Below are 56,193 nucleotides of genomic sequence, written 5' to 3' on the forward strand. Positions count from 1 at the left end.
AAGCTCGGCGCGCAAGCTGCCTTTGCCCTGGATGTACAAGGCACTGTAGATCGCTTCGTGGGAAATACGCATGCTTTCATCATCGGCGAAAGCATGCTGAAGCCACACACTGATGCGCCCGGGCGACCACCGGCGGGCAAGACACGTCACCACCACAGCACGAAGTGCCGGGTTGTCGTCAAGCTTGCGCACCTTCGGCCGGTGCGCACGCGCCTTGGCGCCCAGGCCGGCTTGCCGGGCGTTGTAGTACACCGTGGCCTCACCGTCTTCGCCGGGAACTTCCCACCCGTTGCGGGCGATTTCCCGGCTGATCACGCTATGGTGGCGCCCCAGAAGTGCTCCGATCTGCCTGGCTGACATTCCCTGGCTGCACCCATGTTGGATCGTCAGGCGGTCTTCATACGACAGTCGGACCCCGCGGCCGACTTTCACACGGTCCTCGGCATAGTCGGCAGGCGCGTGGCCTGCCTGTGTTTTCATTGGTGCTGGCACGGAATCAACTTTGCTGTGTGCAGGTGGTTTTACCGTGCAAGCCTCCGGCGTGTCCGCGCGCTGTGACGCATCACGGTTTCCGCCCGCCTTCTCCTGGCGTGCTTGCTGCACCCAGCGATACACCGAATTCGCAGACCGGTCGAACGCCGCCGCAACCTCGTCAACCGGCTCACCAGCCAGCACCCGTGCGACCGCGTCAGCTTTCTGCTGCGGGGTGATGCGGGGCTTTTGCTGCAGTTCGGTGAGCACACCGACTTTCGCCAACCGCTGGTACAACGCCCCTGGTGACATGCCTAACGTCGCAGCCGCATCCGGTACCGACATACCTGAAGCCACCAGCGCCACCGCCTCGTCGATGAGCTGGTCACGTGCACGTGCCAACGCCTTCTTCGGCGGGAGCACGCCTGCTTGCTTGACCCATTCATAAACCGTGGCCTCTGCCACACCGGCCTCACGAGCAATCTCGCCGACATCATCGCCTGCAACAAGCCGCGCCACAGACGCAGCCTTCACATCCTTCGGAGTCCAACGACCAGCCACAACAACCTCCAAGTCGAGGTGGCGCATTCACCCACTGACAACTCCGGCCTTACTCAGGGGTGCTTCCTCTGGGTTTGTGCGTGTGGCTGGCTCGTGGCAGCGCGGGCCTGGGCACCTCGCTCGAACTCGGCGACGACACGCTCGCAGTACGCCTTCGCGTCGTCGGCGTGCATGATGCCGCGCACGATGGCCAGCCCATCCACGCCCGCCCGAGCCAGGTCGTAGGCGTCGTCGGCGGTGACGTCGCCGATGGCCACCAGCGGCAGCTTAGAGGCGGCCACCAAATCCGGGTAGCCGTCCAGCCCGATCGGGGCGCGGCCGGAATCCTTCGTCGGGGTGGCGCGGAACGGCCCGCAGCCGATGTAGTCGATGACGCCCTTGTGCTCGTTGGCGGCCTGGACCAGCTCCAAGGTGCCGGTGGTCAGGCCGATGATCGCGTCCGGGCCAAGCAGCTCGCGTACCACCCGCACGTCCAGGTCATCCTGGCCGACGTGGACGCCGGAAATGCCTTCGTGGCGGAGGGCAGCGGCGACGTCGGCGCGGTCGTCGATAAGCACATGCGTTTGCGGGTTGACGGAGTGGACTGCTTCTGCGACGGCGCGGGAGAGCGCGTAGAGCTCGCGCGCGGAGATCGGCTTCGAACGGACCTGGATCACGCCCGCGCCGCCGGCCACGGCCTGGCGGGCGCGCTCCACGACGTCTGGGCCCTGGCCGGTGACGAAGTAACAGCGCAGGTCGAGGGGCAGCTTAGTCACGCAGCGCCTCGATCAATTCGTCTTTGGTCATCTCGGAGCGGCCCTCGATGTCGAGCTCCTGGGCGCGGGCGTACAGCTCGTCTTTGGTCCAGTCCTCGTAGGAGCCGGACTCGCCGCCGCGCTCGCCGACTGCGGAGCGGCCGTCGCGCGCCGCTGCGTTGGCGATGGCGGCCGCCTTGGACTTGGAGTTGCCCTCGCGCAGCAGGGCCTCGTAGAGCTCGGGATCCTTGATCGAATCAGCCATGGGGACAGCTTATGCGTTTTCGAGGTCCCGGTGGGGCGGGCTGCGGGCGGTGATTTGCGGATCTGCTAGTTGCTCGAAAACGGAACTAGCAGATGATGCTGTTGTTGAAACCGGGTTCCAATATCACCTGGGGAAACAAAAAGTTGGACACTTGATCTGCTAGTTGTCCAAAAACGGAACTAGCAGATCCGCGCGGGGGCTGGAGAGGCACCCGGCAGAAGGGATCCCTAGACCGTCAGCGGGCCGGTGCGGGTGGGATGCCCCAGCGGCTCCACGTGGACGATCGTCTCCGCGCCGCCGAGTGATTCGGCCACGCCGATCTCCACCTCGTCGGCGTGGTCGTGGGCGCGGTCGACCGTCCAGCCGCCGGGGACCTGCATGACCAGGTTGACCATGCGCTCGCGGCCGGCGGCGGTGGTGCGCACTGAGGTGAACTTCACGCCGTTGGCGGCGGCGTACTCATCCAGGTAGGCGTGGACGATCTGGTTTTCTTCCTTCGGCAGCGACTCTGCCAGCAGGCCCAGGATTGCGCCCTTGAGCAGCTTGTAGCCGGTGAACATGATGTTCGCGCCCACGACCAGCGCCACGATCGGGTCCAGAGGCTGCCAGCCGGTCAGCCACACCAGCGCCATGCCGACGATGACGCCGACGGTGGTCCAGACGTCGGTGAGCAAATGGTGCCCGTCGGCATCCAGGGTGGTGGAGCGGTAGTTCTTGCCCGCACGGATGAGCGCCACGCCGACGACGCCGTTGAGAATGGTGGCCACGACGGAAAATGCCAGGCCGATGCCGAGCTGCTCCACCGGCACCGGGTGTATCAACCGGTCCACGGCGGTGTAGATGATCGCTACAGACGCCAGCAGGATCAGCGAGCCCTCCACCTGGGCGGAGAAGTACTCGGCGCGGGCGTGGCCGAAGTGGTGGTTAGCGTCCGCGGGCTTGGCCGACAGCTTCAGCGCCCACAGGCCCACTGCGGCGGCGATGAGGTTGATGCCGGATTCGATGGCGTCTGAAAGAAAGCCCACAGAGCCCGTCACCCATGCGGCAGTGGCCTTCAACACAATGGTCAGTACCGCCGCGGCGATGGAAAGCCACATGAATCGCTCGAGGAGTTTTTGCTCGGTGTTTTCCACGGTTTTCATCCCTCTCACACCCGCGTTGCAGAGGCTGAGCCTAGCAAATCGGTACCGTGGTGCGAACACACCATCAAACTCTCGATAAAGCTAAAGGGAAGGTTTTTCATTATGGGACGCTGGGTCGTCGCAATCGCCGGCGCCGTCGTTGGCGCGCTGTTTTTCGGATGGCTGCTGCAGATGCTGGGGGTGACCGGGATCCTCTACACTATCGGAGTGCTGGTGGGTTCCGCGGTCACGTCCTCTCTCGCCGGCACGCTGATCAAGCCTGGCCGCTAACTCTGCCAAAAATCTAGAGAGGACCAAACATGGCGCGCACACGCCGTTTGCAATCTGATCCCCTTATTTTCTTCTCCGCGCTGGGTTTCATCCTGGTGTTCGTCGTAGCCACCCTGGCGTTCGGCGACCGGGCCCGCCAAACCTACGCGGACATCTCCGGCTGGCTGATGGACCACTTCACGTGGCTCTACGTCGGCGGCGTTTCGGCCACGCTGATCTTCCTCATCGTGGTGTTCGTCTCCCGCTACGGCAACCTTCGCCTGGGCGATGACGACGACGAGCCGGAGTATTCCTACCCCGTCTGGTTTGCCATGCTGTTTGCCGCCGGCATGGGTGCAACGCTGTTGTTCTGGGGCGCGGCCGAGCCGCTGAACCACGCCTACAACCCGCCGCGCGGGGGCTACGACTCCATGAGCCGCGAGGCGATTATCCAGGCGTTCCAGTTCACCTACTACCACTTCGGCATCCACATGTGGGTCATCTTCACGCTGCCGGGTCTGGCCGTGGGGTACTTCGTATATAAGCGGAAAATGCCCGCGCGTATGTCGTCGATGTTCTCGCCGCTGCTCGGTGGCAAGGTGTACGACACCCCGGGCAAGCTGCTCGATGCCCTAGGCATCATCGGCACCGTTTTTGGCCTCGCCGTGTCCGTGGGCCTGGGCGTGCTGCAGATTTCTGCGGGCATGAACATTCTTTGGGACGTCCCACTGGTCACCCCCGTACAAATCGGCATCATCTGCGCGATCACCCTCGCCGCCTCGATTTCGGTGGCCACCGGCCTGGACAAAGGCGTGAAGATCCTGTCCAACCTGAACATCGCCGGCACGATCCTGCTGATGATCTTCGTGCTGCTCACCGGCCCCACGCTGAAGCTGCTCGGACAGATCACCGAGTCCTTCGGCATCTATGCGCAGTCGCTGCCGGAGCTGATGTTCTGGGTGGACTCCTACAACGACAACCCGGGCTGGCACGCCACCTGGACTGCCTTCTACTGGGCGTGGACGATCTGCTGGTCGCCGTTTGTGGGCATGTTCTTCGCCCGCATCTCCCGCGGCCGCACCGTGCGCGAGTTCATCGGCGGCACCTTGCTTCTGCCCACCACCTTCGACCTGATCTGGTTTTCCATCTTCGGCCGCGCGGCCATTGACATGGAGGAAAAGGACCCGGGCGTGCTCACCACCCCGGTGGTGGAGGAGGGCGACACCCCGCAGGCGCTATTTACCCTGCTTGCGGAGTACCCGCTGTACGCCGTCACCGGCACCTTGGCACTTGTGGTGATCGTGTTCTACTTTGTCACCTCCATGGACTCCGCCGCCCTGGTGATGGACATGTTCGCCTCCGGCGAGGAGAACAAGTCGCCCACCTTCTACCGCGTGGGCTGGGTCGTGGCCGTGGGCCTAGTCACCGGCGCGCTGCTGTTTATCAACGACTCCGGCATTGAGGCCCTGCAGCAAGTGGTGATCATCATCGCGCTGCCGTTCTTCTTCATGTACTTCGTCATGATGTACTCGCTGATCAAGGCGATGAACGACGACTCCGCCGCCGCGCGCAAGACCCGCTCCCGCACCTGGGAGAAGACCGACACCGCAGAAAAGCTCGAGGAGGGCGAGAACAAGCCCGCGCCGGGCTACGACTCGGAAGGCAACGAGGTCGAGCGCCCCGAGCTCGAGTACGACGCGGAGGACGATTCCTGGAAGTTCCCGGAGGGCTTCAGGTTGGATCGCAGCGGCGAGAACGAAACGCTTGTCGACGACCGCAGGTCCGACCAGTAGCAGGTTAACCTGCAACGGCGATGCGGCTTGAGCCCCTAGCGGGCCAGCCGCATTGTTCTGTGCGGGACGCCGGTGTCGAGGGACTCGTCGCCCTCGGCAACAAGCCCGAACTGCTCGTAGTAGCCCACCAGGCCGGACTGGGCCTCCACGATGAGGTCGCCGTCGAAGCGCTCGGTGTATTCGATGCCGGTGCGCACGATCTCCGGTCCAAGGCCGGACCCGCGGAAATCAGGGTGAACCACAAACCGGCCGAAGCGCGAGCCGTTCTCGGTGGGGAAGACGCGGGCGCAGCCGGCCAACGTCTCGCCGTCGAAGGCGAGGATGTGACGAGTCTCAGGGGCGGCGTCTTGGTCGTCGATCTCGTTGAAGGGGCAGTTCTGCTCGGCCACGAAGACGTCCACGCGCAGCTTGTACAGCTGGTGGACCTGCATGGGAGTCATCTCATGCAGTGATTTGAGGCTGATCATATTTCGGCTCAATCCTTCCCGTCTTGCCGTAGGAGAGGTGGCGGTGTGCCCACTCGAACGGGCCTTGCTTGCCCGCCCGGTCCAGCACCACCGCCAGCAGCAGGGAAATCAACCACACCACAAAACCGATGATGAGCTTGCCGGTTACCGAGGCATCCAGGCCGATGCCCAAAAACGCCGGGGTGCAAATCGCGATGAAGAAGAACGACTGCGCGAGATACCCCGACATGGATCGCTTGCCCAGCGCCACGAACGCGCGCGCCCAACCCGGGACCTGGTTGTTCAGCTCGTCTGTGGCCAGCGCGAGCAGCGCCAGGATGCCCGGGCCGGTGAGGTAACCGAGTGCCTGGTTGAGCACGAACAGCGGCAGCTCCCACTCGTCCGGCAGCACGCCCGCGGCCGCCAAGCCCCAGGGCAGGCCGACGCAGAGGACGATCAGCCCGGTGATGATGCTCCAGATGATGAGGGTGCGGCGGTGCGCGTGGACGTCGGTAAGCACCTGCTCCCGCGCCCACACGTACCCGATGATGGCAAGCGATAACAGCTGCGCCGCAGCGAACGGCTGCACGGCCAGCAGCCCAAGCGCCATGTCCAGGTTGGACGAGAAATACTCCCCGAAGGTGTCGAAGGTGACGGTGGATTCGGTCTGGTTGAAGCCGCCGGAGGCGTCGAAGTAGAACGAGGCGATGCCGCCAGCGACGCCGAAGGCCGTGAACAGGCCGAGGACGGTGTAGGCGATGATGCGCAGCGTTTTCGAACTGAGCGTGAGCATCGCGGCGAGCAGTATGCCCACCAGCCCGTAGGTGAACATGATGTCGCCGTAGAACAGCAAGAACATGTGGGCCGCGCCGAACAGCGCCAGCGCGCCGTAGCGGCGGTACAGCACGCGCCGGGCCTGCTTGGCGGGGTAGTGCTTGCGGTACAAGCTGGCCGCCACCAGGCCGAAGCCGAAGCCCAGCAGCGTGGAGAACATCGGCAGGCCGCGCACGTGGATGAACATGGCGGCGAAGACGGCGCTTACCTGGTCGATCACGCTGTCCGGGCGCACACCGCCCACGGACCAGCCCACCCGGGACTGGTCCTCAGACCAATCGTTGATCACCCACGCCTGGGCGGCGTTGGCCATCGCGATGCCCAACAGGGCGGTGCCGCGCGCGAGATCCGGGACGATCAGGCGGGGGCGCTGCTGCTGGGGCTGGTGCTGTTCGGCGTTGGTGGCTTCGTGCATGGGCTCAAGGTACCGCCTCAGCCCCGCATCAGCCACGTTTGCGGTTACTGGCCCGCAAAGGAAAGGGATGTGGTTGAATGTCTCTATTGATACTCATGTTGCCAATGTGATTGGGGTTGCTATGCGTCGCTCGTCCGCCGCCCGCCTGCTTACCGCCGCGTTTCTGATTGCCACCTCGGCGGCTATCGGCAGCCCAGCGGCGCACGCCCAGCAGGCGGAGGCGCCGGTGGGCGACCTGCTCAACTACGTGTGGCGCACCGACCCGGTGTCCAAAGCCCTGGCCGGAAAGCCCATGGCGGACAAGGTCCTGCACCGCGTTCCCGGCTCCTTCTTCGACGCCCCGCGCACCCCGGCCGAGTCCGATGAGGCGATGCGACGCGGGCGCGCCCTCTACGGCCCGAGCACCCCGCTCTACGTCGGCTCCGAACCCGGCAAGGAAGTCATGTGCACCACCACGGCTGCCGGCTACAACGACCGCGGCGAGAAAATCGCCGTCACCGCCGGCCACTGCGGCAACGTCGGCGACGCCGTGCGCTCCGCGGACTCTTGGCAGCTCGGCCGCACCGGCACGATCACACACGTCAACCGCGAGCTGGACTACGCGGTGATCACCCTTGCAGACAACACCGAGGTCACCCGCTCCTACAACGGTGTCACCGTCAACCACCTGGGCGGCGCACCGGTGAAGCCGGGCGGCGTGGTGTGCAAGACCGGCGTGGCCTCCGGCACCACCTGCGGCCACACCTACACCGATTGGGAACAGCGCAACACCAACCAGGTCTGCGCCATGCAGGGCGACTCGGGCGCGCCGCTGATGGTGGGCGACCGCGTGATCGGCATGATCAACGGCGGCATCTGGGGCCCGCCGTTCAACGTGGCTTGCCGCACCCCGCTGCAGGGCCCGCTGCACGCGCCGACGGGTGCGCTGCGCATGGACGCCGTGCTCGGCGACATCCCCGGCGGGTTCCGCTTGCCGTAGCCCGGGCAGCTAGCCGCGCAGGCGCTCGGCGACCTCGTCCACGATCCGCGGGTTGCCGGCAACGCACCAGGTCACGCCACCGGCATCGACCTTCGTGCACCGGCCGCCGACGGCCTCGACCAGCGCCTTGCCCGGCAACCAATCCCAGTCCGGCACGGTGTGCTGCAGCCATGCGCCCATCTGCCCGGACGCGAGATTCGACAGGTCAACAGAACCGGCACCCATCATGCGCATCGTCGCCGCGCCGGAGACCACGCGCAGCCACGCCTCGCGCACATCGTCGTTGGCCATGAAGGTGGGGTGCAGGTAGGTCACCACCGCGCTTTCGCTTAACGACGACTCCGCCAGCCCCCGAAGCTCCACCCCGTCGCGCGTGGCCGTGCCGTCCGCCGCGATCCACGTGGTGGCCGTGGCGGGCCGGTGTACGGCGCCGATGGCGGGGGTGTGGGCGGAGTTGTCGTCTACAAGCGCGAGCGCCGAGCAGAAGTAATCCGAGCCCTGCGAGAAGTTGTAAGTTCCGTCCACCGGGTCGATCACCCACGTGCGGCCGGTGGCGGACGGGCGGGAAGCGCCCTCCTCGCCGATCACGCCGTCGTCGCCACGCAGCGCCTGAAGCACCTCGGCCACGAAGCGCTCCGCGGTGCGGTCGGCTTCCGTGACCACGTCGGAGACGGAGGTTTTCACCTCCGCGTCCAGGCCCTGGCCGCGGATGCGCAGCGCGAGCTGGCCGGCGTGACGCACGAGCGCGGCTGCGAGCTCGGCGTCGGAATCGTTGCGGTGGTCGGAAATAAACTGCTGCGTATCGGTCACGCGGCCATTATGGCGCAGTCGGGGACTCCTCGCCCTCCTTGAGGTACACGTTCGAGCCCAAGTCGCGGAATTCGCGCGCCATCTCCTGCTCGCCCTCACGCGCGTCGGAGGATGCGGCCGGGGAGTCGGCGTCGAAGTCGAACGACGGCATGCCAAGGTCCGCGATCTGGTCGCCGAACTCGTCGCGGATGTCCTGCGAGATGCGCATGGAGCAGAACTTCGGGCCGCACATCGAGCAGAAGTGCGCCGTCTTCGCGGGCTCCGCCGGCAGTGTCTCGTCGTGGTAGGACTGCGCCGTCTCCGGGTCCAAGGACAGGGCGAACTGGTCGTGCCAGCGGAACTCGAAGCGGGCCTTGCTCATCGCGTCGTCCCAGTCGCGCGCGCCCGGGTGGCCCTTGGCCACATCGGCTGCGTGGGCGGCGACCTTGTAGGTGATCACGCCAGTTTTCACGTCGTCGCGGTTGGGCAGGCCCAGGTGCTCCTTCGGGGTGACGTAGCACAGCATCGCCGTGCCGCCAGCCGCGATGTTGGCCGCACCGATGGCGGAGGTGATGTGGTCGTAGCCCGGCGCGATGTCGGTGACCAGGGGGCCGAGCGTGTAAAACGGCGCGCCGCCGCACCACTGCTCTTCTTTTTCGTTGTTGACCTGGATCATGTTCAGCGGCACGTGGCCGGGGCCTTCGATCATCACCTGCACGTCGTAGTCCCAGGCGCGCTTGCACAGCTCGCCGATGGTTTTCAGTTCCGCGAACTGGGCGGCGTCGTTGGCGTCGGCCACGGAGCCGGGGCGGAGGCCGTCGCCAAGCGAGAATGCGACGTCGTACCGAGAGAAGATCTCGCACAGCTCGTCGAAGTTTTCGTACAGGAAGGACTCCTTGTGGTGCGCCAGGCACCACCCGGCCATGATCGAGCCGCCGCGGGAGACGATGCCGGTGACGCGCTTGGAGGTCAGCGGCACGTACGGCAGGCGCACGCCGGCGTGCACGGTCATGTAGTCCACGCCCTGCTCGCACTGCTCAATCACGGTGTCGCGGAAGATCTCCCAAGTCAGGTCCTCTGCGACGCCGCCCACCTTCTCCAGCGCCTGGTAGATCGGCACGGTGCCGATCGGCACGGGGGAGTTGCGCAGGATCCACTCGCGGGTGGCGTGGATGTCGTCTCCGGTAGACAGGTCCATCACGGTGTCCGCGCCCCAGCGGGTGGCCCAGCGCAGCTTGTCCACCTCTTCGCGGATGGAGGAAGTCACCGCGGAGTTGCCGATGTTGGCGTTGATCTTGGTCAAAAACGCGTTGCCGATGATCATCGGCTCGCTTTCCGGGTGGTTGACGTTGTTCGGGATGATGGCACGCCCCGCGGCGACTTCTTCGCGCACCTTCTCCACGTCGCAGTGCTCGCGCAGTGCCACGAACTCCATCTCGCGGGTGATTTCCCCGCGGCGCGCGTACGCCATCTGGGTCACGCGTTGGCCGTCCTTGGCCCGCAGTGGCGTGCGGGATTCGCCGCGCCATTCCTCGCTGGCGGCGCCGCGTTTGACGGCCGCGCGGCCGTCGTCAAGCAAATTGCGCTCGCGGCCTGCGTATTCCTCCACATCGCCGCGGGCGGTGATCCACTCGCCGCGCAGGCTGGGCAGGCCCACCTCCGGCTCCGCGTGCGGGCCGCGGGTGCGGTAGATCTTGAACGGCTCGTTTGGCCCGGTGGGGGAATCATCCAGCTGGATCGCAGTCTCCGGAACCTCCAGCCCGTCTTTCACAATCGGGGCGTAGGAGTGCTTCGGGTGGATTTCATGGGCATAGATGTCGTGAGCCACGACCTTCTCCTTCCTTCGCTGGCGCTAACCAGACAGGTTCGAACGGTGCTCGCGCGGGCATAAGCGCGATCTCAGCCCGGTGCCCCGGGCGCCCGTGTTGGGTCGCAGGCCACTGTATCCCGTTTTGGTGGCCGCGTCAGGCGGTTCGCTAGACTTTGCCCCTATGCAGCCGGAAACTCAGACGCGGATCAAGGACTTAAGCTCCACACTTTCCACCATTGAGAAGGTGATGGACCTGGACGTCCTGCGCGAGCGCGCCCGCGAGCTGGAGGCGCAAGCCGGGGATCCGTCGCTGTGGGACGATCCAGCGCACGCGCAAAAGGTCACCACCGAGCTGTCGAATGTGCAGGCGCGCTTAAAGAAGGTCGCCTCGCTTCGCTCGCGTATCGACGACCTGCCGGTGATGTACGAACTCGCCGAAGAAGAAGGCGATACATCCATGGCCGACGAGGAGCTGGAAGACGTCGCCGCGCAGATCGATTCGCTGGAGGTGCAGACCATGCTCTCCGGCGAGTACGACGCCCGCGAAGCCGTGGTGCACATCCGCTCCGGCGCCGGCGGCGTCGACGCGGCCGACTGGGCGGAAATGCTCATGCGCATGTATGTGCGATGGGCGGAAAAGGCAGGCCACAAGGTGGACATCTACGACATCTCGTATGCGGAGGAGGCCGGCATCAAGTCCGCCACGTTCGTGGTGCACGGCGAGTACCTCTACGGCCAACTGTCGGTGGAGCAGGGCGCGCACCGGCTCGTGCGCATCTCGCCGTTTGATAACCAGGCGCGCCGCCAGACCTCGTTCGCCGAGGTGGAGGTGCTGCCGGTGGTGGAGCAGACCGACCACATCGACATCCCGGACTCCGACATCCGCGTCGATGTCTACCGCTCCTCCGGCCCCGGCGGGCAGAGCGTGAACACCACCGACTCCGCAGTGCGCATAACCCACATCCCCACCGGCATTGTGGTGACCTGCCAGAACGAGAAGTCCCAGATCCAGAACAAAGCCTCAGCGCTCAACGTCTTGCAGTCCAAGCTGTTGGAGAAGAAGCGCCAGGAGGAGAAGGCCGAGATGGATGCGCTCGGCGCCGGCGGCAACGCCAGCTGGGGCAACCAGATGCGCTCCTATGTCCTGCACCCGTACCAGATGGTCAAGGACCTGCGCACCGACTTTGAGGTCGGCGACCCGCAGAAGGTCCTCGACGGCGACATCGACGGATTCTTAGAGGCCGGCATCCGCTGGCGCATGGCGCAGCAGCAGGAGGCGTAAGGGGAGGGGCGCCCCGGCGGTGACGGATATGACATCGCCTTTTCGCGCGACCTGGGGAGAGTGACAAATACGACAAGCCGAATGTCGCATCCGGCACCGGCGAGCGCGGCCAGGTCCGCAGACCAGCCCCACCCCGCCGCCGACAACCACTACAGTCACATCGGTAACAGGTAAGGTGTGTCGCGTGATCCGATTCGACCATGTGACCAAGGCGTACCCGACGTCCACGCGCCCCGCGCTCGACAACGTCACGCTCGATATCCCCGACGGCGAGTTCGTGTTCCTCATCGGCGCGTCCGGCTCCGGCAAGTCCACCTTCCTGCAGCTGTTGATCCGGGAGGAAAACGTCTCTTCAGGCGACATCTTCTTCAACGACTTCCACGTCAACGCCCTTTCCGGCAAGCAGGTAAATAAGCTGCGCCAATCCATTGGCTACGTGTTCCAGGACTTCCGCCTGCTGCCGAACTTGAGCGTCTACGACAATGTCGCGTTCGCGCTCGAGGTCATTGGCAAGCCGAAAAACCGCATCGCCAAACTCGTCCCCGACGCGCTCGAGCTCGTCGGCCTCGGCGCCAAAGCCAACCGCATGCCGCGGGAGCTGTCCGGTGGTGAGCAGCAGCGCGTGGCTATTGCGAGAGCTTTCGTGGATAAGCCCAAGCTCATGCTTTGCGACGAACCAACGGGCAACCTCGACCCCGGCACCGCCGACGAAATCATGGCCTTGCTTGCACGCATTAACCGCATGGGCACGACTGTGGTCATGTCCACGCACAACGCGCGAGCGGTGGACGAGATGCGCAAGCGCGTGGTTGAACTGCAGCTGGGCAAGATCGTGCGCGACGAGGACAACGGCGTGTACGGAGACGTGAGGAGGTAGCCGTGAACTGGGAGTTTGTTTTCCGTGAGGGTGTCAAAGGCCTGGGCCGCAACCTCACCATGACCATCGCGCTGATCATCACCACTGCGCTGTCGCTGGTGCTGGTGGGCACCGGCGTGCTCATTTCCAAGGCCACTACGCAGACGAAAGACCTGTACCTGGACCGCGTAGAGGTGATGGTGGAGTTGGATGAGGATATCTCCGCCAGCGACCAGGACTGCTCCTCGGACCGCTGCAAGCAGGTTCGCGACACCTTGCAGGCGGACGACCGCGTCGAGCAGGTGACTTTCCGCTCCCGCGAGCAGTCCTACGAGCGCTTCAAGGAACTGTTCCAGGAATCCGAGCCGGAGCTGGTGCGCGAGACCGCCCCCGACGCCCTGCCGGCGGCGCTGCACGTGCGCCTGGCGGATCCGACGGACACCTCGCCGCTGGACAAGATCCGCGACATGGAGCAGGTGGAGGTCATCTCCGACCAGGCGGACACGGTGCGCTCCGCCGCCGGGACGCTGAACACGTTCCGCAACGTGGCCTTCGCCGTCGCCGCGGCGCAGGCGCTGGCCGCGGTGTTCCTCATCTCCAACATGGTGCAGCTGGCCGCCTTTAACCGCCGCGAGCAGATCGGCATCATGCGCATGGTGGGTGCCTCGCGCTGGTTCACCCAGGCGCCGTTCGTGCTGGAGGCGGTACTGTCCGTGCTGATCGGCGCGGTGCTGGCCACCGTCGGTGTGTGGGCCGGCAAGCAGCTCATCGTGGACCCGTTGCTGGGGGACCTCTACGCCAACCAGCTCATCGCGCGCGTGTCGGACAGCACCGTGTGGGCGGTCATGCCGCTGGTGGGCCTGGTCGCCATGGTGCTCGGCGGGCTGGCCGCACAGGTGGCGCTTCGCTCTTACGTGCGCAAGTAGTACACTTGGCGCTCTTATGTCCAAGAAGAACAAGAAGCAGAAGCTTTCCAACACCGGTGTGCTAGCCACCAACCGGAAAGCTCGCCATGACTACCACATCTTGGACACCTGGGAGTGCGGGCTGGTGCTGCAGGGCACCGAGATCAAAGCACTGCGCGAAGGCAAGGTCTCGCTGGTGGAGGCGTTTGCCACCATCGACAACGGCGAGGTCTGGCTGCGTAACATGCACATCCCGGAGTACTCCCGCGGCCACTGGACCAACCATCCGCCGCGCCGCACCCGTAAGCTGCTTTTGCACCGCCGGGAGATCGACTCGCTGGAGGGCAAGGTCCGCGACGGCAACCGCACCCTGATCCCGCTGTCGCTCTACCTCAAGGACGGCCGCGCGAAGGTCGAGCTGGGACTTGCGCAGGGTAAGCAGGACTACGACAAACGCCGCGACATCAAGCGCCGCACTGAGGACCGCGAGATCACCCGCGACCTGGGCCGCAAGCTCAAGGGCATCAAAGCTTAAACTTCGCATTCGCTACGGTGGGTGCCTATGAAGAAGGCACTGATTACTGGAGCATCCCGCGGCATCGGCCGCGCCATCGCCGAGGACCTGGGCAAGGACCACCACATTTACGCCGGCGCGTCGAAGGACGCCTCCGACATCGTTTCCTCCCTGCCCAGCGCAGAGCCCTTCGAGGCGGACCTCACCGACACCGACGCCGTCCTGGAAGCGGCCTCCAACATCGAGGAGCTGGACGTCCTCGTCCTTGCTGCCGGTGTGATGGACGGTGGCCCTCTGGAAGAGCTCACCGACGACACGTGGCGCGAAATGATGGAGGTCAACCTCTTCGCCCCCGTCACGCTCACCCGTGCGTTGCTTCCTGCCTTGCGACGTTCCTCCGGCCTCATCATCACCATCAACTCCGGCGCCGGATTCCACGGCATGGCTGAAAACTCCGCCTACTGCGCGTCCAAGTTCGCCCTGCGCGGCTTCACCGAGTCCCTGGCGCAGGAGGAAGCAGGCAAGGTGCGCGTGACCTCCCTGCACCCGGGCCGCACCGACACCGACATGCTCGCCGGCGACAACGGCAGGCCGAAGATGGCGGCCGACGAGGTTGCCAAGGCGGCCCGCCTCGCCGTGGATGCCGGCCCGGACGCAGTGGTGGAGTTCCTCCGGGTGCGTCCGGCGTTGACGTCGTAAAGCCTCTTGCGCTTCTCGGGCGCCTGCGGTAAAGTTCCATCTCCTACGTTTCTTCGTAGTTGAAGGGGTCGATTCTGGTTTCGACTTCATCTACTTAGCCAGGGGAAGCGTGCCGGTGCAGGCAGGAGACCACCGTAAGCGTCGCTGTAACTAATAAACGCAGAGAAGAACTCTCAGCGTGACTACGCCCTCGCTGCCTAAATAAAAGGTTCAGCGACCTGCGTGTCCGTCAGGCCGGGGATGTCCCCGACCCGGTACCTGGCGTCGACTTAGGGGACTTGCCTTCCGGCTCTGTCAGTGGGGCCTTGGAAGGGACACCTTTCACTGACTGGGCCCGTCATCCGGACATGTTCGCCTGATCCGGAGGGTCGATGAGAGGCACTGCGCGAACTGCGCACGGAGAAGCCCTGGCGCGGTGATGAAGGACCCGGGTTCAATTCCCGGCGGCTCCACCGAAAGCGGACGTTTTACAAGGTAGAACGTCCGCTTTTCCGTTTCGTGGCTCAGTCAGACTTTCTGCGGGGCTGGAGACGTTTTCTTTGGGAGATCAGTTTCCGATCCGCTTCTTGAAGTGCCTCGACGAGGCTGCGGTCTGCTTCGCGGACCTCGATTTCTTTGCGCCCCTGGTCATAGAGACCGTAGCGGTCCTCGGCGAGCTTGTCCGCGTCCTTTCGTGCAATGCGGCCGTGGTCGTTTAGCGGTTCGTAGTCGTTGAACTCGATGAACTGGTCTGCTTTGGTCAGCCAGTCCGACATGTGGACGACCTTGCGGCGTTCGGCTTGGTCTTGGGCATAGTTCAGGAAGCCAGACACGAGGAAATTCAGCCTCTGCAGTTCATCATCCGTGAGGTAGTTCTTCGCAGTGGTCACGTCACCTTTGCGGACCACTTCGCCCTTCCAGTTGGTCAGACCGAGATTGTCAGCAGACGGATCGCAGCGCGTGGCGATGATTTCGGCTGCCGTGTTGCCTGTGATGGCGTAGTGCAGCTTGTCCTGGATCTTCGCGAAAAGGCGGTGAGTGGTCTTGCTGCTGGCGTCGTAGTCATCGGCCAGGGCAATGATGTTGCGCAGCTCCAAGTAGAGTCGCGCCTCGCTGGAGCGGATATCCCGGATGCGTGCGAGGAGCTCGTCAAAGTAATCCGTGCCGAGGGGGTCTTTCAGCTTCTCGTCGTTTAGGGCGAAGCCTTTAACAAGATATTCCTTGAGGACGGTAGTTGCCCAAGCGCGGAACTGGTTGCCGCGTGGGCCACGTACGCGGAATCCGACGGCCATGATGGTGTCGAGATTGTAATGCTCTAGGGTGCGTCCATACCCTGCGTGACCTGGCTCCTTTCGGAATTTCCGAACAACCTCATCACGATTAAGTTCACCAGTGTTGAAGATAGATTTAAGGTGCTCACTAACACCGGAACGGCTGATGTCGAAAAGCTCTGACATTTCGGCCTGGGTCATCCAAACTGAGCCATCAATGAGGCGTAATTGGACCTCGGTCCGTCCGTCCTCCGTGTTGTAGATGACGAACTCGCCGGTGGAGTCGGTGTGCGTCGTGAGGGGTGCGCTTGGATCCTGCATTACGGTTTGGGTCCTTGGAGGAGAGCTTTCGGCGGTCGGGGGCGTCGGAAGATCTAGGGATCGTCCTTACGGGCCGTCATGGTAGTCATGCCGCCGAGGCCCGAGACTTAGTCGATCGGGTAGCCGGTGACAGGGCCCTCGGTGTTGGGCTGCCAGCCTAGCGCGGGGGCGACGTGGGTGGCGAAGTTCTCCAGGATCTTTACGTTGACGTCCACGCCCATGCCTGTGGGAATGGTGATCAGCAGCGTGTCGGCGGCCATGACAGCCGGGTCGGCCTTGAGCTGCTCGATGAGCTTGTCCGGCTCGGCGGCGTAGGTGCGGCCGAAGGTGGAAGCACCCACGTCCGGCAGCATCCCAACTTGGTCGGAGCCGGAGGCCTGCATGCCGAAGCGCTGCATGTCTGCGCCGTCGACGATGGGGAAGATGGAGCGGGACACCGACACGCGAGGCGTCCAATCGTGACCCGCTTCCTTCCAGGCTGCGCGGTAGCGGGCGATCTGGTCCGCCTGGATCTCGCTCAAGGTCTCCGCGGTGGTCTCGGAAACCAGGGTGGAAGACATCAGGTTGAGCCCGTCCTTGGCGGTCTGCTCCGCCGAAGCGTGGGTGCCCGAGCCGTAGAAGATGTGCTTCCGCAGCTCAGGTGCCATGGGGAAGACCGGCAGGGCGGATCCGGGCTGGAACATGTTGGGGTACTGGCGGTCCAAGGGCGCGGCGGTGGCGAAGCCGTTGCCGTCCACCGCGGCCATGAAGGTCTCCAGGTGGGCGCGCGCCACGTCCGCGCCGTTGGGGGCTTCGCCCTTGTAGCCGAAGGCCTCCCAGCCGCGTTCCGCTACCTCGGGGGCGCCGCGCGAGACACCCAGGGCTACGCGCCCGCCGGAAAGTTGGTACAGGGAGGCGGCCTCTTCGGCGAGGTAGAGCGGGTTTTCGTATCGCATGTCGATCACGCCGGTGCCCACCTCGATGTGCTTGGTGGTGGCGGCGACCGCGCCAAGCAGCGGCATCGGGGCGGATGCCTGCGGCACGAAGTGGTGGACGCGGAAGGACGCGTTGTTCACGCCGATCTCGTCGGCGGCCTGGGCGATCTCCAGGTGGATCTTTGCGATCTTCTCCGCGGACGGGTCGCGCTGGCCGCCGAAGGCGTAGTGCCCGAAGCTTAGGAAACCGAATGCCTTCATTGCGCAACACTCCTTTTTGGTGACGTGTCAACGAGTAGGGTGGTACTTCGCCCGCAGATTGACACGGGCCGCGTCGGGCAGCGCGACAGACCCGGAGCAAGAGCCCTAGAGCAAGGCCCAAATTAGCGCATACTCAGGAGGGCTTGCTCAGGGTTTGCGGGGCGGTCGCAGGGATTTTTACGCCTCCTCAAAACAGCGCCGAAGCATCGGGCTTTAATCTCCTGTGGCATGAACCGCAACGCCATCGCAGCACTCGCCGCTACGACTTTCTTGGTCGTCGGCTGCAGTGGCGCGCCCGAGGTGCAGCACGTGACGGTGACCGAAACCGTGGAGGCGCCGGAAGCGAAAGCGCCGGAGCTTGAGGAGCCAGCGCAACAGACTGACGCTGCTGCGGCGGGGGAGGCGGAGCACGTCGAGAAGCAGGGCGAAATCCCCGGCGCCCCGCTGGCGTACCCGGGTGCCGGCGGCCCCGTCCCGGACAACGCGCGGCCGATCAGAACGCTCAAGAACATCGGCGATAGTCCCGTGCAAAACGCGCTGTTTGTCACCCCGTCCGGCAACATCGGCTGCATGATGAATCTGGCGGATAAGCCGATGTTCGACTGCGGCGTGAAGTCCTTTATGGAAAGCGAACAATTTGGCATCGGTGAGCTGGGTACGCCGAGGTGGATGATGGAAATTCTCGGCGGATACCCGCGCGAGCAAACTGAGCCGCCGCTTTATGACGACTCCGTCTGGCCCCCGGGCAGCGAATCCGCCGAAGTTGTGCAGTACGGCGAAGTGGTCAACCACGGTCCCTTCGTGTGCGCGGTGGAAGAAACTGGCGTGACCTGTTGGGACTCTGAAAGCGGCAAGGGGGCGTGGCTGGAGCGCGACGAGGTGGTGTTCTTCTAGGCCGCCCTAGCACTCGCTGGCCGTTGGGTTAAAGGAGTGTCCAGGTTGCTTAAAAGCTTCGTAGGGGCCCTTTTGTGCTGCTAAAAGCCAGGTAGGTTGGCGCTCATGACCTCAAAGACTGCAAAGACGTTGTCCGCAGCAACCGCTCTCGCCGCCCTCGCCGGCGGCTTTATTGGCGCAGGCACCGCCAACGCGCAGATGTCTTCCAACGGTCCCGCCGACATTGAGGGCTGGACGCAGATGGGTTGGTCTGCGTTTAGCGACTCCGTGATTAACAAGGGTGGGTCCCACATGCTGCTGAAGAACCTGCCGGAAGGCGCGAAGCCACTGTCCGCCGAGAAGGCGAAGGCTGCCCTGGAGGGGCCACTGCCAGTCAAGGGTGACGCGTCCATGACGGTCACCTTCGGCCCGGACGGCAAGCTGTCCTTCTTCGACGGCTGCAACGCCGGTAGCGCCGGGTACTCCATCGACGGCGCCGGGGGCGTGAAGGTTGGTGCCATCGCTCAGACGCAGCGCCTGTGCGACCCGACCAACATGAACAAGGCGGACGAGCTGAAGTCCATTCTGCGTTCGAACCCGTCGGTGTACCGCTTCGACAACGAGACGATCGCTCTGGCGGCCCAGGGCAAGGCCATCGAATTCTCAAAGGCGGCTGCGAACTAATCCACGCCACTTGCATCTCCCGCTGCCCACCTCTGGGCAGCGGGTTTTTGGTTTTTGCAGAGCGCTAGTGCGTATGGCGAAGCTATGAGCTGCGTCAACACAAGTGTGCAGTTGCATTGAAGTTCCCTTGAGCCCCTTGTTCGCCTGAAATCACTCGGTAGCGTGATGGCCATGGTTACTTCGACCAAGACCCTAAGGAAGTTGTCCACAACGACCGCAGTCGTCGCCCTCACGGGTGGCCTGCTCGGCGTCGGAACTGCCGACGCCCAGGAGCGCCCAGAAGCCTCCAGCATCGACCAATTCGTGCAGATGAGCTCGAACCTGTTCGGTGGCCTCGGCGGCACACCCGCACCGGCCCCAGCGCCGGAGAACCCAGCTGGCTCCGAGCTGATCCAGCAGCTCCCAGAAGGTGCAGACCAGCTCAAGGACGAGCGCCTCACCGCTGCCCTGGACACCACGCTGCAGGCGAAGAAGAACAACACCATCACCCTGGACTTCCGGGAAAATGGTGTGCTCCACTTGAACGACGGCTGCAACTCCGGCACCGCTAAGTACCAGATCGACAACACCGGCGCGCTGCACCTCAGCGACTTCACCGAGACCAAGATGGCGTGTGAGCCGGGCGCACAGAAAGACGCCGACGACCTGAAGATGGTCCTCCAGTCCAACCCGCAGCTGTTCCAGATCGACGCGTCAACCCTGTTCCTCGCGGGCCAGGGCCACGGCTTTGAGCTTCAAAAGATGCACGGCCGCGACTATCAGTAATTGTTGTTCGAGCGACGCGAAAGCCCCAGGCCGCAACGGTGATCTGGGGCTTCGCGCTGCGTTTGGGGGAGGCTCTGTGGGGGCGAGTTTGGTACTAAAGTTTGGTTAGCCTAATGTGGGTCAGGTAACCCTTACCTTATGGACCGAAAGGAAGGACGACCGTGACCCGTTTCGCCCGTACCCCTCTCATCGCTCTCGTCGCGGCCGGCGCCCTCGCGCTGGGTGCATGCTCCACCAGCGAGTCTGGCACGGATGCCGCCGCTGGATCGGAATCGGTGGCGACCGAAGGAGCGTCGGCAAGCAATGATGCTTCCGAAGGCACCGTGACCGTCACCGACAACTACGGCGAGAAGACCGTGCCCATCCCGCCGAAGCGGGTGGTCGCTCTGGATAACCGCTCCTTCGAGCTTCTGGATTCCTGGGGCATCAAGCCCGTCGCCGCGCCGCGCGACATCGTGCCGAATTCCATCCCGGGTATCGCGGACGACGAGGACATCGTGAACATCGGCAACCACCGCGAGCCGAACCTGGAAACCATCGTCGCCGCCGACCCGGACGTGATCATCTCCGGCCAGCGCTTTGAAACGTTCGACGACGAACTGCAGAAGCTGGTCCCGGACGCCATGTTGCTGGACTTCGAGCCGCGCGATGGGGAGCCGATTGACCGCGAGATCATCCGCCAGACCCTGGAACTGGGCGATGTCTTTGGTAAGCAAGCTGAGGCTGAGCAGGCAGTTCAGGAATTCACCGAGGCTGTCCAGCGCGCCCGCAACGCCTACGACCCGGAGCAGAAGGTCATGGCACTGAACGTCTCCGGCGGCGAGATCGGCTACGTCGCCCCGGGTGTGGGCCGCGTGTGGGGCCCGCTGTTCGACCTGATTGGTTTCACCCCGGCGCTCGAGGTGGAGAACGCCTCCGACGACCACCAGGGCGACGACATCTCCGTCGAAGCCATCGCCAGCGCCAACCCGGACTGGCTGCTCGTGCTTGACCGCGACGCGGGCGTGAAGTCCATCACCGACTCCCCGGAGGCGCTGTCCGTGATCAATGACTCCGCGCCGCTGAAGAACGTCACCGCAGTGAAGGACGGCCACGTCTACGTCGCCCCGGCGGACACCTACACCAACGAGTCCATCTACACCTACACCGAGATCCTCAACCAGATCTCCGAGCAGCTCGAGGCCGCCAAGTAGTCTGTCTTCGATGACTGATACAACGACCACCACCCGCCCCAAGCTTCTGGACTGGAAGCTCGGGGCGGGTGTCGTCCTTGTTTTAGCCCTCCTTGCCGCGTCGCTGATGGTGGGGCAGTACGACATCCTGGGCACCGAGGACGGCTGGGAAATGTTCCGCGCCACCCGCGTGCCGCGCACGATCGCGCTGGTGCTCGCCGGTGCGGCGATGGCGATGAGCGGGCTGATCATGCAGATGCTCACCCAGAACCGCTTCGTCGAACCCACCACCACTGGCACCACCGAGTGGGCCGGGCTGGGTCTGCTCGCGTCGTTTCTGCTGTTCCCGGACGGCTCCGTGATGACGCGCATGCTCCTCGCTGTGGGCGCTGCCTTCGTCGGCACCATGGTGTTCTTCGCGTTCCTGCGGCGCGTGACGTTGCGCTCCAGCCTGGTGGTGCCCATCGTGGGCATCATGCTCGGCGCGGTGGTCAGTGCGGTGTCCACCTTCATCGCGCTGCAGACTGACCTGTTGCAGTCGCTCGGGGTCTGGTTTGCCGGCTCGTTCACCAGCGTGATCGCCGGACAGTACGAGATCCTCTGGGTCGTGCTGCTCGTGGTCATCGCCGTGTTCTTCTACGCCGACCGCCTCACCGCCGCTGGTTTGGGTGAGGACATCGCCACCAACATCGGCCTGAACTACAACCGCATCGTGCTCGTGGGCACCAGCCTCGTCGCGGTGGCCACCGGTGTGGTCACGGTTGTCGTGGGCAACCTCCCATTCCTTGGGCTCATCGTCCCCAACATCGTGAGCATGCTGCGTGGCGACGACCTCCGGTCCAACCTGCCCTGGGTCTGCCTCACCGGCATCGGGGTGGTGACGCTGTGCGACCTGCTCGGACGCATCGTCATCGCGCCGTTCGAGATGCCGGTGTCCGTGATCCTCGGCGTGGTTGGCGCCGCCGTGTTCATCGCGTTGATTGTGAGGCGGGGTAAGAATGCGTGAGGTCGGGGCGTTCCAGACGTCGCAAAGCAAGAGGCGCTACTGGCTAGTCGTAGGCGCGCTGGTGGTGGCCGCGCTGCTGTTCACCGCGGGCCTTTTGTCCTGGGGAAACCCCATGGAGTTTGGCACCCGCGGCTACTGGCTGATCGCGCAGCGCCGCCTGAACTCCGTCATTGCCATGGCGGTGGTGGCGCTCTGCCAGGCCGTGGCCACAGTGGCGTTTCAAACGGTGACGAACAACCGCATCATCACCCCGTCCATCATGGGGTTCGAGTCGCTGTACGTGGCCATTCACACCTCAACCGTGTACTTCCTCGGCGCAGCCGGGCTGAATAACGCCCGCACGCTGGAGATGTTTGTCGTGCAGCTGGTCTTGATGGTGGGGCTGAGCCTGATCCTCTACACGTGGCTGCTCGCCGGCGATAACCCGAACATGCACGCCATGCTGCTCGTCGGCATCGTGCTCGGAGGGGGACTGGGCAGCGTATCGACGTTCATGCAGCGCCTGCTCACACCCAGCGAGTTCGACGTGCTCACCGCCCGGCTGTTCGGCTCGGTGAACAACGCGGACCCGGCTTACTACCCGCTGGCCGTGCCGCTAGTGCTGGTGGCGGCCGGGTTGATGGTGTTGAACTCGCGCCGGCTCAACGTGCTCGGCCTCGGCCGCGACGTGGCGGTGAACTTGGGCGTGAACCACAAAAAGCACGCGGTGTTCACGCTGGTCCTGGTCTCGGTGCTGATGGCGGTCTCTACCGCGCTGGTCGGGCCGATGACTTTCCTCGGGTTCCTGGTGGCCACGCTTGCGTACCAGTTCGCGGACACCTACGACCACCGATACGTGTTCCCCATGGCGGCGCTGCTCGGCTACTGCATTCTGGCGGGCGCGTACTTCGTCATGAACCACATCTTCTACGCCCAGGGCGTCGTCTCCATCATCATCGAGCTGGTCGGCGGCCTGACGTTCCTCATCGTTGTCCTACGGAAGGGGAGACTGTGATCGAGCTCAACGAGGTGAGCAAGGCCTACGGCGACGACACCGCCATCGGGCCGGTCTCACTGCAAATCCCGGCAGGCGGCATCACCGCGTTGGTGGGGCCGAACGGCGCCGGCAAGTCGACGCTTCTGACCATGATCGGCCGACTTTTGGCGCTGGATTCCGGCTCCGTGCACATCGGACAGATGGACGTGTCCTCTTCGAACCCGAAGGACCTGGCCAAAGTGGTCTCGATCCTGCGGCAGGAGAACCACTTTGTCACCCGCCTGACAGTGCGGCAGCTCGTCGGCTTCGGCCGCTTCCCATACTCGGGCGGGCGCCTGACCGAGGCGGATGAGGAGATCATTTCCCGCTACATCGACTTCTTCGGGCTGCGCGAACTCGAGCACCGCTACCTGGACCAGCTTTCCGGTGGTCAGCGTCAGCGCGCATACGTCGCCATGGTGCTTTGCCAGGAGACGGACTACGTGCTTCTCGACGAGCCCCTGAACAACCTGGACATCTCCCACTCCGTGGAAATGATGCAGCACCTGCACTCCGCCGCCCGCGAGTTCGGCCGCACCATCGTGATCGTGCTGCACGACATCAACTTCGCGGCCCGCTACGCGGACTACATCTGCGCAGCGAAAGACGGGCAGGTCTTCGCCTTCGGCACAGTGGAGGAAATCATGCGCGACGATTTGCTCACCGAAATTTTCAATACCCCGGTGCAGGTGATTGATGGTCCGCATGGGCCAATCGCCGCGTACCACTAAAACACCGGTTGCGCTGCTGATTTGTGTGCTTTTTAGCTTCGTGGTTATATATCCATCCGTTGCTTCCGAGCGGTTCGGCCGGTTGGGAGGGACGAGTTAATTTGAATAGGGGTTACGTTCTGGTTAACCGGGGTTTAACGTGAGTTTGACTTGTGGTTGGTTGGTTGTGTAGCTTCTGACGAAGCCGCTTTTTCCGGCTGGGGCCGTGTTTGGTTCTGGTTGGTGGGTGTGCTGGTGTTGTTTGAGAACTCGATAGTGTGCCAATGTACTTTTGTTGCGTGGGTGTGTTTGCCTGCCTTTTTGTGCACTGTGTGGTGGACGCCTTTTTGGGTGTGTGCCGGTGGTGGCGTGGTTGAATTCCAATGATGGATCGCGTCATCTTTTGGTTCATGGTGTGCGTGGGGTGTGGTTGAACATGTTTCACGTATTTTGATCGGCCCTGTTTTGCCCCGTCGGGTTGGGGTCGGTTGTTGAACCTTGTAATTTTTGGATTTTTGCCAGTCCGGCGCCTGTTTGGGTGTTGGTTGGTTTGTTTTTGGTTGGGTATTGGGCTTTTCACGGCCTGTTTCTTTCTGAAACATTTTTTGTGGAGAGTTTGATCCTGGCTCAGGATGAACGCTGGCGGCGTGCTTAACACATGCAAGTCGAACGGAAAGGCCAGTGCTTGCACTGGTACTCGAGTGGCGAACGGGTGAGTAACACGTGGGTGATCTGCCCTGCACTTCGGGATAAGCCTGGGAAACTGGGTCTAATACCGGATAGGACCACATTTTGGATGGTGTGGTGGAAAGTTTTTCGGTGTGGGATGAGCTCGCGGCCTATCAGCTTGTTGGTGGGGTAATGGCCTACCAAGGCGTCGACGGGTAGCCGGCCTGAGAGGGTGTACGGCCACATTGGGACTGAGATACGGCCCAGACTCCTACGGGAGGCAGCAGTGGGGAATATTGCACAATGGGCGCAAGCCTGATGCAGCGACGCCGCGTGGGGGATGACGGCCTTCGGGTTGTAAACTCCTTTCGCTAGGGACGAAGCTTATTTGTGACGGTACCTGGAGAAGAAGCACCGGCTAACTACGTGCCAGCAGCCGCGGTAATACGTAGGGTGCGAGCGTTGTCCGGAATTACTGGGCGTAAAGAGCTCGTAGGTGGTTTGTCGCGTCGTTTGTGTAAGCCCGCAGCTTAACTGCGGGACTGCAGGCGATACGGGCATAACTTGAGTGCTGTAGGGGAGACTGGAATTCCTGGTGTAGCGGTGGAATGCGCAGATATCAGGAGGAACACCGATGGCGAAGGCAGGTCTCTGGGCAGTAACTGACGCTGAGGAGCGAAAGCATGGGTAGCGAACAGGATTAGATACCCTGGTAGTCCATGCCGTAAACGGTGGGCGCTAGGTGTGAGTCCCTTCCACGGGGTTCGTGCCGTAGCTAACGCATTAAGCGCCCCGCCTGGGGAGTACGGCCGCAAGGCTAAAACTCAAAGGAATTGACGGGGGCCCGCACAAGCGGCGGAGCATGTGGATTAATTCGATGCAACGCGAAGAACCTTACCTGGGCTTGACATACACCAGATCGCCGTAGAGATACGGTTTCCCTTTGTGGTTGGTGTACAGGTGGTGCATGGTTGTCGTCAGCTCGTGTCGTGAGATGTTGGGTTAAGTCCCGCAACGAGCGCAACCCTTGTCTTATGTTGCCAGCAATTCGGTTGGGGACTCGTGAGAGACTGCCGGGGTTAACTCGGAGGAAGGTGGGGATGACGTCAAATCATCATGCCCCTTATGTCCAGGGCTTCACACATGCTACAATGGTCGGTACAACGCGTTTGCGAGCCTGTGAGGGTGAGCTAATCGCTGAAAGCCGGTCGTAGTTCGGATTGGGGTCTGCAACTCGACCCCATGAAGTCGGAGTCGCTAGTAATCGCAGATCAGCAACGCTGCGGTGAATACGTTCCCGGGCCTTGTACACACCGCCCGTCACGTCATGAAAGTTGGTAACACCCGAAGCCAGTGGCCTGTTATGGGAGCTGTCGAAGGTGGGATCGGCGATTGGGACGAAGTCGTAACAAGGTAGCCGTACCGGAAGGTGCGGCTGGATCACCTCCTTTCTAAGGAGCTTTTATTTTGTGTGCCCACAGTTGTGGGCGAATGTGGTTGAGTCGCCGAGTGTGTGACTGCCACTGTTTTTGTTTTTGCCGGGTGGAGGCATACCCGCAGGTCGCCGTGTCATCGAAGGTGGTGATGGTGGTGCCTGTTGGGGTGTGTGCTGCGTGGTGTTGGGTTGGTGGATACACCAGAATGCGTGACAAAAGGGTTTTTCGTTGGTGCACTGTTGGGTGTCTGGGGCAGCACTTGGTTGTTCCTGTTGGGCCCTATGCGTACACGACTGCAGTGTTGTGGTTGGTTGTGTGTGGGGTTGTGTTGTGTGAGAACTGTATAGTGGACGCGAGTATCTTTCTTTTTTGTGTTTTGGTGTTTATACCTGTTTGTTTGTGTGTCCGTGTGTTTTGTTACGGGCGTATGGTGGATGCCTTGGCATGCTGAGCCGATGAAGGACGTGTGAGGCTGCGTTATGCCTCGGGGAGTTGCCAACAAAGCGTTGATCCGAGGATGTCCGAATGGGGAAACCCAGCACCGGTTGTGTGGTGTTACCCGCAGGTGAATTCATAGTCTGTGTGGGGGTTGACGCGGGGAAGTGAAACATCTCAGTACCCGTAGGAGAAGAAAACAATTGTGATTCCGTGTGTAGTGGCGAGCGATAGCGGATGAGGCTAAACCGTGTGCGTGTGATACCTGGCAGGGGTTGCGTGTGCGGTGTTGTGGGGCGCAAATGTTGCAGGCTGCCGACTGCAAGCGCAACGCATATGCATCAGCGGAAGCATCTGGGATGGTGCACCGGAGTAGGTGAATAGTCCTGTACGTGAAGGTGTGTGTGGTTGTGTTGTTTGTGTTCCCGAGTAGCAGCGGGCTCGTGGAATCTGCTGTGAATCTGCCGGGACCACCCGGTAAGCCTAAATACTCAGTGTGACCGATAGTGAATGAAGTACCGTGAGGGAATGGTGAAAAGTACCCCGGGAGGGGAGTGAAAGAGTTCCTGAAACCATGCGCTTACAATCCGTCAGAGCATGTTTTTGTGTGTGATGGCGTGCCTTTTGAAGAATGAGCCTGCGAGTCAGCGGCATGTCGCGAGGTTAACCCGTTTGTGTGGGGTAGTCGTAGCGAAAGCGAATCCGAATAGGGTGGCAAGTGGCATGTCCTGGACCCGAAGCGGGGTGATCTACCCATGGCCAGTGTGAAGCAGCTGTAAGAGGTTGTGGAGGCGCGAACCCACTTAGGTTGAAAACTGAGGGGATGAGCTGTGGGTAGGGGTGAAAGGCCAATCAAACTCCGTGATAGCTGGTTCTCCCCGAAATGCATTTAGGTGCAGCGTGATGTGAGCTTGCCGGAGGTAGAGCTACTGGTTGGTTGAGCGGGACTATCATCTTAGCGACGTCAGCCAAACTCCGAATACCGGTTATAGTGGTGCATTGCAGTGAGACTGTGGGGGATAAGCTTCATAGTCGAGAGGGAAACAGCCCAGATCGCCGGTTAAGGCCCCTAAGGGTGTGCTAAGTGGAAAAGGATGTGGGATCGCGAAGACAGCCAGGAGGTTGGCTTAGAAGCAGCCATCCTTGAAAGAGTGCGTAATAGCTCACTGGTCGAGTGGTTCCGCGCCGACAATTCAGTGGGGCTCAAGCACACCGCCGAAGCCGCGGCAAACAATTTTGTTGTTTGGGTAGGGGAGCGTCGTGTGTGGGGTGAAGCCGTATCGGAAGGAGCGGTGGACTGCATGCGAGTGAGAATGCAGGCATGAGTAACGAATGGCAAGTGAGAATCTTGCCCGCCGGATGACTAAGGGTTCCTGGGTCAAGTTCGTCTTCCCAGGGTGAGTCGGGTCCTAAGGCGAGGCCGACAGGCGTAGTCGATGGTCAACGGGTTGATATTCCCGTACCCGTATGTGCGCGCCCAGTATCGAAGCGGTGAGACTAACCACCCTGATCTGCCGATCGTTGCCATCCCTTCGGGGATGGTTGGTTGGTGGTGATGCGTGGGGCCTGATCCGTGGTAGGTCAGTGATGGGGTGACGCAGTGAGGTAGCTAAGCCGCTTATTGGATTGCGGTGCAAGCGTGTGGCACGACAACATTGGTCAAATCCGGTTGTCATCAAGTGTGAGGCGTGATGCGTAGCCCGAATCGGGTGATGTTGGTGATCCTGTACTGCCGAGAAAAGCCTCTAGCGATGTGCATGTACGGCCCGTACCCATAACCGACACAGGTGGTCAGGTAGAAAATACTAAGGCGAGCGGGTGAACTGTGGTTAAGGAACTCGGCAAAATGCCCCCGTAACTTCGGGAGAAGGGGGACCACAACCGGTGACACACATTCGTGTTGAGCTGGTTGGGGTCGCAGAGAAGAGAGGGGAGCGACTGTTTATCAAAAACACAGGTCCGTGCGAAGACGGTTAAGTTGATGTATACGGACTGACGCCTGCCCGGTGCTGGAAGGTTAAGAGGACCCGTTAGGACATTGTCCGAAGCGGAGAATTTAAGCCCCAGTAAACGGCGGTGGTAACTATAACCATCCTAAGGTAGCGAAATTCCTTGTCGGGTAAGTTCCGACCTGCACGAATGGCGTAACGACTCCCCTGCTGTCTCAACCACAGGCCCGGTGAAATTGCAGTACGAGTAAAGATGCTCGTTTCGCGCGGCAGGACGAAAAGACCCCGGGACCTTCACTATAGCTTGGTATTGGCATTCGGTGCGGTTTGTGTAGGATAGGTGGGAGACGTTGATGCATGCACGCCAGTGTGTGTGGAGTCGTTGTTGAAATACCACTCTGACCGTAGTGGATATCTAACCTTGGCCCATGATCTGGGTTGGGGACAGTGCCTGGTGGGTAGTTTAACTGGGGCGGTTGCCTCCCAAAATGTAACGGAGGCGCCCAAAGGTTCCCTCAGCCTGGTTGGCAATCAGGTGTCTAGAGTGTAAGTGCACAAGGGAGCTTGACTGCGAGACTTACAAGTCGAGCAGGGACGAAAGTCGGGACTAGTGATCCGGCACCTACTTGTGGATGTGGTGTCGCTCAACGGATAAAAGGTACCCCGGGGATAACAGGCTGATCTTCCCCAAGAGTCCATATCGACGGGATGGTTTGGCACCTCGATGTCGGCTCGTCGCATCCTGGGGCTGGAGTAGGTCCCAAGGGTTGGGCTGTTCGCCCATTAAAGCGGCACGCGAGCTGGGTTCAGAACGTCGTGAGACAGTTCGGTCTCTATCCGCCGCGCGCGTTGAAACTTGAAGAAGGCTGTCCCTAGTACGAGAGGACCGGGACGGACGTACCTCTAGTGTGCCAGTTGTTCCGCCAGGAGCACGGCTGGTTGGCTACGTACGGGAGGGATAACCGCTGAAAGCATCTAAGCGGGAAGCCTGTTTTAAGATGAGGTTTCATTTGAGGTTCCCAGGAGACTACTGGGTTGATAGGCCGGACCTGGAAGCACAGCAATGTGTGGAGGCGACCGGTACTAATACACCAATAAACACCAATCACACACCAATAGGTTGTGAACACCGCGAAGAAACACACAAGCTTGTTGCTTGCGTCCACTGTGCAGTCACTGACACAACACACCACCGGCGATACAACCGGTTGGCCAACAATAATTGCATCACGCTGATTGTTAATCAGCCGACCATGCCCCATAGGTGTGTCGGTGGTTGATGGCGGCGGGGAAACGCCCGGTCCCATTCCGAACCCGGAAGCTAAGCCCGCCCGCGCCGATGGTACTGCCCCCGGGAGGGAGTGGGAGAGTAGGTTACCGCCGACCCAACAACTTCACACAACACACCCGCCGCACCAACACTGATGGTGCGGCGGGTGCTTTGCTATGCCTGGCCCGAACCCACCTGGCTAGACTCCGCATTGCGGACAACACCAGATACACCAACTATTGGCGCTTACCCACGAAAGTCCGGGGTGCAATTCCGCCTTGCGGACAACCACACCCGCACCCATCATTGGTGCACACCAACCAATTCCGTGCCCGGGCCTCACTCCGCATTGCGGACAACCACGGCGGCACCCATCATTGGCGCACACCCATAAAATCCCCGCGGCGGAACCACCCGGCGGGCCGCGACCTGCCAACTAGGGGCCACATAGGTCGCGGGGACAGCACACGCAGCCACGATGACGCCGACAGTGGGGCGAAAGTCGAGTACCGGACGTCGAGTACGCCCGCGTACACCGACGGACTCGACCTCCACTACTCGACCAACAACGCACCCACAACAACCCAGGTACGGTCCACACTCCGTATTGCGGACAACCCCAGATGCACCCATCATTGGCGCACACCCATGAAAACCCCGGGGCGAAATCACCCGGCGGGGCGCGACCTTCCAACTAGGGGCCACATAGGTCGCGGGGACAGCAGCAACGACGATGCCTACTGCGGGACGAAAGTCGAGTACCGGACGTCGAGTACGCCCGCGTACACCGACGAACTCGACCTCCACTACTCGACCAACAACGCACCCATGAAAGCCTGGGGCCGGGCCCGACTCCGCATTGCGGACAACTGCGCCTGCACCAACAATGGGTACCCACCCACGAAAGCCTGGGCCCCACCAAAACCCGCATTGCGGACAACCACGGCGGCACCCATCATTGGCCCACGCACACGAATGCTTAGCCCGGCACTCCCAGCGCCGGTACCCCACGAACCGGCGGGTGATCGATCAATCGCCCCGACCGAATTCTCCACCCACGGAAACAGAGGCGCTAGAGCTCCACGAGGGAGTTCTTGGATTGCTCCAAGAGCTCGCCTTTCTTGCGGGCGCGCTCTAGCGTGGACCACTGGTCCTGGGGGATCGACTTCCGGGCCGAGGTGACTACGGCCTCGTCGGGCGTGCCCCAGGCGATCGGCATGGGTGTGATGGTCTGCCAGTGCTGCTGGTCGCGGGCGGCGCGCTGAGCGCCCACGGCGGCGACCGGCACCTTGGTGCCCACCTTGTCGGAGGTGTTCGGCAGCGGCTGCATCACGCGGGAGGTGATGGCCCAGCGCGGGGGAAGGGCAGGATCCACGTTGAGGTTCACCAGCGCGGTCAGGGTCACCGTCGTGCCGGCGCGTTCCGTGATGATGGCGGGGGCGAGGGGGTTGGAGTCGTAGATCTCCTGGGTCTTGCCCACGCTGCGCGGAATCAGAAGCGCGACCACAAGCATCAAAATGCCGAACAGTACGGCGCCGAAACTGCCCAGCCAGTGCCACGGCGAGGACGGGTCCACCAGGAACCACACGGCGACGCCGACGATCAGGGAGATGACAAAGATCGCGATGCCGGATGCGACGAGGCTGCGGGTGTCGCGCACCATTTCGTTGTGCTGCTTCGCAAACTCCTCGTCGACGTCGAACTTGAATACCTTCATGCCACTCATGGCATACAAGTCTAAAGGTCGGCGGCGTCGACCAATCGGTACGCGTAGCCCTGCTCGGCGAGGAAGCGTTGGCGGTGCATGGCGTACTCGGAGTCCAGGGTGTCGCGGGCGACGACGGTGTAGAACACCGCTTCCGCCCCGTCGGATTTGGGGCGCAGCAATCGTCCCAGGCGCTGCGCTTCTTCCTGCCGGGAGCCGAAGGTGCCGGAGACCTGGATGGCCACGGCGGCTTCGGGCAGGTCGATGGAGAAGTTGGCCACCTTGGACACCACCAGGGTGGAGATTTCCCCGTCGCGGAAGGCTTGGAAGGCGTCTTCGCGCTTTTTGGTGGTGGTTTTGCCGTCGACCAGCGGGGCGTCGATGCGCGCGGCGATCTCCTCGAACTGCTCCACGTACGCGCCGATGATTAAGGTCTGCTGCCCTTTATGCGTTGCAAGAAGCTTGTCGACGACCTCCAGCTTGCCCGCCGAACACGCCGCCAGACGGTAGCGTTCACGGGTTTCGGCGGTGGCGTAGGTGAGGCGTTCTTCGTCGGTAAGCGTGGTGCGCACCTCGACGCACTCGGCGGTGGCGATGTAGCCGGCCATCTCGAGTTCTTTCCAGGGTGCGTCGTAACGTTTGGGCCCGATGAGCGAAAACACGTCGTCCTCGCGACCGTCCTCGCGCACGAGCGTGGCGGTAAGCCCCAGGCGGCGGCGCGACTGGAGGTCTGCGGCCATGCGGAACACCGGCGCGGGCAGGAGGTGGACTTCGTCGTAGATGATGAGGCCCCAGTCGCGGGAGTCGAAAAGCTCGAGCGCGCGGTATTCGCCCTTGGTTTTGCGGGTGACCACCTGGTAGGTGGCGATGGTGACAGGGCGGATCTCCTTTTTCTCGCCGGAGTATTCGCCGATCTCCTCGGGGGTAAGTGTGGTGCGACGCAGCAGTTCGTCGCGCCACTGACGGCCGGCGACGGTGTTGGTGACCAAGATCAAGGTGGTGGTCTGCGCCTGCGCCATCGACGCCGCGCCGACGATGGTTTTACCTGCGCCGCAGGGCAACACCACCACGCCGGAGCCGCCCTCCCAGAAGGATTCGGCGGCGTATTGCTGGTAGTCGCGAAGCTGCCAGCCGTCGTGGTTCAGCGCGATCGGGTGGGATTCGCCGTCCACGTAGCCGGCCAGGTCCTCCACGGGCCAGCCCAGCTTGGTCAGCTCCTGCTTGATTTGGCCGCGGGCGGAGGGGTGGACGGGGGCCGTGAGGTCGTCGATAGGCTTGGCTATGAGCGGCTGGATCTTCTTGCTTCGGGTGACCTCGGTGAGGATCGCGGTGTCGTCCGCCTCCAGGATCAGACCGTGTGCGGGGTGCTTGACCAGCTTCAACCGGCCGTAGCGGGCCATGGTTTCGGCGACGTCGACGAGCAGCGCCTGCGGCACCGGGAAGCGGGAGTAGCGCTCGAGCACGTCCACGGCCTGCTCGGCGTCGAAGCCGGCCGCGCGAGCGTTCCACAGCGCAAGTGGAGTGATGCGGTAGGTGTGGATGTGCTCGGGCGCGCGCTCGAGCTCCGCGAACGGGGCGAGCGCGGCGCGGGCCTTGGGCGCGTCCGGGTGCGCGACTTCGAGCAGGACGGTCTTGTCCGACTGGACGATCAGTGGGCCGTCGCCGAGAGCCATGCGATCTACTCCTAAATGTTGGTAGCGTGCCGTGTATGGCTAAGAACACTTCAGTTGTACTCGGCGAACGTTACGACACGTTCATCGCCCGGCTCATCCAGGACGGCCGCTACGCTTCCGCCAGCGAGGTCCTGCGCGAGGGGCTGCGGCTGGTGGAGGAGCGGGAGCTGAAGTTCGACGCGTTGACACTCGCCGTAGAAAAAGGTGAGCTCGGCGCCGAGTTCGACGCCGAGCAGTTCATCGCTGAGGTGCGGGCGCGCTAGCCCCTGCGCAGCACCAACTAGCGAGGTTCTTTCGTTTTCTCAGATCCCAGCGAAAACACAATAAGTGCTAGGGAAGCCAACGCGAGAGGAACAAGCATAGGGGCAGAATCCGTCACGAGAATAGAAATGGCAGCTAGAGCCAAGACCAAACTCAAAATATTAGTCGTCTTCAAAAAGTCCTCCTGAACTGTGATCTCGGATGTCGACGATACCGGTTGGCTCAAAGCGCAAACGGCTACACGCTAGCCCCTGCGCAGCAGCTGCGACCACTTGGTCACGCTGCCGTTGTTCAGGATCGAACGCTTGTAGATGCGGGCGGCGACCCACACCGCCAGCGCCGTCGCGAGTGCTGCGAGGGCGAAGGAGCCGGCCAGCTGCGCCGCGGTGAAGTCCCCGGCCGCATATGACAGCGGCGCGGCGAAGATGGAAAACGGCGGGATCCAGCTCATCACCTGCATCCAGGTGGCATCGGTGCTCATCCAGCCGAAGCCGGGGATGTACGCGGACGCCATGATCAGCAGCAGGATCGGCATCTGGGTGGACTGCAAGTCCTCGGTGCGCTGCACCATCGCGCCCGCCGCGGCGTAGAGGGCGCCGAAGAACAGCATCGCTAGTGTCCACGCGATCAGCAGGATGGGGACGACGGCCCAGTCGAACTCGATGTCGTCCACGAGCCCGGAGACCTTCAGCCCAACAACGCCGACAACTAGGAGCACGGCGGTGGCGACGAAGCCCAGCACGAGGGTGCCCAGCAGCTTGCCGGCCAAGAAGTCCAGGGGGCGCACCGACGCGAGCACAAGCTCGACCACGCGGGAGGACTTCTCCTCGGTGACGCGGCTGCCCACCTGCGCGGCGAAGGTGATCACGGTGAAGATCACCACCATCAGCGCGATAAACGTGGTGAGCAGTCGCAGGAGCTGCTGCTCGGTGTCGCCGCCGTCGTTGACGTCTACCGGTACAACTTCAATCTGTGGGGAGGCGGCTTCGTAATCTGCGGCAGTGATGCCCAGGTTGTCCAGGGTCTCTGCACGCGAGTACTGCTGCGATAGTCCCTCGAGTCCGGCGAGGATGCTCGTCGACGGCATTCCGTCGCTGACGACCTCCCAACGGTTTCCCTCGACCACCAGCGCGGCCTTGACGTCGTCGTCGCGGACGAGTTGCTCGGCTTCGCTACGGTCGGCGGCGGCGCGCCCGTCGTAGCCGGCGTCGTTGAGCAGCTGCGCGTCGACGCCCACCGCGGCGACTGCCGGGCCGGCCTCGCCGGACTCGTCCTTGTCTTTTTGCCAGGTGGCGAAGCCGATGACACCCAGTATGGCCAACAGGAGGATCACCAGTGTGATGATGGTGCCCTTCTTCAGCAGCAAGATCTGGACTTCGCGTTTGGCGGTAGTAGTGATCGTGTGAATGGGGGAGTACGGCTTCATTACTGCACAACCTCCTTGAACAGGTCGGCCAGATCTGGCACGACGCGGGTGAACTCGTGGACTGGGCCGGCGGCCATGGCGGATTGCAGGATGCGTTGGTCGTCCTGGGCACTTGGGGCTTCGAGGATGACGTGGGTGGCGGAGTCGTCGATAAGCGAGATGCCCTCGGGGATCCATCCGCGTTCGCGTGTGCCTACCCGGTAGCGCACCGGCCCGCCCGAGCGCAGCTCATCGACGGTGCCCTCGGCCACCATGCGGCCGCGGGTGACAATGCCGACGCGGTCGCACAGCCGCTGCACCAGATCCAGCTGGTGGGAGGAGAAGATGACAGGCACACCTGCCCGGGCGCGGTCGGTGAGCATCGTGCTCATCACGTCCACCGCGACGGGGTCGAGGCCGGAAAACGGCTCGTCCAGGATGAGTATGTCCGGGTCGTGGATAAGCGACGCGGCGAGCTGGACGCGCTGCTGGTTGCCCAGGGAGAGGTCGTCGAGCTTGTCGCCCAGGCGCTCGCCGAGACCGAGCTGCTCGAGCAGCTCGGTGCCGCGCTTCTTGGCGGCTTTGCCGTCGACGCCGTGCAACTTGGCCAGGAAAACAAGCTGGTCCAGGATCGTTTCCTTGCCGTACAGGCCGCGTTCCTCGGGCATGTAGCCGATGCGGCGGCGGGTGTCGTCGTCAAGCGGGCGCCCGTCGAGGAGCACCTCGCCCGAATCGGCGGCGAGCACACCGAGGGCGATGCGCATCGTGGTGGACTTGCCGGCGCCGTTGGAGCCGACGAAGCCGTACATCTCGCCGTCGTGGACGGTAAAACTCATGCCGTCGAGGGCTTGGACGTCGCCGAAGCGCTTGTTCAGATTGCGGATTTCTATTGTTGTCACTTGTCTTCCTCCTTGCGGTTGAAGGTAACGGCATAGCCGACCATTGGCAGTGGGGTGGCGATAAGTTGTGTGGCCAACATGAAGTAACCGGCGGCGATCAGTCCGAGGTCGAAGTCGTCGCCCATAAATAGGCCCGCAGCAAGAAACGCAATCCCGCCCAAACCGACGAGAGCGGAGAACAGCTTGAGGGAGCGCTTCCGCCACGTGGCTAGTACCACCCGTTCGTACTCGTCCAACTGTTCCTCGGGTGCGGTGTCTTTCATCTCGTTGGCCGAGCGAAGAAAGGTCCACGCGCACATGCTCACCGCGATGCTTACCAGGCACATCGCGTTCGGCCACCAGTTGAAGCCGAATGCGATTTGGTATGCCATGCAGGAAAAAGAGACGAGCATGCCCGCAAAAACCACCGTGATCAGTAACCGGGTGTCGCGAGGATTGCGGAACCGTTTGGCATTGAGCGGGTCTTGCTCGCGGACGGTGTCGATGCGACTCATTTTGCGTACAGCTCCTTCGACATAGGGGCGAACTCGGTGCGCGAAAACACGGCCTCCACGGGCAGCCCGAAGACCTCGCAAATACGGAAAGCGAGATCCAAGCTGGGGGAGTGGTCGCCGCGCTCGAGTGCACCGACGGTTTGCGGGTTGACGTTGATAAGTTCCGCGAGACGGGCGCGTGACATGTCGTGCTCCGCGCGCAGCACGCGGACCCGGTTATAGATCGGGTCTTTGGGCAGTTTCTTCGGCGACACGCAACACAGTGTTGTATAAACCCAACGATGTGTCAAGTGTATCAGCTGACGCACAGCCTATCCTCAGGAGCATTAGCATGGACCCATGACCACAACCATTTCCTCCCCCGCAGAGCATTTATCCCGCGGACTCGGCTCCGACCAGGCGCTTTCCACCCGCCCGATCGACCGGATCAAGTACGCCCACGACGCGTCGCACTTCCTCTACACCCCAGACGTGGTGGTGGAAGCCCGCACCGCCCACGACGTGGCGGCAGCCTTCCGCGCCTCCGCCTCCTCCGGCGCACCGGTAGTGCTGCGCGGCGGCGGTACCTCGCTGTCCGGCCAGGCCGGCGGCGCGGGCATGCTCGTGGACGTGCGCAAGCACTTCCGCGGCGTGGAAGTCCTCGACGGCGGCGCGCGGGTGCGAGTCCAGCCCGGCTCCACGGTGCGCCAAGTCAACGCCCACCTCGCCCCGTACGGCCGCAAGATCGGCCCGGATCCGGCCTCCGAAGGCGCGGCGACGATGGGCGGCGTGATCGCCAACAACTCCTCCGGCATGGCCTGCGGCACCGAGTTCAACACCTACAACACCATCGAATCGATGACGTTCGTGCTGCCGTCCGGCACCGTCATCAACACGGCGCATCAGGATGCGGAGGCGCAGTTTGCGCGGGAGGAGGCGGAGCTCGTCGCAAAGCTGGAGCGCCTCAAGCGGCGCGTGCGCGAGAACAAGGAATCCGTGGACACCATCGAGCGCCACTTCGCGCTGAAGAACACGATGGGCTACAGCCTCAACGCGTTTGTGGACTACGAGTCGCCCCTGGACATCTTCATGCACCTGCTGGTCGCGTCCGAGGGCACGCTCGCGTTCATCGCGGAGGCCGTGCTGCGCACCATCGAAGTGCCGAAGCTGAAGACCACCACCATCGCGGTGTACCCGACGCTGGACGCGGCGACGCGCTCGCTGCCCGCGCTGTTCGACTCGAAGGCCGCCACGCTGGAGCTGATGGACTCGCGCTCCATCAAGGTCGGCCGCACCTTCGACTCAGTGCCGGAGCAGATCACCGGCTTCGAACTGTCCGGCCAGGCGGCGCTGCTCATCGAGTACCACGCCAACGAGGCTGATGAGCTGCGCGAATACGAAGCCGACGGCGCGAAGCTGCTGGAAGGCTTCGACCTGCAGACCCCGGCGGCGTTTACCACCGACGCCGCCGAGGCCACCAAGGCATGGGCCTTCCGCAAGGGCCTCTACGCCCAGGTCGCGGAGGCCCGCCCGTCCGGCACCACGGCGCTGCTCGAGGACATAGCCGTGCCCGTGGGCGACCTCGCGGACACGTGCGGCGGATTGCAGCAGCTTTTCGACGCTTACCGCTACGACGACGCCGTCATCTTCGGCCACGCCAAAGACGGCAACATCCACTTCCTCATCACCGACCGCTTCGAAGGCGACGAGAACCTCTCCCGCTACGACGGCTTTAACGAGGAGATGGTCGACCTCGTGCTCGGCGCCGGCGGCAACCTGAAGGCCGAGCACGGCACCGGGCGCGTGATGGCGCCGTACGTGCGCCGCCAGTACGGCGAGGAACTCTACGAGGTCATGGTGGAGCTCAAGCGCGCCGCCGACCCGCGCGGGGTGATGAACCCGGGCGTGATCATCACCGACGACGAGCGCGAGCACATGAAGAACTTCAAGCTCAACCCGCAGGTGGAAGACGAGATCGACTCGTGCGTGGAGTGCGGCTACTGCGAGCCGGTGTGCCCCTCGCGCGACATCACCATGACCCCGCGCCAGCGCATCGTGGTGCGCCGTGCCCGCGCGAAGGCGATCCAGGAAGGCGACACCGAGCTGGTCGCGCACATCGACGAGGCATATCAGTACGACGGCATCGACACCTGCGCCGTGGACTCGATGTGCGTCACCGCCTGCCCGGTGAAGATCGACACCGGCAAATTCATCAAGTCCCTGCGCCGCGGCCAGGCGGGAGCTGCGGAGTCCGCCGGCTGGGCGGCCGCAGCGAAGGCGTGGGGTCCGGGCAATACGCTGGCCTCGGCGGCGTTGACCGGCGCGTACTACATGCCGACGAAACTGGTGCAGAAGGTCACCGACGTCGCCCGCGCCCTGGTGGGCGAGGACACGGTGCCGCAGTACCGCCCCGAGCTGTCCAAGGGCGGGGTGAAGCGCTCCAAGGCATTCGGCACCCGCATTGGCGCGCCGGGCGCGGAGCCGGCGGGCGTGTTCGTCCCCGCCTGCGTGAACTCCATGTTCGGGCCGCAGGGCGAGGGCGTGGGCGCCTCCGCGGCGTTTGCGAAGCTGGTCGAGCGCGCCGGGCTCGCGCTGACCGTCCCGGAGGGCATCGACGGGATGTGCTGCGGGACCCCGTGGGCGTCGAAAGGCATGAGCACGGGCCACGACATCATGCAGCGCCGCGTCAACGACCAGCTCATCGCCGCCACCGATGGCGGACGCCTGCCCGTGGTCGTGGACGCGTCCAGCTGCACCCACGGCTTCCGCGACATGGCCGAGGGAATTGGCATCACCGTCATCGACGCCATCGAGTTCGTCGAGGACCAGGTGATTGGGCGCCTCGAGGTGAAGCAGAAGGTGGACTCTGTGACATTGCACCCGACGTGTTCGGCGACGCACCTTGGGATCGTCGATACGCTGGCACGCGTCGCTGGTGCCGCGGCCGAAGATGTGCGCGTTCCCGCCGAGTGGAACTGCTGCGGCTACGCGGGCGACCGCGGCATGCTGCACCCGGAGCTGACCCACGCCGCGACGAAGCGCGAGGCGGCGCAGGCGACGGAGCTGGGGTCGGCCTGCCATGCGTCGTCCAACCGCACCTGCGAGCTGGGCCTGACCGCGGCGACCGGTGAGGACTACGAGCACATCCTGGAAATCCTGGAGCGCGTCAGCCGCTAGGCCAGCACCACTTTGGTGATGCGCGGCAGGGCGATGCGCACAACGCGATCGGCGGCCTCGTCGAGTGCGTCGACCTGCCCCGCGCTCACGCTGAGCGGCAGCACGGTGAGCGTGCGGCCGCGCCCTTGCTTATCCACGAAACCTACGGCCACATGCCGCTTCGCTCGAGCCGCCGCCCGCAGCGTTTCGAAGATGTCGCCGGCCCCGGCGTCCGCGTCGGAGCCGGAATCGGCGCGCAGCTTGAATACGATGGCTTCGACCTGCTCCTCGGTGGCCTTCGGAGTCCGCGGCAGGGCGGACGGGGTTGCGGCGACCAGCGCGGGTTCGGGCGCCATGTTCAGCGTCGCGCCGGTGTTGTCCTCCGCGGTGGGCTGCATCCCGGCCGCTCGCAGCTGCGCCATGAGCTTGGTCAGCGGCTGGTCCGACACTGCGACGGTGGGGGCGAGGACGCGCAGGCCGCAGCGCTCGGCGGCGGTGGCGATCAGCGCCGGGTCCGCGGAACGGATGTAACTCAGTGCGCTGCCGGCGCGGATGGCGCCGTGGGTGCGGGCGGTGTCGTCGATAAGAAACGCGATTGCCTGCGGCACCTCGCCCATGACGTGCCGGCCCAGCCAGGCGTGGACCTCCTCGGCGGTGAGCCCGCCGTCCAGGCCGCGGCGTACCGACGCCTCCGTGACCCGCCACACGCTGGCCAGGCCCGGGGATTCGAGCTCGGCGATGCGCTCCAAAAACGACGCCATGTCCGGCTCGAGCGGGCCCGGGGCGAGCATTGTCATGTCGCCCTGGGCAATCAGCGTGTCGACGGACGCGGGCACGAGCTCCTTGGCCGCTGCGGCGACGTCCTCGCTGCCCAGCAGCGCCCGCAGGGGAGAGGACTGCGCCGGCTGCGGGGTGCCGGCGAGCGCGCCGACGAACTGGGCCTCATCCACCACCGCCTGGATGAGCTGCGGGGAGAAACCGCTGGCCTCCAGCGGGGCGTGGAACAGCAACTGGTCGGTGCGGCCGGCGTGGCGCAGGATGGTCAGCCGTGCGTGGCGCACCGCGGGCGCGTGCATATCCGCGGACAGAAGCTTCGCGGCGGTGTCGGCGCGCCACGGGGAGGCGGCCCAGCCGACCAAGAGGATTGCCCACTGGTCCGAAAGCGTGGCGTCGATCCACGTCAACGCGTCGCGGGTGGCGGCGAGCACGTCCTCGTCGTCGACGTTGCCGCGGCCGACAAGGCCCGCCGCCTCGCCGATGGTGATCAATAACCTCGGGTCGAAGCCGAGTTCCTTTTCCAGGTTCGCCGCGGCGCGCACGCCGACGGTGCCGTCCTTGTTCAGCGCGACCGGGTGGTCCATGAGCGCCATGACCAGCTGGCGCATTTGGCGCACGGCGTCCAAGCCCGCCGAGGGCGCGGCCTCGTCCACCGCGGACTGGTCCACCTCGGGCAGCGCGGGTGCTTCCAGCGGGAACTCACGCGGCTGGATCCCGCGCATCGCGTCGCGCACCGGCCGCGGCAGCCGCACCGTGTTCGCGTCCACCCGCACCAACAAACCGGCCGAAAGCAGCTTCGCCACGGGTGACGCGGGGTCCGCGTCGGGCCCGGCCGCCGCGGTGGTGCCCACCCCGCCCGAGGAGGCCAGGGTCTCCAGCACCTTGCACTCGCGGGCGGGCAGTGCCTTCAGCGCTTCGGCCGCGCCCGCCGGCAGGCTGTCGGTGACGCGCCAGCCTGGGGGCAGCGCGGTGAGCGTGCCGGGGGAGATCCGCAGCTCCTCATCGGGCCCGTAGACCAAAGCGAGTTCCCGCAGGTGCGCCACCTCGCCGAGTTCGCGCGCGTCCACCGGGTCCAGCTCTGCGCCGGCGTCGGCGAGGCGCTCCAGTACTGCCAGGTCGGCGGTGGTGAGCTGGCGCAACGCCCGCGACGCGGAGCCGGGCAAGCCCAGGCGCGTGGCCAACGACTCGGCCGAGGGCGGGGCGGGGAAGAAGGCATCTGGCCGGGTGCGGATGAGCAGGCGGAGCTGATCGTCGCTAAGCGACTGCAAGAATTCGGGGAAGGTAGACATTGCGGGGGTGAGTTTACGTGCGTTTTCATCCCCGGCGTGAAAGAATGAGGGGCATGGCTAAAGATGTAGAGAAGATCGGTCGCGCGAACCCGGCGTGGCCCACGCACACCCCTGGTAACGGTCACCCGGTCACCGAGATTTCCTCCAAGCTCACCGGCGCCGCGAGCCCGTTCGGCGACGAGCTGATCCTGCCGCTGAAGGCGGAGGAGACCGGCTACGTCCACCCGACGACGCGCATCAACCGCTAGCTTTCGCTTAGCGACGGCACCAAAGGTGGCCCCCGTGGCGGGGCCACCTTTTTCGTGTGTTTGAGAGTTTGGGCAACTAGCAGATCAAGTGTCCAACTTTCCGTTTGCCCAGGTGGTGTTGAAAACCGATTCCAATTGTGGGCTCATCTGCTAGTTCGGTGCCGTTGCCGGGCTGGACGAACTAGCAGATCAGCGATGTGGGTAAAAAGAAACCCCGCCCGGAGGCGGGGTTTCGGCGTTTCGGGGCTTCAGCTCTTAGCGCGGCAGGTAGGTCTGCTGCAGGGAAGCCAGGGTGTCGTTGACCTGGGTGCTGAAATTGGAGCCGATGAGCTGGGCGACCTTCGCGTAGTCGCCGGCCAGCGCGGCGTCCGCCAGCGGCTGGTTAGCAGCGTAGAACGCGTTGTAGTCGTTGCGGTTTGCGGCGTAGTTGTCCTGGACGGTAGCCGGGACCTGGAAACCGAGGGCGTTGATGGCGTCGCGCAGCTTCGCGTACAGCTCATCGGTCTCGTTTCCGGTGGAGGAAGTCTGGGCTGCCGGTGCTGCAGCTGCCGGGGCCGGGGCGGGAGCCGGCTTCGGTGCCGGAGCCGCCTGAGCCGCCTGCGCGTCGCGGTTGGTCGGCGCGGAGTTCAGGCCGTAGCGCGCGGAGCAGGCCGGCCATGCGCCCCAGCCCTGCTGGGCCAGGGTGCGCTCGGCGATGATGATCTGCTGCTCGCGGGTGGCCTGGTCTGCGGTCGGGGCGAACTCGCCGCCGCCGTACGCCTGCCAGGTGCCGTAGTTGAACTGCAGGCCGCCGTAGTAGCCGTTGCCGGTGTTGATGGACCAGTTGCCGCCGGACTCGCACTGTGCGAGCTTGTCCCAGTCGGAATCCGGTGCTGCGGTTGCCTGCGGGGCGATGATGCCTGCCAGTGCTGCAACTGCTGCGGTACCTGCCAGAGCCTTCTTGCCCGTGGAGGTGGTCTTCTTGGAGTGGCGTCCCATGATTCGTTTCCTCTCGTCGTTGACCGCCAATTCTCGGGATAGCCTAACCATTTGTAACGATTGTGTCACGCAAGCGGCACGGAACGGTGTTCGTATGACAGCAGAGCTCAACGTTTTCCCAGGTCGCGTCCCTCATGGCGAGTTTTGGTGTTCTGGGTCACAGTCGCGGTTTTCGGGGCGAAGGTGTAGTGTAAAACCTTTATTTTGGCCTGCAATGGGCGGGCCATGTACCGGAACCTTAAAGGAGGATGCCATGCCTATTGGAAAGGTGAAGTGGTACGACACCGAAAAGGGCTTCGGCTTCGCGTCCAATCCGGGCGACGACGACGTCTTCATCGGCAAATCCGTGCTTCCCGACGGCGTGGACGAACTGGTCGCAGGCCAGCGCATCGAGTTCGATTTCGCTGCCGGCCGCCGCGGCCCGCAGGCGCTGCGTGTGAAAGTGCTCGATGAGCCGAAGCGTCGCCCCGTGCACCGCCGCAAGCCGGAGGAGCTGGGCAGCATGCTGGCGGATGTGATGACGCTGATTGAGACGCAGGTCCAGCCAGCGCTGACCAACGGCCGCTACCCAGACCGCAAGGAGGGCCGCCAGGTTGCGGGGATCCTGCGGGCGGTGGCCCGGGAGCTGGATGCTTAGCGACGCACCTTCGGCCTAGTCGAAGCCGACAGACCACGTGGCGATGACGGGAGATTCTTCCCCGTCATCGCCTTTTTCAATATCCAAGGTCGTAATCTCTGCGACGACGAGCTTCGCGCCGGATTCGGTCACTGCCGGGACGGTTTCCTCGCCGGACTCGCCGGAGGTGAACACGCGCTCGGTGTTGGCGGCGGGGTCGTCGTAGATGAGTAGCAGGCGCCAGCTGTTGCGCTCGATCTCGCCGGGCACGGTGAAGGTCACGTCCCCCTGATCTGGCAGGCGCATGCGCGGCGGCTCGCCGCCGGGGCACTCCACGTCCAGCTCGCACACTGTGTATACGGGCACTTGTTCGGTCTGCCCGGCGGCAGCCACGGCGACTCCGAGGTCGCGCACCGGGGTGCCCGGCTTGTTCTGCTGGTAGCTCATAAAGGCGTAGACCGCCCCCACCAGCACCACCACGCCAACTAGGGCGATGGCCAGGACTTTCCACTGCTGGGTTGCTGCGCGTTTGGGTGCCATGGCGCAAGATCCTACTTGGCGGCGGTCTCAGGCTTAAACGTCACGTGGTACATGTCCGGCCAGCGCTTGCCGGCGAGGTAAAACTCCTCGGTGCCAGGGATGTGCGCGATGCCGTTGAGCACGTTGTTCGGGTCGGGCGCGGCGTTGTTCTCCAGCGCGGAGGCGTCGATGACGGCGGTGACCTTCCCCGAGTCAGCGTCGATGCGCATGATGTTGGTGGTGGTGAAAACGTTGGCGTACACCTCGTCGCCCACGCACTCGAGCTCGTTGAGGCCCTCCACCGGCTGGCCGTCCATGGTGACGGTGAAGCGCTCGCGCTCCTCGAAGGTTTCCGGGTCCATGCGGCGCAGCTCGGCCGTGCCGTCGGAGAAGATCAGCTCGTCCTCGTCGGCGCGGGAGCACAGGCCCCAGCCTTCGCCGGCGTAATTCTCCCGGCCGGTTTCTTCTAGTGTTGCGGCGTCGCGCTTGATTGCGGTGCCGTGAAGCCAGGTCAGTTGCCACACCGTGCCGTCGTGAAGCGTAATGCCCTCGCCGAAAAACTCCGGATCTAAATCGATGGACCGCAACTTTTCGCCCTCGGGGGTGCGCGTGTACAGGCGGGATTCGCCCTCCTGGCCGGTGCCGACGTAGATGGTGCCGTTGTCGGCGACTTCCAGGCCCTGGGTGAAGCTGGTGTCGTCGAAAGGCAAGCGCTCCTCGACGTGCACGGTGAGGCGCTGCGTGTCCGGCCCCGCGGTCTCGGGGGAGGAACAGCCCGACAAGACAGTGAGCGCGGAACAGACGGCGGCAAGCGTGAATCGACCCATGGCAACCATCCTGCACCACGTGGGCAATAATGGGGAACCGTGTCACGATCCAACAACCGATCCCGCAACCCCCGAAAGCGTAGCCCCCTGCTGTCCACCGACGCGGTCGCCACCGCACGGGAGGCGCTGGCCGAAATCGCCGACGGGGAAGTCGGCGAGCACATCGGCGTGATGGGGCTCGGCCGCAACGTGGCCACCCACCGTTTCGCCGCCGACGTGCCCGGCTACGCAGGCTGGGAATGGAACGCCGTGGTGGCCTGCGCCGACGGCGCAGACTGGGTCACCGTCAACGAGGTCGCGCTCGTGCCCTCGCAGGGCGCGCTCGAAGCGCCGGACTGGGTGCCGTACTCCGACCGCCTGCGCCCCGGCGACCTGGGCCCGGGCGACATCATGGAGCTATCGCCTGACGACGACCGCGTCACCGACGACTCCTTCTCCCGTGAGGCCGTCACGTTTACCGGCCGCGAAACCAAACGCTACCTCACCACCTCCGGACTGGAGGACGCGAAGAAGCGCTGGCGCACCGGCGAGTTCGGCCCCAACAGCGAGTTCGCCGAAAAGGCCGCGCTGTCGTGCCGCTCCTGCGCGTTTTATATTCCGCTGGAGCAGCCGGTGGGCGAGAACTTCGGCATCTGCGCCAACGAGTACTCCGCGGACGGGCACGTGGTGGCCTCCTCCTACGGCTGCGGGGCGCACTCGGACACCACCGTGGGGGAATAATCGTTGGTGAGCCCCAACGATTGGTGTTTTCGCAGGCAGGGTGCGACACTAATGCGACGTGAGTACCACCACCGGAGCAGAACTGCATAAGGACCAGCCGCAGCCGCGCGGCGCGCTGGACACCTTCTTCCACATCAGTGAGCGCGGATCCACGGTCGGCACCGAGGTGCGCGCCGGGGTAGTGACGTTCTTCGCGATGGCCTACATCGTGCTGCTCAACCCGCTGATCATCGGCACCAGCCCGGACCGCGAAGGCGTCGTCCTGGGCATCCCGCAGGTCGCCGCCGCAACGGCGCTCGCCGCCGGCGTGATGAGCATCCTGTTCGGCGTGATTGCCAAGTACCCGTTCGGCATCGCCACCGGCCTGGGCATCAACACCCTGGTCGCGGTGACCATGGTGGGGCAGCAGGGCCTGACCTGGCCGGAGGCCATGGGCCTGGTGGTCATCGACGGCATCATCATCGTGCTGCTGGCCGTCTCCGGCTTCCGCACCGCCGTGTTCAACGCCATTCCGGATTCCATGAAGGTGGCCATGAGCGTGGGCATCGGCATGTTCATCGCCACCATCGGGCTTGTGGACGCCGGCTTTGTCCGCCGCATCCCCGACGCCGCCATGACCACCGTGCCGGTGCAGCTGGGCACCGGCGGCTCCATCTCGTCCTGGCCCACGTTCGTGTTCATCATCGGCCTGTTCATCTGCGGCTTCATGGTTGCGCGCAACATCCGCGGCGGGTTGTTCATCGGCATCTTGCTCACCACCGTCATCGCCATGGTGGTCGAGGCACTGACGGGCGCCGGCTCCTCCGCGGACAACCCGGAGGGGTGGGGCATGGCGGTACCGGGCCTGCCGGACAGCTTCGGCGGCATCCCCGACCTGTCCATCGTGGGCAACGTGGACCTGTTCGGCGCGTTTGTGAACCTCGGCGTGATCTCCGCGTCGCTGCTCGTGTTCACCCTCGTGCTGGCCAACTTCTTCGACGCTATGGGCACCATGACCGCACTCGGCCGCCAGGCCGGGCTTACCGACGAACACGCCGTGCTGCCGGACATGAAGCGCGCCCTGGTCGTCGAAGGCTTCGGCGCTGTGGTCGGCGGCGCGACCTCGGCATCGTCGAATACCGTGTTCGTCGATTCCTCCGCCGGTATCGCGGACGGTGCGCGCACCGGCCTGGCCAACGTTGTCACCGGCGTGCTGTTCCTCGTCGCGATGTTTTTCACCCCGCTGTATGAGATCGTGCCTATCGAGGCCGCAGCCCCCGTGCTCGTGGTCGTCGGTGCGCTGATGATGATGCAGGTCGGCCAGATCGAGTGGTCCGAGTTCACGATCGCCCTGCCGGCGTTTCTGACCATCGTGACCATGCCGCTGACCTACTCCATCGCCAACGGCATCGGCGTCGGCTTCATCTCCTTTGCCCTGATGAGCCTGTTCGCCGGCAAGGCAAAAGAGATCCACTGGATCATGTGGCTCATCTCCGCGCTGTTCGTGGTGTACTTCGCGCAGGGCCCGATCATGGCGGCGCTGAGCTAAATGCTTGTGCCTATCGACGACCCGTCGGACCCCCGCCTCGACGACATCCGCGACCTGAAGCATTCGGACAGGGAAAAAGGGCTCGTCTTCGCTGAGGGGCCGCTCGTGGCCGGACGGCTGGTGGAATCCCGATTCCCAGTTCGCGCCGTGTTCGGCTTCGGTGGGCGGCTGGAGTCTTTCATGGCCGATTACGGCGACGAGCTCGAGCGCCGCGGCGTGCCGGTCTACCAGATCACCCGCGGCATCATGGGGGAGGTTGCCGGCTACGACATGCACCGCGGGTTGCTGGTCTCCGCCGACAAGCCGGAGCCGCTGTCCGTCGCCGAGGTGCTCGACGGCGCGCGCACCCTCGTGATTCTGGAAGGCGTGGGCGACCACGAGAACATCGGGTCCATCTTCCGCAACGCCGCCGGCATGGGCGTCGACGGCGTGCTCTTCGGCGCCGCCACCGCCGACCCGCTGTACCGGCGCAGCGTGCGCGTGTCCATGGGGCACGTGCTGCGCACCCCGTTCGCGCACCTCGACGGCACGACGACGACGTGGCAGCGCTCGCTGGAGCAGCTGCGCGAGGCCGGCTGGTGGCTCATCTCGCTCACCCCGGCCGACGACGCTGTCGAGCTGAAAGACGCGATCCAGGGCCACGACAAGGTGGCCTTCCTAGTCGGTGGGGAGGGCCCCGGCCTGACTCCGCACGCGATGCGCGCCACTGACGTGCGCGCCAAGATCCCCATGGCGCCGGGGACGGACTCGCTCAACGTCGCGACGTCCGCCGCGATCGCGTTCTACGAAAGGAATCGCTAGCGGTCGAAGTGGCGGATGCGCTCCGAAAGCGCCTTCCACAATTCCGTCGCGCGTGCGCGCAGGCCCCGGCCGACGCGTTTCGCGGCGGCCACGGAGGCGTCGGCAAGCTCGGCGAACTCGTCGCCGCGCTGGTCGTCGGGGGCGTCCTCGTAGTCGTCGTACGCCTTCGACTTCTCCGCGAACTTCGCGGCCACTGCGTCCACCGACTTCACCGCGGGCGTTTTCTTTTCCTCGATCTTCGGCTCGGGGCGGCCGTCCACCGCGTAGCCGACGACGTTGATGTCGGGGCCATCCTCGCCAATGTCCACGCCCAGCCAGTGGCGCTCAGCCGACAGCGCTAGGTCGCGCGGCTCGAACGGCAGTGAGATGCCGCCGGCCGCCTCGGCGCGCTCGCCCGCCCAGTACGGTGCCTCGAACGGCTCCGGCAGACCGAGGTCCTCGATGACCTGGGTGCGGGTAGCGCTGAAGCTGCGCACCGCGGTCTCGCCGGTGAAGTGCGCGAACCCGCCGTAGTCGCTGTCCGTGCCGGTCGCGATGACAAACACGTCAGAGGCGGGAAGGACCGAATGCCACGGGGTTGTGGTGGACAGGGCCGAGGCGTTGTCGACAAGCATCCGCACCACCGAGACCCCAGGAAAGCCCGCGATGTAGAACTCGTCGCGGCTCGGCACCGAGGAGCGGTTCAGCGGAAACGAGCCGATCGGGGTGATCGGCCATGCCGGGTTGACCTGGGAAAGCAGCTTGCGGCCGAACCCGCGGTCGGCCTTCGGCTCGCGCTCGAGCACGCCGGCCGGGTCGGCGGTGTTGACAAACCAAAGCGTAAGAACCGCTGGGAAACTCATGCACACATCCTAAGGTGCTCAGCGCTTCGGGCGCTTGGTGTTCGTGCGAACCCCCAGCAACACGTCCTCCCAGTGCGGGGTGACAGCCTTGCGGCGGCGCTTCTTCGGCTGCTTCTCCTCGTCCGGGTGGCGCAGGAAGTCGCCCTCGAGCACATCGTCTCGCGTATCGACGACCTCCGGGTTGCCCTCCACCGGCAACTCCGTGACATCAGCTTCTGGGGCTGCTTGAGGCCCAGTGGCGCTGGTGGGGTCGTACACGTCGTAGTCGCCGCCGTCGTCACTGACGTCGGCACGCACCGCCGACAGTGAACGCACCGGCTGCGCGAAATCGGGATCCGTCAGGTCCGCGGCCATGGCGTTGCGCGCCTCCGTTTGGGCGGCGGAGCCCATGGAACGCTTGAAGGTCCACAGCGCCTCGTTCTCCGTCAGCCCGGCCTTCCAGGTGACGTGGACGACCCAGCTGTCGCCTTGCTCGCGGGTGGCGTCCCATTCCGCGTCGCTGATCGAGTGCCCGCGGGCCGCGAACGCGGTGGCGAGGATCTCGAACAGGGTCTGCTTCGCGGGGCCGTCCTCGCGCACCGGGTGGGACTGCTTCGCAGCCTCCGCCACCTGGGCGCGCTCCAGCAGCACCGGGTGGGCGTACACATCGAGGCGGCTTTCGGCCACGCCCATCTCCTCGGCCAGCGCGGCGGCGGTGGCGCCGGCGCGCAGGCGCGCCTGGATCTCGTTCGGGCGCATGGACAGGGGAGTGGCGTAGAGCGGGTCCGGCTCCGGCAGGGAGCGCTCCACCGGCGCGGGCGCTGGCTTTTGGGCAGCGGGTTCCTCTACTTCGGCGGATTCGGTCTCGGGCTCGTCGGCGGTCGTGTCCAACGTCGTGTCCAACACGGTCACCCCGGTGTCGCGGTCGGGGGTGGAGGGGGAGGTGGTAGAAGCGCCGTCGATAAGCGAGGGCTCAAGCTCGGTGCGCGCCAACTGGTAGCGCATCCCGTTATCGTCGCGGAGGACGAAAAACGTCTCCGTCGACTCGTCTTCCAAGAAGTACAGCTCGCGCATACGTCACCTTTCCGCCGGGCAGATACCCGACCAGCTTAACGGACAAGCTCGCACCTGCGGGCGTACCCGCCCGGTTCTCTGTGGTGTGTCCAGGGAGCTGCCGTTGTTGTCAGACGCGTCACAAACTTTGATACAGTGCCTTACGTAAAAACAGGTTGCCGGGAGCTATCCCAAAGACAGCCGAGAAAACTACCTGGAAGGGGACATCAGTGGCTACTGAGAACAAGGATAAGGCCGTACTCCACTACCCGGGCGGCGAGTACGAGATGGACATCATGCACGCCGCCGAAGGCAACGACGGCGTCGTGCTGGGCAAGCTTCTCGGCGAGACCGGCCTGGTCACCTTCGACCCCGGCTACGTTTCCACCGGCTCCACCGAGTCCAAGATCACCTACATCGACGGCGAGGCAGGCATCCTGCGCTACCGCGGCTACGACATCGCCGACCTGGCAGAAAACGCCACCTTCAACGAGGTGTCCTACCTGCTGATCAACGGTGAGCTGCCCACCACCGACGAGCTGGAGCACTTCAACTCCGACCTGCGCCACCACACCCTGCTGGACGAGGACTTCAAGGCCGCATTCAACATCTTCCCGCGCAACGCACACCCGATGGCCGTGCTCGCCTCCTCGGTGAACATTCTCTCCGCCTACTACCAGGACCAGCTTGACCCGCTGGACGAGGAGCAGCTGGACAAGGCAACCGTGCGCCTGATGGCCAAGGTGCCGATGCTCGCCGCGTACGCCTACCGCGCATCCCGCGGCAAGCCGTACATGTACCCGGACAACTCCCTGAACCCGCGCGAGAACTTCATGCGCATGATGTTCGGGTACCCGACCGAGGACTACCACGTCGATCCGGTGCTGACCAAGGCCCTGGACAAGCTGCTCATCCTGCACGCGGACCACGAGCAGAACTGCTCCACCTCCACCGTGCGCATGATCGCCTCCGCCCAGGCCAACATGTTCGTCTCCATCGCAGGCGGCATCAACGCCCTGGCAGGCCCGCTGCACGGCGGCGCAAACCAGGCGGTGCTGGAGATGCTCGAGGACATCAAGAACAACCACGACGGCGACGCCACCGACTTCATGAACCGCGTGAAGAACAAGGAAAAGGGCGTGCGCCTGATGGGCTTCGGCCACCGCGTGTACAAGAACTACGACCCGCGCGCGGCAATTGTGAAGGACACCGCACACGAGGTGCTCGAGCACCTCGGCGGCGACGAGCTGCTGGACCTGGCCATGAAGCTCGAGGAGATCGCGCTGAACGACGAGTACTTCATCCAGCGCAAGCTCTACCCGAACGTGGACTTCTACACCGGCCTGATCTACCGCGCCATGGGCTTCCCGACGGACTTCTTCACCGTCCTGTTCGCCATCGGCCGCCTGCCGGGCTGGATCGCCCAGTACCGCGAGCAGCTCGAGATGAACACGAAGATCAACCGCCCGCGCCAGATCTACACCGGCTACCAGCAGCGCGACTTCGTGCCGCGCGACCAGCGCTAGGCGCAACCGAAGGGCGTCGATAAGCAGCATGCTTCGGTGCTCCACCGCCGAGAACTGAGCTTCCCTTATAATTTCGGGAGGAAGTTCTCGGCGGTTTTGTATTGGGCCGCATAACTTGCCCACATAATTTGCAAGGAGTTTCAACGCTATGGAAAAGCCGTTCATCGACAAGCCGGAGGGCCCGGCGCCTGCAGACCTCGTTATTGAGGACATCACTGTCGGCGAGGGCGCAGAGGCCGTGGCCGGCGGTTTTGTCAAGGTCCACTACCTTGGCGTGGACTTTGAAACGGGCGAGGAGTTCGACTCCTCCTGGGACCGCGGCGAGGCCGCAGAGTTCCCGCTCACCGGCCTGATTCAGGGCTGGCAGGAAGGCATCCCCGGCATGAAAGTCGGCGGCCGCCGCCAGCTGACCATCCCGCCGGAGAAGGCATACGGCCCCGCGGGCGGCGGGCACCCGCTGTCCGGGCGCACCCTCGTGTTCATCATTGACCTGCTCGACGCCAGCTAGGAGGCTGCCATGCGCATCCCGGTCACCACACTTAACGACGGCTACGATTTCCCCCTCCTCGGCCTCGGCACCTACAAGCTGACCGGCGACGAGGTGGAGCCCATCGTGCGCACCGCGATCGAACTCGGCTACCGCCACATCGACACCGCGGCGCTCTACGGCAACGAAGTCGAGGTGGGCAAGGCCATCAACGCCGCCATCAAGGCCGGTGACGTCACGCGCGAAGAGCTGTTTGTGACCACCAAGCTGTGGAACGACGACCAGGAGCGCGTGGCCGATGCCTACCAAGAGTCGCTCGAGCGCCTCGACCTGGAGTTCATTGACCTCTACCTCGTGCACTGGCCGTGGCCGCAGCACGGCACCTACGTGAAGGCCTTCGAACAGATCGCGGAGCTGCAGGGGATGGGCCGGCTGCAGTCTGTCGGCGTGGCCAACTTCTACCCGGAGGTGCTCGACGAGATCATCGAGGCAACCGGCATCGCCCCGGTGCTCAACCAGGTGGAGCTGCACGCCGGGTTCACCCAGTCCGAGCTGCGCGCCTACCACGACGAGCACGGCATCTTGAGTGAGGCGTGGGCGCCGCTCGCCCGCGGCTCGAACTTCGACGACCCGGCCATCCAGGCCGTCGCCGACAAGCACGGCGCAACCGCTGCGCAGGTCTCGTTGGCGTACTTGATGCAGCTTGGCTGTTCCGTGGTGCCGAAGACCTCCAACCCGAAGCGCCTGGAGGAAAATCTCGGCGCGGTGGGCGTCACGCTGGATAGCGAGGACGTCGCCGCCCTCGACGGTGTGAAGGGCGAGCGCCTCTCAGGCGACCCGTTGACGTTCCCCGGGTAGGGGAGCGGTTTTTCACCACCCGGTTGCGTTGCTCGCAGCCGGGTGGTTTTTCTTTGCGCGAAAAGTGAAAGAGAGTTGTGGAACACCACATATGCGACTGTGTGGTAGGTTACATTCACATTGTTGAGTCGGAGATCACATAATTCCGGCGCGGCAAAGACCATCTATCCGTGCACAAGAAAGGATCGAGGCCATGGCCGGTTCCACCGCTGTTCCGCAACGCCGCGAGCCAACTCCTGATGAGTTCGTGGCCATGCAGCAAAGCCCCGAATTCCAGGACCTGCGAGGCACGTTCCGCGGATTCACCTTCCCGGTGATGATCGCGGCGTTCCTCTGGTACGTCTTCTACGTCGTCTTCGCCACCTTCGCCCCCGACGTGATGGCCAAGGACTTCCTCGGCCTCAACGTCGGCCTCTGGCTCGGTTTGGCGCAGTTTTTCACCACGTTTTTGATCACCTGGATCTACGTCTCGTGGGCGAACAAGAACATCGAGCCGCGCGCGGCTCATATCCGCGAAGAGATGGAGGGCTAAACCATGCAGACCCACCTGTTTGCAGCCGACGCCGGGGAAGCAGCCGGCAACCCGCTGCTCAACATCGCCATTTTCGCCGCCTTCATCGTGGTCACCCTCTACATCGTGACCCGTGCCGGCAAGACCACAAGCGAATCCGCGGACTTCTACACCGGCGGTGCGTCGTTTAGCGGCACGCAAAACGGCCTCGCCATCGCCGGCGACTATCTTTCCGCCGCATCCTTCCTCGGCATCGTCGGCTCGATCGCGCTCAACGGCTACGACGGCTTCCTGTACTCCATCGGCTTCTTCGTCGCGTGGCTGGTTGCGCTGCTGCTGGTGGCGGAGCCGCTGCGCAACGTCGGCCGCTTCACCATGGCCGACGTGCTGTCGTTCCGCCTGCGCCAGAAGCCGGTGCGCGTGGCCGCGGCGTTTGGCACCCTGTTCGTGTCGCTGTTCTACCTCATCGCCCAGATGGCTGGTGCGGGCTCCCTGGTGTCCGTGCTGCTGAACCTGCACTCCTTTACCGCGCAGGCGATCTGCGTGGGCATCGTCGGCGTGATCATGATCATCTACGTCCTCGTCGGCGGCATGAAAGGCACCACGTACGTGCAGATGATCAAGGCCGTGCTGCTCATCGCCGGCGTGCTGATCATGTCGGTGCTGGCGTTCATCATGGCCAAGGGCGGCCTGACCGCGGTGTTCGACCAGGCCATCGACACCCACTCCGCGTCCAGCTACCTCGCGGAGAGCGGCTACGAGGCCGAGGAGATTATGAAGCCGGGCCTGAAATACGGCGAGACTACCACTTCCAAGCTGGACTTCATCTCCCTCGGACTCTCCCTGGTGCTCGGTACCGCAGGTCTGCCGCACGTGCTCATGCGCTTCTACACCGTGCCTACCGCAAAGGAGGCGCGTAAGTCCGTGACCTGGGCGATCGTGCTCATCGGCTCCTTCTACTTGCTCACCCTGATCCTGGGCTACGCCGCGGCCGCCTTCGTCGGCCCGGATCGCATTCTCGCAGCCCCCGGCGGCGCGAACTCGGCGGCCCCGCTGCTCGCATTCGAGCTCGGCGGTTCCATCTTCATGGCGCTGATTTCCGCAGTCGCCTTTGCGACGGTGCTTGCGGTCGTCGCCGGCCTGGCCATCACTGCCTCCGCATCCATCGCCCACGACATCTACGACGCAGTGCTTCGCGACGGCCAGGCCACCGAGGAAGAGCAGGTCCGCGTCTCCCGCATCACCGTGGTTGTGCTGGGTATCGTCTCCATCATCCTGGGCATCCTGGCGATGCAGCAAAACGTGGCCTTCCTGGTCTCCCTGGCGTTCGCCGTCGCGGCGTCCGCGAACCTGCCGACCATCCTGTACTCCCTGTACTGGAAGCGCTTCAACACCACCGGCGCGGTGGCGTCGATCTACACCGGCCTGATCTCCGCCCTGGTGCTGATCGCTCTGTCGCCGGCGGTCTCCGGCAGCCCGACCGCTATGTTCCCCAACGCCGACTGGTCCATCTTCCCGCTGACCAGCCCGGGCTTGGTGTCTATCCCGCTCGGCTTCCTCGCCGGCATTGTCGGCACCTACCTGGGCAAGCCGGACAACTTCGATGAGCTGCAGGCCGAGATGGAGGTCCGCTCGCTGACCGGCGTCGGCGTCGAGGCCCCCGTCGACCACTAAGGCTGAGCGCTAGCTCGAAAACAAAAACGGCCCGGAGGTTCCGGGCCGTTTTTCGTTGCGCTACCTCAGCCAGGAGGACGACATCTGGCTGCTGCCCTGGAGCAGTGCGGACCAGTCGCCCGGCGTCAGGTTGGTCAGCGGGGAGGGCTGCCCAGGGGTCCATTGGCCCCAGTCAGAGGCGTAGACGTTGTTGATGTCCACCTGCACGCCCTGGATCGTGGCCTGCTGCCCGGCGACCTGGTGGAGGTTCGCCCGCGGGTGGACCTTGCCGCGGGAGCCCCAGTCGTGCTGCCAGAAGTAGGAGCCGATGCCGTCTTCGAGGCACCAGGCGATGGTGTAGTAGTTGCCGTACACGCCCAGCTGGTAGCCGGCGGCGCTGAAAGTGGCGCCCATGGCCGTCAGATACGGGTTGATCTGGTTGTTGAACTGCTCGATGGTGGGGTTGTCGTCGATGGCTACGTAGATCGGGCGACCGGTCGGCCCGCCCGCCGCGGTGTGCAGCGCCATCGCCTTCGGGGCGTGGGCGGCGGCGCCGAGCGCGCCGCGCTTCCAATCGGCGGTCTCGGCGCGGCCGAACTGGTACACCGAGGCGACGGCCAGGCCGTTGGCCTTGTAGTCGCGGGTTTCGGCCGCGGTCACAGGCTTGCCGCGCATCCACGCGGCGCCGGGGCGGCGGTCGGAGACGTACCGCACCGCGCCCATGTGGCCGGCGGCTTTCACGGCGCTGGCCTGCGGCACGCCAGCCGAGTAATCCACCACCGTGCCGAGCACCCGGCGCTGCTGGGCCCGGGCGGCGGGAGCGGTGATGCCGGCGAAGGCGACTGTGGTTGCGGCGGCTGCGGCGCCCGCAGACTTGAGGAACGTGCGGCGATTAAAGGTAGTCACATGCGCCACTCTAGTCTCAGTGCGCCACAACCACCATCCAAATGGCGACGAGGTGGCACACGGCGGCGACAACGGTCGCGGTGTGGAAGTGTTCGTGGTAGCCGAAGTAGCGCGCGGAGCGGCCCGGCCACTTGAAGCCGTAGACCAGCGCGCCGAGCGTGTAGACGACGCCGCCGGCGAACAGCAGCCACACCACGGCCGGGCCGGCGGAGCTCCACAACGTCGGCAGCAGCGGCACGATGATCCAGCCCAGGCCCACATAGACCACCACGTCCAGCCAGCGGGGATGGTTGATCCACACCAGGTTCAATACGGCCCCGCCGATGCCGCCCGCCCAGGCCACGGCGAGCATGATCGCGGCGGTGCGCGGCTCGAAGACGATCAGACATAGCGGGGTGTAGGTGGCGGCGATGAACACGGAGATGGTGGCATGGTCGGCGCGGCGCCACCACTGCACCGCCTCGACCGAGCGCCACGGCCACCGGTGGTACATCGCGGAGACGGCGAACAACAGCACCACGCCGGCGCCGTAGATGGTCACGCCGAGGGCCTGCGGCCACGGCAGGGTCATCCACCCGAACGTGATCAGCACGGCCGAGGAGACGGCGGACAGGGCGGCGGCCACGAGGTGGAACCAGCCGCGAACGGCTGGGCGCTCGCCGCGGTCCGCGACCACGTAGGTGCGCTGGATTTGGCCTGTCTTGAGGGCGGTCATGGGCACCTCGCAGGGGTAGAGGAGTTTTAGAACCAAACCCTACCGGACCGTAGGTAGCGGCGGAAGGGCCCACGAGCCTGTTTTCGACGCGCGCAACGGCTGGGGTACTCTTACGCCATTGCCCTAGTAGCTCAGTGGATAGAGCACGGCTCTCCTAAAGCCGGTGTCGGAGGTTCGATTCCTCTCTGGGGCGCAAATTTTTTGCGAGGGTTTTGGTTAACTTCTCATTCATTTCGGAAATTCCGCGAGAGCGACATTACTCCTCTTGAAGGGGTTCACTATCAGCCCGCCCTAAAGCGAAGGCTCATTGTCTG

The 56,193-nt window shown here is 64.1% G+C and carries 52 protein-coding genes, 1 tRNA gene, 3 rRNA genes, 1 other RNA gene and 1 pseudogene (1 of these 58 running past the window's edge); 32 read left to right on the plus strand and 26 right to left on the minus strand.

The features are described 5' to 3' along the window. The 5 genes and pseudogenes from CAFEA_RS02885 to CAFEA_RS02905 all read right to left on the minus strand — a co-directional run. On the minus strand, window positions 1-480 hold the start of the coding sequence (locus tag CAFEA_RS02885; protein WP_290183919.1) for an IS30 family transposase. 630 nt of this gene lie to the left of the window's left edge; the window shows 480 of its 1,110 coding nt (coding positions 1-480); the start codon lies at window positions 478-480; the stop codon falls past the left edge of the window. 93 nt (window positions 481-573) lie between these two features. After that, window positions 574-1,059, minus strand: a pseudogene (locus tag CAFEA_RS11270) (transposase); the annotation flags it as partial. A 26-nt stretch (window positions 1,060-1,085) separates the two neighbouring features. After that, window positions 1,086-1,778 (minus strand): thiamine phosphate synthase, encoded by a 693-nt coding sequence (locus CAFEA_RS02895; RefSeq protein ID WP_253704919.1) that lies wholly within the window; start codon window positions 1,776-1,778, stop codon window positions 1,086-1,088. 1 nt (window position 1,779) lies between these two features. Beyond that, the gene (locus CAFEA_RS02900; protein ID WP_034997609.1) at window positions 1,780-2,031 is read right to left on the minus strand and encodes a DUF7218 family protein; all 252 of its coding nucleotides are present in this window, start codon (window positions 2,029-2,031) and stop codon (window positions 1,780-1,782) included. A gap of 227 nt (window positions 2,032-2,258) precedes the next feature. Beyond that, window positions 2,259-3,128: a cation diffusion facilitator family transporter gene (locus CAFEA_RS02905; RefSeq protein WP_286360980.1), complete on the minus strand. Its 870-nt coding sequence runs from the start codon at window positions 3,126-3,128 to the stop codon at window positions 2,259-2,261. A 147-nt stretch (window positions 3,129-3,275) separates the two neighbouring features. Here CAFEA_RS02905 and CAFEA_RS02910 point away from each other — a divergent pair, with 147 nt between their 5' ends. Continuing rightward, window positions 3,276-3,443 carry a hypothetical protein gene (locus CAFEA_RS02910; RefSeq protein ID WP_034997626.1) on the plus strand — a complete coding sequence of 56 codons (168 nt, stop codon included), beginning with the start codon at window positions 3,276-3,278 and terminating at the stop codon, window positions 3,441-3,443. A 29-nt stretch (window positions 3,444-3,472) separates the two neighbouring features. Further along, the gene (locus CAFEA_RS02915; RefSeq protein ID WP_082855635.1) at window positions 3,473-5,215 is read left to right on the plus strand and encodes a BCCT family transporter; all 1,743 of its coding nucleotides are present in this window, start codon (window positions 3,473-3,475) and stop codon (window positions 5,213-5,215) included. Between the two features lie 35 nt (window positions 5,216-5,250). On the opposite strand, the gene CAFEA_RS02920 is transcribed toward CAFEA_RS02915, so the two are convergent. Together CAFEA_RS02920 and CAFEA_RS02925 are read right to left on the minus strand one after the other, a co-directional pair. Beyond that, window positions 5,251-5,682 carry a GNAT family N-acetyltransferase gene (locus CAFEA_RS02920; protein WP_063937181.1) on the minus strand — a complete coding sequence of 144 codons (432 nt, stop codon included), beginning with the start codon at window positions 5,680-5,682 and terminating at the stop codon, window positions 5,251-5,253. Then, window positions 5,657-6,910 carry a DUF418 domain-containing protein gene (locus tag CAFEA_RS02925; RefSeq protein ID WP_063937182.1) on the minus strand — a complete coding sequence of 418 codons (1,254 nt, stop codon included), beginning with the start codon at window positions 6,908-6,910 and terminating at the stop codon, window positions 5,657-5,659. The genes CAFEA_RS02920 and CAFEA_RS02925 overlap by 26 nt, the downstream gene beginning before the upstream one ends. A 121-nt stretch (window positions 6,911-7,031) precedes the next feature. On the opposite strand from CAFEA_RS02925, the gene CAFEA_RS02930 reads away from it, so the two are divergent. Next, window positions 7,032-7,889, plus strand: a complete 858-nt coding sequence (locus CAFEA_RS02930; RefSeq protein ID WP_063937183.1) for a chymotrypsin family serine protease — start codon at window positions 7,032-7,034, stop codon at window positions 7,887-7,889. Window positions 7,890-7,898: 9 nt separating this feature from the next. Here CAFEA_RS02930 and CAFEA_RS02935 read toward each other — a convergent pair whose 3' ends face one another. Both CAFEA_RS02935 and thiC read right to left on the minus strand, forming a co-directional pair. After that, a complete protein-coding gene (locus CAFEA_RS02935) occupies window positions 7,899-8,699 on the minus strand; it encodes an inositol monophosphatase family protein (RefSeq protein WP_253704916.1) in 801 nt (266 codons plus the stop codon). 7 nt (window positions 8,700-8,706) lie between these two features. Beyond that, window positions 8,707-10,506, minus strand: coding sequence for a phosphomethylpyrimidine synthase ThiC (thiC, locus tag CAFEA_RS02940; protein ID WP_034997631.1), 1,800 nt, complete (start codon window positions 10,504-10,506; stop codon window positions 8,707-8,709). Between the two features lie 163 nt (window positions 10,507-10,669). On the opposite strand from thiC, the gene prfB reads away from it, so the two are divergent. The 6 genes from prfB to ssrA all read left to right on the plus strand — a co-directional run bounded on the left by prfB (window position 10,670) and on the right by ssrA (window position 15,199). After that, a complete protein-coding gene (gene prfB, locus CAFEA_RS02945; protein WP_063937184.1) occupies window positions 10,670-11,770 on the plus strand; it encodes a peptide chain release factor 2 in 1,101 nt (366 codons plus the stop codon). A gap of 184 nt (window positions 11,771-11,954) precedes the next feature. Next, window positions 11,955-12,647, plus strand: a complete 693-nt coding sequence (gene ftsE / locus CAFEA_RS02950) for a cell division ATP-binding protein FtsE (protein ID WP_063937185.1) — start codon at window positions 11,955-11,957, stop codon at window positions 12,645-12,647. 2 nt (window positions 12,648-12,649) lie between these two features. Continuing rightward, entirely contained in the window at window positions 12,650-13,552 is a 903-nt protein-coding gene (gene ftsX, locus CAFEA_RS02955; protein WP_126858460.1) for a permease-like cell division protein FtsX, read from the plus strand. A gap of 16 nt (window positions 13,553-13,568) precedes the next feature. Beyond that, entirely contained in the window at window positions 13,569-14,066 is a 498-nt protein-coding gene (smpB, locus tag CAFEA_RS02960) for an SsrA-binding protein SmpB (protein WP_063937186.1), read from the plus strand. Between the two features lie 27 nt (window positions 14,067-14,093). After that, window positions 14,094-14,744 (plus strand): SDR family oxidoreductase, encoded by a 651-nt coding sequence (locus CAFEA_RS02965; RefSeq protein WP_063937187.1) that lies wholly within the window; start codon window positions 14,094-14,096, stop codon window positions 14,742-14,744. A 64-nt stretch (window positions 14,745-14,808) separates the two neighbouring features. Continuing rightward, window positions 14,809-15,199: a transfer-messenger RNA gene (gene ssrA, locus CAFEA_RS02970) on the plus strand. Between the two features lie 48 nt (window positions 15,200-15,247). Here the strand turns inward: ssrA and rhuM are convergent. Together rhuM and CAFEA_RS02980 are read right to left on the minus strand one after the other, a co-directional pair. Further along, a complete protein-coding gene (gene rhuM / locus CAFEA_RS02975; RefSeq protein WP_063937196.1) occupies window positions 15,248-16,315 on the minus strand; it encodes a RhuM family protein in 1,068 nt (355 codons plus the stop codon). Window positions 16,316-16,422: 107 nt separating this feature from the next. After that, window positions 16,423-17,490 carry an LLM class flavin-dependent oxidoreductase gene (locus CAFEA_RS02980; RefSeq protein WP_063937197.1) on the minus strand — a complete coding sequence of 356 codons (1,068 nt, stop codon included), beginning with the start codon at window positions 17,488-17,490 and terminating at the stop codon, window positions 16,423-16,425. A 228-nt stretch (window positions 17,491-17,718) separates the two neighbouring features. Here CAFEA_RS02980 and CAFEA_RS02985 point away from each other — a divergent pair, with 228 nt between their 5' ends. The 7 genes from CAFEA_RS02985 to CAFEA_RS03015 all read left to right on the plus strand — a co-directional run bounded on the left by CAFEA_RS02985 (window position 17,719) and on the right by CAFEA_RS03015 (window position 23,736). Further along, complete coding sequence (locus CAFEA_RS02985; protein ID WP_063937198.1) at window positions 17,719-18,384, plus strand: hypothetical protein; 666 nt, start codon at window positions 17,719-17,721, stop codon at window positions 18,382-18,384. A 105-nt stretch (window positions 18,385-18,489) separates the two neighbouring features. Beyond that, window positions 18,490-19,047: an META domain-containing protein gene (locus tag CAFEA_RS02990; RefSeq protein WP_063937199.1), complete on the plus strand. Its 558-nt coding sequence runs from the start codon at window positions 18,490-18,492 to the stop codon at window positions 19,045-19,047. Window positions 19,048-19,218: 171 nt separating this feature from the next. Then, window positions 19,219-19,812 carry an META domain-containing protein gene (locus CAFEA_RS02995; protein WP_159437639.1) on the plus strand — a complete coding sequence of 198 codons (594 nt, stop codon included), beginning with the start codon at window positions 19,219-19,221 and terminating at the stop codon, window positions 19,810-19,812. Between the two features lie 161 nt (window positions 19,813-19,973). After that, window positions 19,974-21,005: a siderophore ABC transporter substrate-binding protein gene (locus CAFEA_RS03000; protein ID WP_063937201.1), complete on the plus strand. Its 1,032-nt coding sequence runs from the start codon at window positions 19,974-19,976 to the stop codon at window positions 21,003-21,005. A gap of 10 nt (window positions 21,006-21,015) precedes the next feature. After that, window positions 21,016-21,990: an ABC transporter permease gene (locus tag CAFEA_RS03005; protein WP_063937202.1), complete on the plus strand. Its 975-nt coding sequence runs from the start codon at window positions 21,016-21,018 to the stop codon at window positions 21,988-21,990. Next, the gene (locus tag CAFEA_RS03010) at window positions 21,983-22,984 is read left to right on the plus strand and encodes an iron chelate uptake ABC transporter family permease subunit (RefSeq protein WP_034997661.1); all 1,002 of its coding nucleotides are present in this window, start codon (window positions 21,983-21,985) and stop codon (window positions 22,982-22,984) included. The genes CAFEA_RS03005 and CAFEA_RS03010 overlap by 8 nt, the downstream gene beginning before the upstream one ends. After that, complete coding sequence (locus CAFEA_RS03015; RefSeq protein WP_034997662.1) at window positions 22,981-23,736, plus strand: iron ABC transporter ATP-binding protein; 756 nt, start codon at window positions 22,981-22,983, stop codon at window positions 23,734-23,736. Before CAFEA_RS03010 ends, CAFEA_RS03015 begins: the two co-directional genes overlap by 4 nt. A 134-nt stretch (window positions 23,737-23,870) precedes the next feature. On the opposite strand, the gene CAFEA_RS03020 is transcribed toward CAFEA_RS03015, so the two are convergent. Further along, window positions 23,871-24,317: a hypothetical protein gene (locus CAFEA_RS03020; protein ID WP_290183708.1), complete on the minus strand. Its 447-nt coding sequence runs from the start codon at window positions 24,315-24,317 to the stop codon at window positions 23,871-23,873. A 2-nt stretch (window positions 24,318-24,319) separates the two neighbouring features. On the opposite strand from CAFEA_RS03020, the gene CAFEA_RS03025 reads away from it, so the two are divergent. The 3 genes from CAFEA_RS03025 to rrf all read left to right on the plus strand — a co-directional run bounded on the left by CAFEA_RS03025 (window position 24,320) and on the right by rrf (window position 29,590). Beyond that, window positions 24,320-25,835 (plus strand): 16S ribosomal RNA (locus CAFEA_RS03025). 392 nt (window positions 25,836-26,227) lie between these two features. Further along, a 23S ribosomal RNA gene (locus CAFEA_RS03030) occupies window positions 26,228-29,317 on the plus strand. A 155-nt stretch (window positions 29,318-29,472) separates the two neighbouring features. Then, window positions 29,473-29,590: ribosomal RNA gene (gene rrf, locus CAFEA_RS03035) — 5S ribosomal RNA — on the plus strand. The 16S, 23S and 5S rRNA genes sit together here, the layout of an rRNA operon. Before the next feature lie 956 nt (window positions 29,591-30,546). Here the strand turns inward: rrf and CAFEA_RS03040 are convergent. Further along, the gene (locus tag CAFEA_RS03040; protein ID WP_338080134.1) at window positions 30,547-31,200 is read right to left on the minus strand and encodes a DUF3239 domain-containing protein; all 654 of its coding nucleotides are present in this window, start codon (window positions 31,198-31,200) and stop codon (window positions 30,547-30,549) included. An 11-nt stretch (window positions 31,201-31,211) separates the two neighbouring features. After that, on the minus strand, window positions 31,212-32,852 hold the full coding sequence (locus CAFEA_RS03045; RefSeq protein ID WP_063938189.1) for a DNA repair helicase XPB: 1,641 nt from the start codon (window positions 32,850-32,852) through the stop codon (window positions 31,212-31,214). A gap of 35 nt (window positions 32,853-32,887) precedes the next feature. Here CAFEA_RS03045 and CAFEA_RS03050 point away from each other — a divergent pair, with 35 nt between their 5' ends. Continuing rightward, complete coding sequence (locus CAFEA_RS03050; protein WP_034999413.1) at window positions 32,888-33,115, plus strand: type II toxin-antitoxin system ParD family antitoxin; 228 nt, start codon at window positions 32,888-32,890, stop codon at window positions 33,113-33,115. A gap of 242 nt (window positions 33,116-33,357) precedes the next feature. Here CAFEA_RS03050 and CAFEA_RS03055 read toward each other — a convergent pair whose 3' ends face one another. From CAFEA_RS03055 to CAFEA_RS03070, 4 genes are read right to left on the minus strand one after another with little or no spacing between them, the layout of a single operon-like run. Beyond that, on the minus strand, window positions 33,358-34,539 hold the full coding sequence (locus tag CAFEA_RS03055) for an ABC transporter permease (RefSeq protein WP_063938191.1): 1,182 nt from the start codon (window positions 34,537-34,539) through the stop codon (window positions 33,358-33,360). Further along, complete coding sequence (locus CAFEA_RS03060; protein WP_063938193.1) at window positions 34,539-35,417, minus strand: ABC transporter ATP-binding protein; 879 nt, start codon at window positions 35,415-35,417, stop codon at window positions 34,539-34,541. The genes CAFEA_RS03055 and CAFEA_RS03060 overlap by 1 nt, the downstream gene beginning before the upstream one ends. Next, entirely contained in the window at window positions 35,414-35,911 is a 498-nt protein-coding gene (locus CAFEA_RS03065) for a hypothetical protein (protein ID WP_063938194.1), read from the minus strand. The genes CAFEA_RS03060 and CAFEA_RS03065 overlap by 4 nt, the downstream gene beginning before the upstream one ends. Continuing rightward, on the minus strand, window positions 35,908-36,165 hold the full coding sequence (locus CAFEA_RS03070; RefSeq protein WP_063938196.1) for a helix-turn-helix transcriptional regulator: 258 nt from the start codon (window positions 36,163-36,165) through the stop codon (window positions 35,908-35,910). Before CAFEA_RS03070 ends, CAFEA_RS03065 begins: the two co-directional genes overlap by 4 nt. 85 nt (window positions 36,166-36,250) lie before the next feature. Here CAFEA_RS03070 and CAFEA_RS03075 point away from each other — a divergent pair, with 85 nt between their 5' ends. Then, a complete protein-coding gene (locus tag CAFEA_RS03075; RefSeq protein WP_063938198.1) occupies window positions 36,251-39,067 on the plus strand; it encodes an FAD-binding and (Fe-S)-binding domain-containing protein in 2,817 nt (938 codons plus the stop codon). Here CAFEA_RS03075 and CAFEA_RS03080 read toward each other — a convergent pair. After that, the gene (locus CAFEA_RS03080) at window positions 39,064-41,112 is read right to left on the minus strand and encodes a helicase-associated domain-containing protein (protein WP_063938200.1); all 2,049 of its coding nucleotides are present in this window, start codon (window positions 41,110-41,112) and stop codon (window positions 39,064-39,066) included. The genes CAFEA_RS03075 and CAFEA_RS03080 overlap by 4 nt on opposite strands. Before the next feature lie 53 nt (window positions 41,113-41,165). Here CAFEA_RS03080 and CAFEA_RS03085 point away from each other — a divergent pair, with 53 nt between their 5' ends. Then, window positions 41,166-41,360, plus strand: coding sequence for a hypothetical protein (locus CAFEA_RS03085; RefSeq protein ID WP_034999421.1), 195 nt, complete (start codon window positions 41,166-41,168; stop codon window positions 41,358-41,360). 255 nt (window positions 41,361-41,615) lie between these two features. Here the strand turns inward: CAFEA_RS03085 and CAFEA_RS03090 are convergent, their stop codons facing one another. Further along, on the minus strand, window positions 41,616-42,338 hold the full coding sequence (locus CAFEA_RS03090) for a resuscitation-promoting factor Rpf1 domain-containing protein (protein ID WP_063938202.1): 723 nt from the start codon (window positions 42,336-42,338) through the stop codon (window positions 41,616-41,618). 253 nt (window positions 42,339-42,591) lie between these two features. Between CAFEA_RS03090 and CAFEA_RS03095 the strand changes: the two genes are divergently transcribed. Next, window positions 42,592-42,975, plus strand: a complete 384-nt coding sequence (locus CAFEA_RS03095; protein ID WP_034999423.1) for a cold-shock protein — start codon at window positions 42,592-42,594, stop codon at window positions 42,973-42,975. 15 nt (window positions 42,976-42,990) lie between these two features. Here the strand turns inward: CAFEA_RS03095 and CAFEA_RS03100 are convergent, their stop codons facing one another. Both CAFEA_RS03100 and CAFEA_RS03105 read right to left on the minus strand, forming a co-directional pair. Next, window positions 42,991-43,494 (minus strand): DUF2771 family protein, encoded by a 504-nt coding sequence (locus CAFEA_RS03100; protein ID WP_063938204.1) that lies wholly within the window; start codon window positions 43,492-43,494, stop codon window positions 42,991-42,993. Between the two features lie 11 nt (window positions 43,495-43,505). After that, entirely contained in the window at window positions 43,506-44,300 is a 795-nt protein-coding gene (locus tag CAFEA_RS03105; RefSeq protein WP_063938206.1) for a glutaminyl-peptide cyclotransferase, read from the minus strand. A gap of 39 nt (window positions 44,301-44,339) precedes the next feature. Between CAFEA_RS03105 and CAFEA_RS03110 the strand changes: the two genes are divergently transcribed. The 3 genes from CAFEA_RS03110 to CAFEA_RS03120 are packed head-to-tail and all read left to right on the plus strand — an operon-like array spanning window position 44,340 to window position 47,349. Next, window positions 44,340-45,020 carry a DUF3027 domain-containing protein gene (locus tag CAFEA_RS03110; RefSeq protein WP_051106428.1) on the plus strand — a complete coding sequence of 227 codons (681 nt, stop codon included), beginning with the start codon at window positions 44,340-44,342 and terminating at the stop codon, window positions 45,018-45,020. Window positions 45,021-45,078: 58 nt separating this feature from the next. Beyond that, a complete protein-coding gene (locus CAFEA_RS03115) occupies window positions 45,079-46,548 on the plus strand; it encodes an NCS2 family permease (protein ID WP_063938208.1) in 1,470 nt (489 codons plus the stop codon). After that, window positions 46,549-47,349 (plus strand): TrmH family RNA methyltransferase, encoded by an 801-nt coding sequence (locus CAFEA_RS03120; protein ID WP_063938210.1) that lies wholly within the window; start codon window positions 46,549-46,551, stop codon window positions 47,347-47,349. On the opposite strand, the gene CAFEA_RS03125 is transcribed toward CAFEA_RS03120, so the two are convergent. After that, the gene (locus tag CAFEA_RS03125; RefSeq protein ID WP_063938212.1) at window positions 47,346-48,191 is read right to left on the minus strand and encodes a DUF6928 family protein; all 846 of its coding nucleotides are present in this window, start codon (window positions 48,189-48,191) and stop codon (window positions 47,346-47,348) included. The genes CAFEA_RS03120 and CAFEA_RS03125 overlap by 4 nt on opposite strands. Before the next feature lie 18 nt (window positions 48,192-48,209). Beyond that, window positions 48,210-49,244 carry a septation protein SepH gene (gene sepH, locus CAFEA_RS03130; protein ID WP_063938214.1) on the minus strand — a complete coding sequence of 345 codons (1,035 nt, stop codon included), beginning with the start codon at window positions 49,242-49,244 and terminating at the stop codon, window positions 48,210-48,212. A 209-nt stretch (window positions 49,245-49,453) separates the two neighbouring features. On the opposite strand from sepH, the gene CAFEA_RS03135 reads away from it, so the two are divergent. The 5 genes from CAFEA_RS03135 (at window position 49,454) to CAFEA_RS03155 (ending at window position 54,279) form a co-directional block, all read left to right on the plus strand. Further along, on the plus strand, window positions 49,454-50,749 hold the full coding sequence (locus CAFEA_RS03135) for a citrate synthase (RefSeq protein ID WP_076590004.1): 1,296 nt from the start codon (window positions 49,454-49,456) through the stop codon (window positions 50,747-50,749). 148 nt (window positions 50,750-50,897) lie between these two features. Continuing rightward, on the plus strand, window positions 50,898-51,257 hold the full coding sequence (fkpA, locus tag CAFEA_RS03140) for an FKBP-type peptidyl-prolyl cis-trans isomerase FkpA (protein ID WP_063938216.1): 360 nt from the start codon (window positions 50,898-50,900) through the stop codon (window positions 51,255-51,257). A 9-nt stretch (window positions 51,258-51,266) separates the two neighbouring features. Continuing rightward, window positions 51,267-52,094, plus strand: coding sequence for an aldo/keto reductase (locus CAFEA_RS03145; RefSeq protein ID WP_063938218.1), 828 nt, complete (start codon window positions 51,267-51,269; stop codon window positions 52,092-52,094). Between the two features lie 193 nt (window positions 52,095-52,287). After that, window positions 52,288-52,626: a DUF485 domain-containing protein gene (locus tag CAFEA_RS03150; protein ID WP_063938221.1), complete on the plus strand. Its 339-nt coding sequence runs from the start codon at window positions 52,288-52,290 to the stop codon at window positions 52,624-52,626. Between the two features lie 3 nt (window positions 52,627-52,629). Next, window positions 52,630-54,279, plus strand: a complete 1,650-nt coding sequence (locus tag CAFEA_RS03155) for a monocarboxylic acid transporter (protein WP_034999436.1) — start codon at window positions 52,630-52,632, stop codon at window positions 54,277-54,279. A gap of 60 nt (window positions 54,280-54,339) precedes the next feature. On the opposite strand, the gene CAFEA_RS03160 is transcribed toward CAFEA_RS03155, so the two are convergent. Both CAFEA_RS03160 and trhA read right to left on the minus strand, forming a co-directional pair. After that, window positions 54,340-55,164, minus strand: a complete 825-nt coding sequence (locus tag CAFEA_RS03160; protein WP_350308269.1) for a DUF1906 domain-containing protein — start codon at window positions 55,162-55,164, stop codon at window positions 54,340-54,342. Window positions 55,165-55,180: 16 nt separating this feature from the next. Next, a complete protein-coding gene (trhA, locus tag CAFEA_RS03165; protein ID WP_063938225.1) occupies window positions 55,181-55,879 on the minus strand; it encodes a PAQR family membrane homeostasis protein TrhA in 699 nt (232 codons plus the stop codon). Window positions 55,880-55,999: 120 nt separating this feature from the next. Here trhA and CAFEA_RS03170 point away from each other — a divergent pair. Then, window positions 56,000-56,072: transfer RNA gene (locus CAFEA_RS03170), tRNA-Arg, on the plus strand. Window positions 56,073-56,193: the final 121 nt, after the last annotated feature.

It is taken from the genome of Corynebacterium afermentans subsp. afermentans, from assembly GCF_030408355.1.
Classification (GTDB): Bacteria; Actinomycetota; Actinomycetes; order Mycobacteriales; family Mycobacteriaceae; genus Corynebacterium; species Corynebacterium afermentans.

Bases quoted from the DNA above. Each gene is read 5' to 3' on its own strand.
- fkpA (WP_063938216.1), top strand. From the start codon at position 50,898: ATGGAAAAGCCGTTCATCGACAAGCCGGAGGGCCCGGCGCCTGCAGAC.
- CAFEA_RS03020 (WP_290183708.1), bottom strand. From the start codon at position 24,317: ATGTTTCAGAAAGAAACAGGCCGTGAAAAGCCCAATACCCAACCAAAA.
- CAFEA_RS03095 (WP_034999423.1), top strand. From the start codon at position 42,592: ATGCCTATTGGAAAGGTGAAGTGGTACGACACCGAAAAGGGCTTCGGC.
- CAFEA_RS02985 (WP_063937198.1), top strand. From the start codon at position 17,719: ATGAACCGCAACGCCATCGCAGCACTCGCCGCTACGACTTTCTTGGTC.
- trhA (WP_063938225.1), bottom strand. From the start codon at position 55,879: ATGACCGCCCTCAAGACAGGCCAAATCCAGCGCACCTACGTGGTCGCG.
- CAFEA_RS02915 (WP_082855635.1), top strand. From the start codon at position 3,473: ATGGCGCGCACACGCCGTTTGCAATCTGATCCCCTTATTTTCTTCTCC.
- CAFEA_RS03010 (WP_034997661.1), top strand. From the start codon at position 21,983: ATGCGTGAGGTCGGGGCGTTCCAGACGTCGCAAAGCAAGAGGCGCTAC.
- prfB (WP_063937184.1), top strand. From the start codon at position 10,670: ATGCAGCCGGAAACTCAGACGCGGATCAAGGACTTAAGCTCCACACTT.
- CAFEA_RS02990 (WP_063937199.1), top strand. From the start codon at position 18,490: ATGACCTCAAAGACTGCAAAGACGTTGTCCGCAGCAACCGCTCTCGCC.
- CAFEA_RS03045 (WP_063938189.1), bottom strand. From the start codon at position 32,852: ATGGCTCTCGGCGACGGCCCACTGATCGTCCAGTCGGACAAGACCGTC.
- CAFEA_RS02900 (WP_034997609.1), bottom strand. From the start codon at position 2,031: ATGGCTGATTCGATCAAGGATCCCGAGCTCTACGAGGCCCTGCTGCGC.
- CAFEA_RS03125 (WP_063938212.1), bottom strand. From the start codon at position 48,191: ATGAGTTTCCCAGCGGTTCTTACGCTTTGGTTTGTCAACACCGCCGAC.
- smpB (WP_063937186.1), top strand. From the start codon at position 13,569: ATGTCCAAGAAGAACAAGAAGCAGAAGCTTTCCAACACCGGTGTGCTA.
- CAFEA_RS02905 (WP_286360980.1), bottom strand. From the start codon at position 3,128: ATGTGGCTTTCCATCGCCGCGGCGGTACTGACCATTGTGTTGAAGGCC.
- CAFEA_RS03120 (WP_063938210.1), top strand. From the start codon at position 46,549: ATGCTTGTGCCTATCGACGACCCGTCGGACCCCCGCCTCGACGACATC.
- CAFEA_RS02930 (WP_063937183.1), top strand. From the start codon at position 7,032: ATGCGTCGCTCGTCCGCCGCCCGCCTGCTTACCGCCGCGTTTCTGATT.
- CAFEA_RS03080 (WP_063938200.1), bottom strand. From the start codon at position 41,112: ATGTCTACCTTCCCCGAATTCTTGCAGTCGCTTAGCGACGATCAGCTC.
- CAFEA_RS03090 (WP_063938202.1), bottom strand. From the start codon at position 42,338: ATGGGACGCCACTCCAAGAAGACCACCTCCACGGGCAAGAAGGCTCTG.
- rhuM (WP_063937196.1), bottom strand. From the start codon at position 16,315: ATGCAGGATCCAAGCGCACCCCTCACGACGCACACCGACTCCACCGGC.
- CAFEA_RS02965 (WP_063937187.1), top strand. From the start codon at position 14,094: ATGAAGAAGGCACTGATTACTGGAGCATCCCGCGGCATCGGCCGCGCC.
- CAFEA_RS03075 (WP_063938198.1), top strand. From the start codon at position 36,251: ATGACCACAACCATTTCCTCCCCCGCAGAGCATTTATCCCGCGGACTC.
- CAFEA_RS03100 (WP_063938204.1), bottom strand. From the start codon at position 43,494: ATGGCACCCAAACGCGCAGCAACCCAGCAGTGGAAAGTCCTGGCCATC.
- CAFEA_RS03150 (WP_063938221.1), top strand. From the start codon at position 52,288: ATGGCCGGTTCCACCGCTGTTCCGCAACGCCGCGAGCCAACTCCTGAT.
- CAFEA_RS02995 (WP_159437639.1), top strand. From the start codon at position 19,219: ATGGTTACTTCGACCAAGACCCTAAGGAAGTTGTCCACAACGACCGCA.
- CAFEA_RS03065 (WP_063938194.1), bottom strand. From the start codon at position 35,911: ATGAGTCGCATCGACACCGTCCGCGAGCAAGACCCGCTCAATGCCAAA.
- CAFEA_RS03145 (WP_063938218.1), top strand. From the start codon at position 51,267: ATGCGCATCCCGGTCACCACACTTAACGACGGCTACGATTTCCCCCTC.
- sepH (WP_063938214.1), bottom strand. From the start codon at position 49,244: ATGCGCGAGCTGTACTTCTTGGAAGACGAGTCGACGGAGACGTTTTTC.
- CAFEA_RS02910 (WP_034997626.1), top strand. From the start codon at position 3,276: ATGGGACGCTGGGTCGTCGCAATCGCCGGCGCCGTCGTTGGCGCGCTG.
- CAFEA_RS03085 (WP_034999421.1), top strand. From the start codon at position 41,166: ATGGCTAAAGATGTAGAGAAGATCGGTCGCGCGAACCCGGCGTGGCCC.
- CAFEA_RS02980 (WP_063937197.1), bottom strand. From the start codon at position 17,490: ATGAAGGCATTCGGTTTCCTAAGCTTCGGGCACTACGCCTTCGGCGGC.
- CAFEA_RS03040 (WP_338080134.1), bottom strand. From the start codon at position 31,200: ATGAGTGGCATGAAGGTATTCAAGTTCGACGTCGACGAGGAGTTTGCG.
- CAFEA_RS03055 (WP_063938191.1), bottom strand. From the start codon at position 34,539: ATGAAGCCGTACTCCCCCATTCACACGATCACTACTACCGCCAAACGC.
- CAFEA_RS03105 (WP_063938206.1), bottom strand. From the start codon at position 44,300: ATGGGTCGATTCACGCTTGCCGCCGTCTGTTCCGCGCTCACTGTCTTG.
- CAFEA_RS02925 (WP_063937182.1), bottom strand. From the start codon at position 6,910: ATGCACGAAGCCACCAACGCCGAACAGCACCAGCCCCAGCAGCAGCGC.
- CAFEA_RS03050 (WP_034999413.1), top strand. From the start codon at position 32,888: ATGGCTAAGAACACTTCAGTTGTACTCGGCGAACGTTACGACACGTTC.
- CAFEA_RS03005 (WP_063937202.1), top strand. From the start codon at position 21,016: ATGACTGATACAACGACCACCACCCGCCCCAAGCTTCTGGACTGGAAG.
- CAFEA_RS02920 (WP_063937181.1), bottom strand. From the start codon at position 5,682: ATGATCAGCCTCAAATCACTGCATGAGATGACTCCCATGCAGGTCCAC.
- CAFEA_RS03155 (WP_034999436.1), top strand. From the start codon at position 52,630: ATGCAGACCCACCTGTTTGCAGCCGACGCCGGGGAAGCAGCCGGCAAC.